A 53,543-nucleotide genomic window follows, 5' to 3' on the forward strand; every position below is an offset into this window, starting at 1 on the left:
GAGGAGTCCTTCCCCGTACGGCGCCGCGCCCAGCCTCCCGTGCCGGTGTTCACCGCGCCGTCCCGCCCGCCGCTGGGCGACCGGCCGACCGCCGAGAGCCTGGACCCCGACTCGCTGCTGCGCGGCAGGAGGAACGCTCCCGCCAAGGGCTGGCGCCGCCTGGTCTACAAGGCGTCGGCGGGCTGGATCAAGCCGGGCGAGCCTGCCGACGTGCGCCGCCGCAGGGCCCTGGTGGCCAGGGCGCGCACGCCTGTCTCGACCGGGCACCACCGCGTCGCCGTCCTCAGTCTGAAGGGCGGCGTCGGCAAGACCACCACCACGGTCGGGCTGGGCGCCACGCTGGCGCAGGTCCGCGGCGACCGGGTGATCGCGGTCGACGCCAACCCCGACCGCGGGACGCTGTCGGACAAGCTGGAGCTGGAGACCTCGGCGACCGTGCGCGACCTGCTCAACGAGCGCGCCCAGGTCAAGCGGTACGTGGACATCAGGGCCTTCACCTCGCAGGCCACCTCGCGGCTCGAGGTGCTCGCCTCCGACCGCGACCCCTCGGTGTCGGAGGCGTTCAGCGCCGCCGACTACCAGCAGGTCGCCCAGGTGCTGGAGAACTTCTACTCCATCTGCATCACCGACTGCGGCACCGGCCTGCTGCACTCGGCCATGTCGGGCGTGCTCGGTCTGGCCGACCAGATCGTGCTGGTCAGCTCGCCTTCGGTGGACGGCGCGCGGGCGGCCTCGGCGACGCTCGACTGGCTGGAGGCGCACCACTACGGCGACCTGGTCAGGGACGCGACGGTGGTGCTGTGCAGCGTACGGCCGAGGTCGAAGTCGGCTGTGGACATCGCCAAGCTGGAGGCGCACTTCGCGGCGCGCTGCCGTACGGTGATCCGCGTGCCGTACGACCCGCATCTGGAGGAGGGCGCGGAGATCGACCTCGACCGGCTGCAGGAGCCGACGAGGGACGCCTACCTCCAGCTCGCCGCGGCCGTCGGAGACGGCCTGGCGGGAGCGTGAGCGGAGGGTAAGGGATTCGAACCCTTGAGGCCATCGCTGACCTGGCCGCTTTCAAGGCGGCTGCACTCGTCCACTATGCGAACCCTCCAGTGCGCACACCACCTTAGCGGCTAACGCTCGTCGCGGCAGGGGTGTACCTTCGGGAGAAGGCTCCTACGCGGGAGGCAACCCCGTTGGCAGAACTGAATGTCGAGGTGGAACGCTCCCCGGGGGCTGCGGTGGTACGGCTGGAGGGCGACCTCGACAAGCTCACCGCATCGGTCCTTGACGAGCGCCTCTCGCACCTGCTCGCAGAGGGCGTCCACACGTTCGTGGTGGACGCCTCAGGGCTGGAGTTCTGCGATTCCAGCGGGCTGTGGGTGCTGATCGAGCACCTGCGCCACGTGCGGGAGCGCGGCGGCAGCCTGCGCCTCACGGGGGTGCACGGCGTGCTGCGGCGGGTGCTCGACATCACGGGGCTCAACTCCGCCTTCCCCTGAGCGTTCCCGCCCGTCCCGAGGAGACATCGACATGCATCGTGAGTCCAGGCTGCTGCGGAGCCTGCTCGGCACCCATTCCGAGGCGATGTGGCTGGGCCTGGGCGGCGGCATCGGTTTCATGTGCTTCGTCTTCCGGTACAGCGGGCAGCCCCCGATGCTGACGATCGTCGCGCAGGCGCACCCAGAGCCCATGATCGGCAAGGCGCTCGCCCGCACGGGCGTGCCGCACGAGGTGAGGCGGACCGGCTCGCCGAAGGTGGCCGAGCGGAACCTGAGGGCGGCGCTGGACGCCGGCCACGGGGTGATCTGCCGCATCAGGCGCCCAGGCCAGGACTTCCCCGACCCCTGCGACGTGGCGGTGCTCGGGATCGACGGCGACGTGGTCAGGCTGCTCGACGGCGAGATGCCGCTGACGGCCTTCATGACCGAGTGGTCGGCCGTCAGGAAGGAGAAGCACCAGCTCACGGAGATCACCGGGCCGCCCACGGCCGAGCCCGACGTCAGAGCGGCTATCAAGGAGACGGGCGACAGGCTGAAGGGCCCGGTCCTCGGCAACAGGTTCGACGTGAACTTCGGACTGTCGGGGATGCGGCGGCTGGCCGAGCACCTGGCCGACCCCGAGGTGCTCGAGAGCTCACGGCAGCGCGTCCACGACTGCCTGGAGGTGGAGCACACCGCGCCGGGCGCCACCAGGCCGCTGTACGCCGACTTCCTCGACGAGGCGGGGAACCACCCCGCCGCGCCCCTCTACCGGACCGCGGGCGAACTCTGGTCGCAGGTGGCCCGCGACCCCTCCCCTGAGCTGGTACGGCGGGCGGCGCAGGTCGAGGAGGAGGCCGCCGAGCTACTCGTAGGGTTCTGAGGGCGCCTCCACCGGCTCCACGTCGGAGGCGGCGAGCTCGGCGTAGATGACGCCGGTGGCGTTCTCGTCGATCTCGGTCGGCACCCACGTCCCCGTGACCTGGACCCAGGTGTCCGGCTTGGGCGGCGGCACGTCACGCACGATCACCTTCAGCGCGTAGGCGTCGGCGGCGCAGCAGGCCAGCTGCATCCTCGTGACGTACCACTGGCCCTTCTTCCTGGCGGGCGTGACGAACCCGGTCAGCTTGACCCGTTTGTCCTTGAGGGTCTGGTTGGAGTCGCTGAAGACCCTGCCGATGAACTCGCTCATCGGCATCTCGGCGGGGCGGTCGCCCTCCAGCGGCGCGTAGGCGTCGAGCACCTGGGGCGCGGGCGGCGGCGGGGCGTCCGACCTGGCCGCGGCGAAGGAGCCGAGCGCGGGCGGCGCGACCAGGAAGACGGCGAACACCGGCAGGCACAGCAGCCATGCCACCTTGGGCCCGTGATGGTGGTGTTCGCCAGAGGCGGCCCTGCGGATCAGGCCCAGCACCCCGATCGCGAAGATCACCACGCCTGCCGCGATGAGGAAGGGCCTGAAGCCCGGCTTGACGTAGTTGACGTACGTCGTGGAGAACGCCGAGATCCGCAGCAGCGCGCCGCCGAGCAGCATCAGGACCAGGTTCTGCGACATCCGGCTCACAACAGGATCCATCCGACGAGGACGCTGGCGGCGATCGCGAGCGCCAGCGTGACCGGCACGAACCTGACCGCGAACGCCTTGCCGAACGTGCCGGCCTGCAGCGCGATCAGTTTGAGGTCGACCATCGGCCCGACCACCATGAAAGCCAGCTTGGCGGTGGGCGAGAAGGCCGACAGCGAGGCGGCGACGAACGCGTCGGCCTCCGAGCAGATCGACAGCAGCACCGCGAGCCCCGCCAGCACCAGCACCGACAGCCACGGCACGTCGGCCAGCGCGGTCAGCCACTCGCGCGGCACGGCGACGTTCAGCGTGGCCGCGGCCAGTCCGCCGACGATGAGGAACCCGCCCGCGTGCAGGAGGTCGTGGCGCATCGCCTCCAGGAACGAGCCGTGGTGGTGGCTCCTGTTGCGCAGCCACTCGGTCTTGCCGAACCGCAGCCACAGCCACCCCACGCACACCGCGGCCAGCAGCGACGCGGCGAAACGGGCCAGCACCATCAGCGGCTGGCCGGGGAAGGCGACGGCGGTGGCGACCAGCACCACCGGGTTGATCGCGGGCGAGGACAGCAGGAACGCCAGCGCGGCGGCGGGCGTGACACCCCTCTTGATCAGCCCGGACGCCACGGGCACCGAGGCGCACTCGCATCCGGGCAGCACCGCCCCCGCCAGGCCCGCCACCGGCACCGCGATCGCGGGCCGCCGGGGAAGCGCCCTTGTCCAGAAGCCCTCGGGCACGAAGGCGGCGATCGCCGCCGACAGCGCCACCCCGAACACCAGGAACGGCAGCGCCTGCACGCAGATCGCCACGAAGATCGTGGCCCAGGTCTGCAGCGCGGGATCGGTCAGGTGGGGAGCGAGCAGGAACCTGCCCGCGAGCAGGGCGGCGATGACACCGAGGAAGAGCCACGGCACCTGCCTGCCGGAGCGCGGCCTGCCCCATTCGTCGGGCGGGATCTCAAGCGTCCTGGGGACGGACATGGACACATGCTCTCAGCTCAGAGCACGTCCAGAACCCATCTCGGCCCCGTCACCCGGGCGCCGAGCTCGGTGACCCGCCTCCTCAGCTCCTTGTCCGCCGTGACGACGAGCACGCGCTGCCAGGGTTTGGCCTGCCGTACGACCTCGACGATCGCGTCGTCGCCGCTGCCGTCGGCCTCGACGATCGTGATGCCGTCGACGGGCGGCACGCCGCGAGCCGCGCCCTCCACGACCGCGACCCCGTCGGGGAACCACTGGGCGAGCACAGGGTGCGGCAGTTTCGCGCCCGACGCCGCGGCCAGCAGCCTGGCCGCCGCCCCCTTGCGGTCCTTCCACCATCCGTGCTCGGCCCGCGCGCCCACGATGTTGGCGATGTCGAGGACCACCATCTCCGGCCGCAGGAGAGTCTGGATCTCCGGCCACGACTCGGCGAACCCGGGGTGCAGCTTCTTGCCGGCGATCTCGGGGACGGTGAGCCAGCGCAGCTGCCTGCTCTCCGCGTTCCCCGGTACGGCCGGCAGCAGCGTCGCGGCCTCGACGATCACCGTGTCGAACGTCCAGCCACCGTGGTCGTCACGGTAGACGCCGCGCACGGGCAGCCCCTCCCCCGACAGCGCCGCCTCCTCCTTCGCCTCGCGCAGGGCGGCGTGGATCGGGCTCTCGTGACTGTCGCGCGCGCCACCCGGCAGGCCCCAGGTGCCGCCGTGATGGCTCCACAGGGACCGCTCCTGCATGAGCACGCGCGCCACGCCCAGGTCGTCCCAGTGGACGGCGAGCAGGCCCGCCGCGCCGTACAGACCCCAGTGCCTGTGTCCCCCCGCGCACTGCACCCACCCGTCGCCGTCCTTGACCGCCACCCGTGCCTCCGTTCGCAGGCCTCCAGTCTTACCGGCTCTCTGATGATCAGGCATACTGGCCCGCACCCTGGCACCGGTTGAAGGAAGGTCATGACCCCGAGCGCGCCGACCGTGCCTTTACGCCGGCTGCGGCCGGTGCGGCCTCATGCGACGGCGGCCGTCGTCCTCATCGGCGTGACCACGGTCGCGGGGGCGGTGGCGTCCTTCGCCGAGGACGCGCACCGGCCCGAGGCCCTGTTGTGGCTCTCCGTGGTCCACGGCGTGGCCGGGATCGGCTTCCTGACCTGGCTGTTCCGCGCTCGCGCCAACGCCTACGCCATCTCCCCGGGGGTCCTGCACACCTACGCCGCCGTGTTCATGGTGGCCGGATGGATCCTGCCCGTCGTCAACCTGTTCGTGCCCAAGGGGATCATCGACGACATCTGGGCCACCTCCCAGCCCGGGGGGCTGCCGCGCGGGAGCGACCTGCTCAGGGTCCGCCGCTCGGGCCTGATCTGGGCGTGGTGGCTGACCTTGCTGGTCGCGGGCGGCCTGGGCCTGTCCGGACTGTACGCCGACCTCGGCGACCGGAGAACGGCCTTCCTGGTGGCGGCCCTCGCCCTGTGGGTGGCGTCGGGTGTCCTGGCCGTCATCGTCGTCCTGAAGATCACGAAAACGCAGGAGAGCGCCAGGGCGAGCGGGGCGCCCCGGCCGTGGCAGCACCTCGGCCAGGTCGCCCTCGGCGTCGGCGACCTGGACGAGGCCGTCGCGTTCTACGTCGGCACGCTGGGCTTCGACCTGCTGGAGGACGTCGCCGAGGGCGAGGAGCGGCGGGTGACCGTACGCCCGCCGGGCACCAGGGAGACCGCCATCCTGTTGCTCTGCGGCGAGGCTCCCAGCGGGAACATGCTCCTGCGCACCGACGACCTCGCGCGCTACCGCGACAGGCTGGCGGCGGCGGGCGTGACGTTCGACGGGACCGTCTTCCGTGATCCCTTCGGCAACCGCTGGGACCTTCGCCAGGGAGCATGACGCCGTACGCGCGACCGAGCCCGTCAGGGCTGGAGGGGGACGCGGGTCGCACGGCCGGGCCCGTTCAGGACGGAAGGGCGTCGCGCGTCGCACGGCCGGCTCGTCAGGGCTGAAGGGCGTCGCGCGTCGCACGGCCGGCTCGTCAGGACTCAAGGGGGTCGCGTCGCGCGGCGTGACGAGCCCTGGCGACCCCCGCGAGCCGTACGGACACGGCTAGACGTCGGTGACCTCGCCCAGCACGTCAGGCTTGTTGGTGATGATGCCGTCCACCCCGTAGGTGATCATCCGGCGCATGGCGTCGGGGTCGTCCACGGTCCAGGTGAAGACCTCCATGCCCTCGCCGTGGACCCGCCGGACGTAGCCGGCGGTGAGGCCGCCGTAGGGCGGGTTGATCTGGTCGGCGAACGTCGCCAGCTCGGCCAGCCGCCCCGTCCGCGGGGTGCCGAGCAGGCCCACCTGGACCTGCGGCATCACGCGGTGGAACGTCCGCATCGAACCCCAGTCGAACGACTGCACGACCAGCCGGCCCGACCACGACCCGTTACGGCGCAGCTCGTCGGCGACGCGCGACTCGATGCCCGGGTAGAGGTGCGGCGCCTTGACCTCCAGCAGCAGGCCGAGGCCGCTCCCGTTCATCTCGCGCAGCGCCTGTCCCAGCGTCGGCACCCGTTCACCGCTGAACCTGCCGGCGAACCACGACCCTGCGTCCAGCCTGCGGATCTCCGCGAGCGTGAAGTCACCGACCCGCCAGGGCGCGCGGCCGGGGAAGACCCTTTCGACGTCGGTCGTGCGGGCGAGAGTGGTGTCGTGCATCAGGACCAGCTCGTGGTCGCTCGTCTCCTGGACGTCGAGCTCGAACATGTCGGCGCCCTGGTCGTCGGCCAGCTCGAAGGCCGCGATGGTGTTCTCGGGGGCGTGGGCGGAGGCGCCGCGGTGGGCGACGACGGCCACCGTCGAGGCGGAGGCGGCGTCGGCGGTTGGGGCGGGGGCGGTGAGGGTGGAGAGGACGGTCGCGATGATGAGGCCGAGTCGTCGAAACATGGGTCTCCTCGGGGCCGGGGAGGGGGCCTATGGTCCGAACTTGACTGGCGTTCATGACGTGACGTTGATGGCAGGGTAACTCGGCGATGGCAGCCGGATGAGCAAGCGACACGGCCTTACCCGCGCCCGATATCGCCATGAGACGATCTCGCCCGTGCCCCTGCCGCCCTCCCTGGATACGCGCCGCCGCCTCGCCGTCACGTCGATGCTGCTCTGGGCCCTCACGGGCTGCGTGAACATCGACGACCACGGCATGTACGGCGGCGGGCAGCTGTGCCTCGACCGCGCGAAGCGGGAGAACGCCCTCTACCTCGAGTCGATCGGAACCGCCCTTTCCCCGTCCCAGTACTCGGACGTCACCGAGTGGAACGGATGCGATTCGGCGAACAACGGCGCCGAGGTACACGTCGCGGCGCGCGTCGGCCTGGAGGCGAAGACCGTCCGCGCCGCCTTCGAAAAGGCCGGTTGGTCGGACAGCCTCGCGGCCGAAGCCGGAAAGCGCTGCGCTCCGCATTGCGAGGAGCTCCACCTCGCCAGGAAGATGGGTGAGCGCATCATCGGCGTCGCCATCGAGACGGACGGAACCGTGGTGTGGGTCACCGCCAGGGATGCGGACTTCTGCTGGGACGACGACGGATACCGGTGCCCTTCTTGATCGATGCACGGCGTCCTGATGGGCTCCTCTTCACCTTCAACGGTGACTGAATCGACTCTCATGGGTAACGAATCCAAACAAGCCCTTTCAAGATCGCATTAGTCCTACTATGTTCCGTTTGATCGCGATTACGGGGGATGTCCACCTCTACTGGTGATACAGGAGTTTCGCATGCGCAAACGCGCGTATCGGAGCACGCTGGCCGCCGCCACCGCGGTCTCGGCCATGGCCTTCCCCCTCGTCCTGGCCGCCCCGGCCAGCGCGGACCCCGACCCCACGGCGTTCAGGAACAGCATCACCGCGCCCCTGGTGAAGCGGCACCTGGAGAAACTGCAGGAGATCGCCAACGCCAACGGAGGCACCCGCGCCTCGGGCACCCCGGGCTTCGACAAGTCGGTGGACTACGTCGCCGGCAAGCTTCGCACGGCCGGTTATCAGGTCACGCTCCAGGAGTTCGAGTTCCCGTTCTTCCGCGAGCTGGAGAAGCCGGCCCTGGCCAGGACCGCCCCCACTCCCAAGACCTACGTGCCCGCGACGGACTTCGCGACCATGACGTACTCCGGCTCGGGCGACGTCACCGGCACCGTACAGGCTGTGGACCTGGTCCTCCCCCCGACTCCCGCGCCGAGCTCCACCTCCGGGTGCGAGGCGAGCGACTTCGCCGGATTCACCGCGGGCAACATCGCCCTTCTCCAGCGCGGCACCTGCACCTTCCAGGTCAAGGCGGAGAACGCGCAGGCGGCGGGCGCGAGCGCGGTGATCATCTTCAACGAGGGGCAGCCCGGCCGCGACGGGCTGCTGACCGGTACCGCCGGCGCGCCCTTCACCATCCCTGTCGTGGGAACGACCTTCGCCGCGGGCAATGAGCTCGCGGCCGCTGGGACCGCCGTCCGGGTCACGACCAGGACCGAGAGCGACCTGCACCGCAAGACCCGCAACATCATCGCCGACCACCGCTCCGGTGACCCCAACAAGGTCGTCGCCCTCGGCGCGCATCTCGACAGCGTGGTCGCCGGCCCCGGCATCAACGACAACGGCTCCGGCAGCGCGGCGATCCTGGAGACGGCGCTGAGGCTGGCCGCCCTGCCCACCAAGAACAAGCTCCGCTTCCACTTCTGGGGCGCCGAGGAACTCGGCCTTCTCGGTTCCAAGCACTACGTGGCCGGCCTCTCCGCCGAGGAGAGGGCCAAGATCAAGCTGTACCTCAACTTCGACATGATCGCCTCGCCGAACTACACCTTCGGCGTCTACGACGGCGACGACTCCGACGGTGTCGGCGCCCCCGCAGGCCCGGCCGGTTCCGACAAGATCGAGAAGCTCTTCGAGAAGTACTACACGACGGTCGGCAAGCCGTTCACCGGTACCGACTTCACCGGCCGCTCCGACTACGGCCCCTTCATCGAGGTCGGCATCCCGGCCGGCGGCCTGTTCACCGGCGCCGAGGGCATCAAGACCGAGGCCGAGGCCGCGAAGTTCGGCGGCCAGGCGGGAGTGGCCTACGACCAGTGCTACCACCAGGAGTGCGACACCATCACCAACATCAACGACGAGGCTCTGGCGGTCAACTCCGGCGCCATCGCCACCGCGGCGGTCGTCTACGCCTACAGCAAGGAGTTGCCCGGAGGCGGCACCCCCGGCTCCACCGCTCCCGGCACCGGCGGCGGCGGTGACGACCACGATCACGACCACGTGGTGAGCGAGTAACACTCCCTCCCAGCGGATACGGCCCGGCGCCCGCGAACCACAGGCGGTGGTGACCGTTCCCGATGACGGCGAGGCCCGTGCGGAACACCGATCGACCACGATCACGCTCCGCGCGGGCTCAGCTGTCGACGGCGCCGAAGGGGCGGCCCGCGTGACAGAACGCGCGGCGTCGTCCGGGGGACGCCAGCCGGATGCAAGATCTCTCCAAGTCGCGACGCCTACTGTCCCCGCCATGCGAAAGACACATGTCATCGGCGGAGTCCTGGCCTTGGTGATCGGCGCGGGCGTCCCCGCCCCCGCGCACGCGGACACCGCCTCCCGCATCCATTGGGGCCCTGTCAGGTCGTCGGCGGGACACGCAGGCCACGCCGAGGCCGATGTCTGGATCACCGACTTCGGCGCCGAGACGTTCGCCGTGTACGGCAGGCTTCATGACCGCGACACACATCGTGGCCACTGCGCCTATGCCCGTGCCCGCTTCCACTACGTGGGCGGCGGCACCGGATGGAGCCGGCCCCGCTCGACCTGCTCGGCCAAGAGCTCCTTCCGGCTCACCTCGGACGGGCAGATCAACCGGGTGGACGTCAAGGTCTGCCTCTACGACACCCGCCTACGCAAGGCGTTCACGTGCCACGTCGACGCCATCAAGCCCGAAATCATCGCCAACTGGCCCCAGTGACGTGACCGGGCCCTGCGGAGGCCCGGCCCGCGAGCGCAGCGGTCCACGCCGCCCGCCCAGAGGGCACGCGCGTTCCGAGAACGGCCGGCCGACGACGATGCGGTCATCGGCCGGTGATCTCCAGCGAAATCGGCTACCCGTTTGGAGTGGCGGCGGCGCGGTCAACGAGGTTGAAGACCGTGTGCGGCTCGCATCCGCCGAACAGCAACGAGATCATGATCGCGGCCATCGCCTCGAGGTGGTGGGCGTGCCGGAGATCGCCGACCCGCAGCGGTTCGCAACCGATATCAGCGATCAGTCGGCGTGTGGTGTCCAACGCGGCGGGATCGTCACCGCAGTAGGGCACGACAAGGCGGCGGCCGTCGAACACCGGCGATTCCATCTGCCAGACCCTCGCGTGGCAGAGGTTGAACGCCTTGACGACATGCCCGCCGGTCGCCTGCTCGATCTCCTGGGCCATCGACCTGCCGGGTGTGGTGACCAAGGTGAAATGCTCGACCTCGACTGGATTGTTGCAGTCGACGATCACCTTGCCGCGCACTGCGTCGCCGATCTGGGCCAGCGTGGACGTCATCCCTTGGTACAGCACCGCGATCAGGGCGACCTCCGCGAACTCCGCCACTTCCTCGAAGCCGCCGGTGTGGGCGCCCCACTTGTCGGCCAGGGCTCGTGCCTTGCCCGCCGTGCGGCCGGTGATCATCAACTCGTGACCCGCGGCGGCCCACCGTGTGCCGAGCGCGTCAGCCATCGCCCCGGCACCGAAGATTCCGATTCTCATGGGCCAGAAGGCTAGGAAGGCGCAGGGAACCGTCTGGTGCCCCACGCGGTCAGGCGCCGTCGTCGCCGGCCAGGTCCTCGGCGTGCTCCTCGGCCCACCGTGCCAGCACTGTCACCGGCCCGAGCAGGCTGTGGCCGAGTTCGGTCAACCGGTACTCCACACCCGTGGGCGCGGTGGCCAGCTTCCGTCGCTTGACGAGGTTGTTGCGCTCCAGCTTGCGCAGCGTCTGCGTGAGCATCTTGTTGCTGATCCCGCCGATCTGGTCGCGCAGGTCGCTGTAGCGCTGTGGGCCGCGGCCCAGCCCGAACACCACGACCACCGACCAGGTGTCGGCGATCAGTTCCAGCGTGCTGCGGGCGGGACAGTCGGCGAGGAACACGTCGTAGTCACTCATGCATACCGACCGGCATGCCCGGTGAAGTGCTCGTGCTGTCTTGTCTCACAGGGTGAGTCCACCACACGGCACCCCGCCCTCGATCGAACGGGCCATGTCTCCCGCTGTCCACAGAACCGACGGCCTGCGGCCCAGGACCGGCCCAAGGGGTGGTCGAATGAGCGTTCACGCAGGTCTCAGCCGCCGCCCTTGCTGAAGTGCTGGTAGTCCTTAGTGCCGGACCAGTAGCCGCCCCATTCCCAGCCCACGGAGGCGAACGCGCGCACCACCCGATCGCCGGGGTTGATCACGCCGCGCCCCTTCATGGGCCGCTCGGTGTACTTGCGGGCGTTCTTGTGAGCGGTCGAGCCCGAGGCGGTGACGTAGGGGTTCTGGAGGGGGTTCAGGTCGACGGCCTCGCCGTAGGCGTGGTTGGACCAGTTGCTCGAGCCCGTGGCGGGGCGGCAGTTGAACGCCGAGGTGTTGTTCGCGTCGATCGAGTCGTAGTCGCTGCCCTTGAAGACGTCGATCCGTTCCATGCGCTGGATCGGGTACCGCATGCCGTACAGCTTCTTGAAGACGGTGACGATGTCGTCGGTGACGGTGTCGCGGACCACGAGTTCGCCGGTGTGGGCTCGGTCGTCGAAGCCCCAGAAGGTCATGGTGACCAGCCGCAGGTCCGTGTAGTGGACGGGGCAGCCGGGCTTCCACGAGGAGCGGAGCTGGTCGCGGTCCAGCTTGCTGACCTTGGCGTGGAAGGCGGGCGGTCCCGTGGGTGACGGCGACGGGGTGGGTGCGGCCGAGGGGGCCGTCGAAGGGGCCGTCGAGGGGTCGGAGACGGGCGCCCGGCCGGGTGTGCCGGCCGCCGTCGCGACGGGAGCGGGGTTACCGGCGCATGCGGTGACCAGCAACGATACGGCTACGAGGACGCGTTTCACCTTTTCCAAGGTAGCGCGCTCTACGGCACGACCAGAACGGTGCGCCGGGCGTGGCGGACGAGACCTCGGGACACGGAGGTGTGCCAGGGTGAGCGGGAGCGGCCGACGACGATGGCGTCGGCCATGTGGGTGGCGGCGAGCGACTCCAGCTCCCTGGCGGCGTCGCCGCGCACGCTCACGAACCGCCATGGCACGCCGTGGTGGCGCATCTCCTCGCGCAGGTCGTCGATGAGGTCCTCGGCGGGGTCGGGGATGATCGGCGACCCGGCGAAGAACCACAGTGTGGCGCTGTTGAGGCACTCGACGAAGGCGACCAGCAGGCCGGCCCTGTCGCGTCTGGCGAGCCCGGCGGCGTACGCCAGGGCGTTGCGGCTCGGGTCGGTGCCGTCGTAGCCGACGACCAGCAGGCCCGCGCCGTCCTTGCCTATCTCGAACCGGCCCTCGGGGAGCCGGTTCGACAACGGTTCCACGGCACGCTCTTAGTGGGTGGTGTCCACGGCGTGCCGCCCGCGGCGGGCCAGCTCGCGCAGCGCGTCGGCCGCGTAGGCGACCAGGGCGACGAAGGCGCCTCCGGCCAGCAGCCCGCCGACCCACACGTCGTTGACGGTGGCGTCGGTCCATTCGTCGCCCCGCGGCTGGTAGCCGACCGCGAAGGGGGCGGCGACCAGCCAGAGGCCGCCGATGAACAGCAGTGCGAGGGCGGAAACGCCAAGGGTGGATCTCATCGCCGGTGTCCGTTCGTGGTGGTGAGGTCTTCGCGCAACGCCTCGACCAGCGGGGCGAGCATGGTGGCCAGTTCGGCCGACGAGGTGCCCGCGGGCGCGGGCTGGGCGATCGGCTCAGGTTCGGGAGCGCGCTGCCGTACGGTCACCAGACCGCGGGCGACGAGGTCCTCGTGGATGGCGGCGGCGAACGCCGCCACGCCCACGAGGCCGATCACGGCGACGCCGAGCCCGGTGAAGAACTCCGTGCCTGTGGCGTCGATCCAGTCGTCGGCCTCGGGTTGGGTGCCGAGGGCGAAGGGCGCGATCATCAGCCACAGCCCGGCGAGCAACGCCAGGGCCGCCGCGACGGCGCCCACGAACCTGCGAATCATGGTGCGACTCCTTCGGTGACTCTGTTGACGTGCGGCGTGGCCTGGGCCAGCAGCGCGCGGGAGGTGGGGCGGAGCACGTCGTTGGCGACGGCGCGGGCCCTTTCGCGTTCGGGCAGGTCGTCGGGCGGCGCCATCCTGGCGACCGCGGCGACCAGGGCGGAGGTCGTTCCGTTGGCGTGCTCGACGCGCTGGGCGATGAGTTCGAGCAGCAGGCCGGCGAGGACCAGGTCGTCCTTGCTGGGCGGCGCGGGCGGGGCCTCGGCGGGGCCGTTCCCTCGGAGCGGCAGTTCCTTCAGGAACAGCACCGCGAAGAAGCCCAGGACCGCGATGGGCACGCCGACCATGAAGACCGTCTCCAGGCCTCTGGTGAAGGCTTCGAGCACGATGCCCTTGACGGGTTCCGGCAGCTGCTGGATGGCGGCGGGGCTGCCGAGGGTGAGCGAGCCGCCGGTCGGCCTGACGTGGGCGGCCCGCATGAGTTCGGCCATCTCGTCCTTGAGCCTGTTGGACAGGATCGCGCCGAACGCGGCGACGCCCACCGCGCCGCCCAGCGAGCGGAAGAACGCCACGCCCGAGGTGGTGGCGGCCATGTCGCGCGGCTCGGAGCCGTTCTGCGCGGCGAGGATGAGCATCTGCATCGACAGGCCGAGCCCGATGCCGAGCACGGCCACGTCCACGCCGATCAGCCACTGCTCCGAGTCGACGTGCAGCCGCGAGAGCATGAACAGGCCGACCGCGACCAGCAACAGGCCGATGACGGGGAAGATCTTCCACCTGCCGGTGTTCGTGACGATCTTGCCGGAGATCACGCCGGACAGGAACAGCGCGAACACCATCGGCAGCGTCATCAGGCCGGAGGCCGTCGGGCTCATGCCCTTGACGATCTGCAGGTACTGCGGCAGGTAGATCATCGCGCCGAACATCGCCATGCCGACGAAGAGCGAGGCGGTGCTGGTCAGCACGAACGTCCTGTTGCGGAACAGCCTGGGCGGCAGGATCGGGTTGCGCGCGCCCCGCTCGGCGAAGACCGACAGCAGCAGCATGACCACCGCGACGGCGCCGAGGAAGTAGGTCCAGAAGGAGTTCCACTCGAACTCGTGGCCGCCGAGCGTCAGCATGAGCATCAGCGCGCTCGCGCTGGCGGTGATCGTTGTGGCACCCCAGATGTCGATCGAGGTGTTCCGCTTGACCTTGGGCAGCCGGAGCACCTTCTGGATCACCGCGAACGCGACGATCGCGAACGGGATGCAGACGTAGAAGCACCAGCGCCAGCCCAGCCAGTCGGCGTCCACGATGAACCCGCCGAGCAGCGGGCCCGCGACCGTGGAGATGCCGAAGACCGCGCCCATGTAGCCGGAGTAGCGCCCTCTCTCGCGCGGGGGCACGATGTCGCCGAGGATCACCTGGGACAGCGCGGACAGTCCGCCGACGCCCAGTCCCTGTACGGCTCGGGCCGCGATGAGCTGGCCCATGTCCTGTGAGAGCCCCGCGGCCAGCGAGGCGGCGACGAAGAGGCCGAGGGAGATCTGGAAGAGCAGCTTCCTGCCGTAGACGTCGGACAGCTTGCCCCACAGCGGCGTCGACACGGTCATCGTGAGCATCGTGGCCGAGGCGACCCAGGAGTACTGCTCCTGTCCGCCCAGCTCTCCCACGATCGTCGGCAGCGCCGTACCCACCACGGAGGTCGAGATCATCGAGGTGAGCATCGCCAGCATCAGCCCCGACATGATCTCGAGGATCTCTCTGTGGGAGTACTGCCTGCTTTGTGCCATGAATCGGAGTATACGTTTGTTTACTAGCCGCTCGGCAAGTGGGGTTAGGCTTCAGCCATGGAAGTGCGGCTGCGAGATCGCGAGGCGACCAGGGAACGCCTGCTCACGGCGGCCCGCGCGCTGTTCGCCGAGCACGGCTACGAGCAGGTCACCGTACGCATGATCGCCGCGGCGGCCGACGCGAACATCGCGCTGGTCGGGCGGTACTTCGGCTCGAAGGCCGGACTGTTCGGCGAGGTGCTGGCGGGCGAGCGGTCGGTCGCGCGGGTCCTGGACGGTGATGTGGCCGGACTTCCCCGGCGCCTGGCCGAGTACGCGGGCGAGCGCATGCACGCCGACCCTGAGAGCCCGATCCTCCGCGCGCTGGAGCGCTCCGCGGGCGATCCGGAGGTGCAGGCGCTCATGACCGAGCGGCTCAGGACCGCGGTCGTGCAGCCGCTGGCCGCCAGGCTGGGCGGCGACGACGCACTGGCGCGCGCCCGCATGGCGACGGCCGTCTTCCTGGGGATCGGGTCGCTACGGCGGCTGCTCGGGCCGTCCGACCCCTCGTCGGACGACGTCGACCGCCTGACCGCGGTGTTCGAGGCCTGCCTGCGGTGAGACTCAACGGGCCAGGTCGCCGAGCCTGGCCAGGGCCAGCGCCCACGGGAAGGCCGCCGCGTGGTCGCCGTCCGCGTCGGCGGGAGGCGGCTCGAACTCGCCGGGCCCCAGCAGCACGGCGACCCCTTCGGCCCGCAGGCTCGCCACGTTCCTGACGAACGGCGCCCGCGAGGCCAGCGCGCTGTTGACGAACGGCAGCACGACGACCGGGATCCCGAGCCCGGGGGCCTCGGCGAGGACGCCGAGGGCGTAGGTGTCCGTGACCCCCATGGCGAACTTGTTGAGCGTGTCGAACGTCGCGGGCGCGACCACGATCGCGTCCGCCCTCGGCGGTTTCGGCTCGTCGGGCCTGCGGTACCTGCTGCGTACCGGACGGCCGGTCTGCTCCTCCAGCGCGGCGACGTCGACGAAGCCGAGCGCGGAAGGGGTGGCGACGACCTGGACGATCCACCCCTCGTCCTGCGCCATGGTGACCAGCCGTCCGACCTCGCCCGCCGGGACGGCCGCGCACACGATCACGTACAGGACCTTGCTCATCCGGCTCTCCCGCCCAGGTCGACGTCGTGCGACCAGAAGGCTAGCCTGCCGTCCCCGCCACTCGATTCAGCCCTCCCCGATGAAGCGCTCGCCCGCCGCCTCGATGCGCTCGATCTCCATCCTGAAGAAGCGGGCGAGCTCGGCGCAGGCCGCGGGATCGACCGGGCCTCCCTCGCGTTTGGGCAGGTCGGGATACGGGCTGCCGATGACGAAGATGTTCTCGTCGTTGTAGTTGTTGGCCGGTTCGGTGTAGTTGAACGATCCCGCGATGACCGTGGCCTCGTCGATGACCATGAGCTTGTGGTGGAGCTTGCCGAACGCGGGGCTGCGCTTCGGGAAGTAGAGCTCGATGTGCGCGCGGTCCAGGTCGTGGGTGGCCGCCCAGGTCTGCGCACCCTGCCCGGGGTCCATGGCGCCGGTGACGGTCTTCCTGGCCGACGCCAGGGCGATCATGGCGTCGTCGATGCCGGAGGAGCCGGAGAAGGTGAAGATGGCGAAGTCGACGCGGTTGACGGCCTTGAGCATCTGCTTCATGATCTCCAGCTCGGGCGCGTGGTCGGGGGCGAACAGCACCTTCACCGGGATCCCGTTGAGGTTGTAGGCGGCGGGAACCTTGCCGTGGGCGCCGCGGCCGAACTGGCCCGCCCGCATCTGGTTGAACTCGGTCGTGTACGTCAGGCAGATCCGCGCGTCATGGAAGATCACGACGTGGTTGAGGTTGCGGTGGCAGTCGGTGTGGGTGAAGTTCGCCGACCCCGACAGGATCGCCGACGTGGGCAGGGCCCGCTCGCGGAAGTCGCGGATGATGAACTTCTGGTGGAAGATCGCGGGGTTGTAGTCGGCCTTCACGTCGACGTTGCAGCGCAGCAGCGCGGCCAGGATCCTCCTGTTCGGCTCCAGGCTGCGGCTGCCGGTCTCCTCGCCCCACTGGACACGCCGGCGGGCGGCGAGCTCGTCCTCCCCCGCCCTCGGCGTGATCTTCGGCAGCTTTCCGGTGACCAGGTAGTCCTGCTCCAGCACCATGCGGACGTTCACGCCGCGGAAGCGGGCGTTGAGTACGGCCTGCGCGATGGGCTCGGAGTCGAGCTCCTGCACGGCGATGTCCAGGAATCGCTGGGCGCCGTCGATGAAATCGATGATCACTTGCTCGAGGTTGTCGGCCGCGCCCAGCTCGGCCGGCCCGACGAAGGCCTCGATCTTGCCGTCGGCGAACATCGTCATACGGTAAGCGTTCCACTACACGAGGTGTCAGACAAGCATCCGAGATCCGCGCCTGCGCGGCGCCGTACGGTCACCGGCTCCCCGTGAACCTACGGCGAAGCAGGCGTTCCAGGCTGTCGACCGCCTCGTCGGTGTCGGTGCCTGCGCGGCGGGAGATGGCGACGTCGACCATCGGCACCGGCGGCAGCCCCTGCTGCTCGGACGGCCTGACGGCGCCGGGCGGGACGTTGTCCACCAGGAGCGCCCCGACGCCGATCCCGGCCGAGACCGCCGCCTGGACGGCGTGCACGCTGGTGCTCTGGAAGGCGACCCGCCACCGCCGCCCGTGACGGCCCAGCGCGTCGAGCACCGGCTGCCGCCACTGGCAGGGCTGCGAGAACAGCACCAGAGGCAGCGGGTCGTCGTCAGCGGCCCGCTGATCGACACCAGGACCAAGGTCGAGCTGCGGCACCGCACCCTGCGCAACCCGGGACTGCTGGCCGCCGCCGGCGTACGGGTGGCGATCACCACCGACCACTCCGTCGTCCCGATCCACTTCCTCGTCCACCAGGCGACGTTCGCTGTCAAAGAGGGGCTCGACCGCGACACCGCGCTCCGCGCCATCGCCACCACCCCGGCCACGATCATGGGCCTGGACGACAGGGTGGGCGCGTTGCGGCCAGGCCTGGACGGTGACGTGGTGCTGTGGTCGGGCGACCCGCTCGACGTGATGAGCCGCGCGCTGCGGGTGCTGATCAGCGGGCGCGAGGTCTACCGCTACGACCCGGATACGGCGAGCGGGACCAGGACCGCCTGAGCCCTCCGTCAGAGCAGACCGGCGTCGCGCACCTTCATCGCGACATGGACCCGGTTGTCCGTGCCCAGCTTGGCGAAGATCCTGGTGACGTTCGCCTTCACGGTCGCGACGCTCAGGTGGAGACGTTCCGCGATCTCCGCGTTCGAGCTGCCCCTGGCCACCTCGATCGCGACCTCTCGCTCCCGTTCGGTGAGCCTGGCCAGTTCCCGCTGCGCATCTGGCCGTTGCGGCTCGCGCCCGCCGGTGGCCGCGGCGATCACCTGCCGGGCGACGCTCGGCGACAGCACCGGCTCCCCTCGCGCCACCGCCCGGACCGCCTCGATCATCCTCGGCGGCGGCGTGTCCTTCAGCAGGAAGCCGTCCGCGCCCAGCTCGAGCGCCCGCAACACCATGTCGTCGGCGTCGAAGGTGGTGAGGACAAGAATCCTGGGCGGGTCGGGCCAGGCCAGCAGCAGCTCGGTGGTGGTCAGCCCGTCCTGCTCCGGCATCCGGATGTCCATCAGCACGATGTCCGGCCTGAGGTCGCGGATCACGCGCATGGCCCGCCGGCCGTCCTGCGCCTCGCCGACGATCTCCAGGTCGGGCTCGCCGCCGAGGATGAGGCGCAGCCCGGTGCGCACCATCGCGTCGTCGTCCACGATCACCAGTCGGGTCACGGTGCGGGAGCCTCCCATGGCAGGCGGGCGTCGAGAACGAAGCGTCCGTCCTGGATCGTGTGGCTGAGGGTGCCGCCGGCCATCCGGGTCCGTTCGGCCAGGCCGACCAGGCCCATCCTCCCACCGGGCCCCGCGGCCGACCCGGAGGGTGCCGGGTTGCTCACCCTGATGCGCAGGCCCTCACCTGGTCGCCCGCCGAGCTCGGCCGTCACCCTGCTGCCCGGCGCGTGCTTGCGCGCGTTGGTCAGCGCCTCCTGCACGATCCGGTACGCGTGCCGGCCTGTCTGCGTCGGCAGCAGTTCCCTGCCGTCGATGGTGTCGTCCACGTCCACCTTCTGACCCGCGGCGCGCACCTCGTCGAACAGGGCCGCCACGTCGGACAGGCTCGGCTGCGGCGCCTCCAGCGCGCCGTCGCGCCGGAGCGAGCCGAGCACGGTGCGCAGCTCGTTGAGCGACTCGTGCGCGCTCTCCTGGATCGCCAGCGCGATCTCGCGGGTCTCCTCGGCGGTGAGGTCCTTCCGGTACGCCAGGCCGCCGGCGAGCATCGACAGCAGGGAGATCCGGTGAGCCAGGACGTCGTGCATCTCCAGGGCGATCTTGGCCCGTTCCGCCAGCTTGGCCTGCTCGATCCGTTGCAGGTGCTCGCGCTCCGCGGCCAGTGCCGCCTCCCGCTCCGAGGCTGCCAGGTCACGGCGCTCGCGCAGGTACAGGCCGAAGACCGTCAGCCCGCCGAGGACGATGCTTTCCGTCACCGCGGAGACGATGGTCGCCTGGGTGATGCCGTCCCAGCTGCCGCTGACCGCGGGCCCCAGCAGCGACACGAGCGCGACAGGGACGATCCGGCGCCACCGGCGATGCGTGCACAGGGACACGTAGGCGACCATGGCGGGGCCGGTCGCCGTCGTGGAGAAGACGGTCAGCAGGGCGGTCGCCAGCGCGACCGGCCACGGCCGGCTGCTCCGCCACCGCATCAGCGCCAGCCCTGTCACGCCGAGCGCCACGTCGGCCAGCGCCCACCCGAGCCGGTCCGGATCCCGTAGGACGATCACGACCAGGATGGCGCCGAAGAACAGCATCGGCAGCACGGCGCACAGCGCGACGCCCCACTGGTTCAGGTTCCCCATACGGCCTCGCACAGCCCACAGCCTATGGACGACCGGGCCGAGGTCTTAGCGACCTGGGTCTCCATCCCGATGGCCGCAGGTCCACCACAGGGGCGCCGGCTCTGACCCTGGGTCCGATGACCGGTGGCCTCCGCTCCGGTGAACTGGACCAATGATCGAGTTCAGTCATGTCAGCAAGGTCTACAAGGGTGTGAAGGCACTCGACGAGGTGTCCTTCACCGTCGGGCCTGGCAGCATCACCGGTTTCCTCGGCCCCAACGGCGCGGGCAAGTCGACGGCCATGCGCGTCCTGGTCGGGCTCTGCCGCGCCACCTCGGGCTCGGCGACCGTGCTCGGCCGGCCGTACGCCGAACTGGACCGGCCTGGCTTCCAGGTCGGCACGCTGCTCGACGCGGCCGCGCAGCACCCGGGCCGCACCGGGCGGGAGATCCTGACCCTGGGCGCGATGACGCTCGGCCTGCCGAGGTCGCGGGTCGACGAAGTGCTCGACCTGGTCGGGCTGAGCGGCAAGGAGAGCAGGCGGACCGTCGGCGGCTACTCGCTCGGCATGCGGCAGCGTCTCGGCATCGGACACGCCCTCCTCGGCCGGCCCGCGGTGCTCGTCCTGGACGAACCCGCCAACGGGCTCGATCCCCAGGGCGTCCAGTGGATGCGCGGGCTCCTGCGCGGGCTGTCCGACGCGGGCTGCTCGGTACTGCTCAGCTCGCACCTGCTGCACGAGGTGGAGCGGGTCGCCGACCGGATCGTGATGATCGGCCGCGGCCGCGTCCTCGCCCAGGGCACCGTCGAGGAGCTCAGCAGGGGCCGCGGCCTCGAGCGGACCTTCCTCGACCTGACCGCCCACGCCGACCGGAGCGCGGCATGACGCGGCTGCTGGCGGTCGAGACCCGCAAGCTCTTCGACACGCGCAGCGGCAAGATCATGACGGCGATCCTGATCGCGCTGACCGTCGCGGCCATCACCGCGCGCGGCGTCGTCTCAGGTCCGCGGCTGCACACGCTGGTCGGCACCGCCGGCGTCGGATTCGGGACGCTGCTGCCCGTCCTCGGCATCCTCTCGGTGACCGGCGAATGGAGCCACCGGACCGCCCTGACCACGTTCGCGCTGGAACCGCGGCGATCGCGGGTGCTGGTGGCCAAGTGCCTGCCGCCGCTGGTCGCGGCGGTGGCCGCCGCACTGTTCGCGATGCTGGTCGCGGTGCCCGTGACGGCGGTCGTGGCCGCCGTTCAGGACGTCCCCGCCACCTGGGAGGTCGCGCCGCTCGCCCTGCTGGGCTGGACGGCGACGAACGTCCTCGTGGTCGGGATGGGGCTCGCCCTGGGCATGCTGCTCCTGAACGCGCCGGCCGCGATCGTGATCTGCCTGTCGGCCCCGTTCCTGGGAAGCGTCGTGGGAGGGCTCGGCCCCACCGGCGCCTTCGTGGCCGGATGGCTCGACCTGGGTCACGCCACCGCACCGCTGACGGCCGGTGACGTGAACGGCGGCGACGCCGCGCGGCTGGCCGTGTCGGCGCTCCTGTGGATCGTCGCCCCGATGACGGCCGGTGTGGTGCGCGTGATCCGCAAGGATGTGACGTGACCGCATGGCACCGGCGCCTCGGCCAGGTCAGCGGCGGCGGCCCGAGGCGCAGGTGACGCAGGCCGTGGCGGCGGGGAGGATCATCAGGCGCTCGACGGCGATGCGCCGTCCGCATGTCGCGCAGGTCCCGTAGGTGCCGTCGCGGAGCCTCTCGAAGGCGAGTTCCAGGTCGGCGAGGTGTGTCACGGCCTGGTCGAGCAGGGCCTGGACGTGGGCCCGCTCGAAGGCGGTGGACGTTCCCTCAGGGTCGTGCTCGTCGTCCGAGCCCGTCAGCGCCGACGATTCGACGATCTCGGCCCGGTCGCGGCCCAGCATGGCGATGCGGGCCGCGGTCTGCCGAAAGTCGGCGTCGAGCAGTTCTCGGATGGTCGCCTGCTCCGAAGGGGAAAGCGCGGCGTCCCGATGGCGTTCGGTCATCATGGCTCCCTCATCTTCCCCACCAGGCTATTCGCAGCTCCTTCACCAGGTCCCGGGAGATGCGATGACATCACGGCCGGCCCATCGGCTCCGGAGTCCTGCATTCATACGCACTCCGCAGAAATGCGAGAGAAATTCGCCTATGGCACCGCGTTCAGGAGAATCGATCGCTTGACAATCACGTTCCCGCCGGAAATGGTGAAATCGAGCATCCACGGACGACTCTGGGGGTAGCGCATTGAACGAGCAATGGGCGATCACCGACAGCCTCCGCGCCATAGACCAGAGAATCGCGAGGGAACAGAAAGGGGTTTTCTCCGAGGCCCTCATCCTGTTCGACCACGTGCTGGTGCACCGCACCCAGCCGTACAGCGGCTACGACGGCTACGAGGTGGCGGGCAAGAACCTGCACTACGCGCTCACCGACTCGAAGCCCGGCGTCCGTCACCCTCGCAGGCCCTACTACGTCTCCGACAAGGAGGCCAACGTCTCGCTGGCCGACTCCGAGGTGGTCAGCCTGGAACAGGCCTGGCGCTGGCTGAACGGCTGGAAGCGGGACCGGGCCCTGATGAGGGAACAGATCGTCCAGCAGCATCAGGCCTGGCGGAACAGCCGGGAGAGCGGAGCGTCGGACCTGCGGGCCCGCGAGTACGAGCGGCTGCGCTCCGGGCTGGATCCGCTGCCCCCGCAGATCTGGAGCCCGGCCCACGAGCGCGCATGGCAGGCCGACACCGACCGCTGGGAGGTGGCGGCGTACCAGGCGCTCCAGGCATGGGACAGCCATCCCTATTCGGTGACCGTCATTCTGGTCGGCAATATCGGCCCCTGCGACGGATGCAAGGCCCGGTTAAAGGTTTTCCTTTACGAACTCAGCGGGGAATTGTTCCCCAAGGCATTCGTCATGACGAAGGCCGTCTACACGGGCGACCGGTGCAAACGCGGAGCGCGCGGCACCACCGACCGTCTGGACACGGAATACGGATATCCGGACCACGCGGAACAGCAGGAATTTCGGTTGGACGGCCAAACCTTCTGGCACCCGTGGGTCCGCGTGGTGACCCCGTGGCCGGTGCAGCAGTAAGGCAGCTTCCCCCCAGACGATCTCCGCCGGCGGCCCGTTTACCGGGCTCGTTCAGGCGGCGGCCTCCTTCCACGCGGTCTGGAGGTGGGTCCGCCGGTCGTGCTGGTGGCGTTGCGCCCAGCGCACGGCGAAGGGTGCCGCCAGGCCGGTCAGGGCGAACAGTGCTCCCACGACGTACCAGCCAGGACGGCCCCAGGTGATGCACAGCGCGATGAGCAGGCCCGGCCCGAAAGCCTCGGCCAGCCCGGCGCCCAAGCCGAACACGCCCAGGTACTGGCCGGTGGCGTGCTCCGGAGCGAGGGCGAAGGACACCTCGAAGCCCCCGGCGGAGTGCCACAGCTCACCGACCGCATGAACCACCACGGCGGTCATGAGCAGCGTCGCCGCGGCCCACGTCGGCATCCCCGCGGACAGCGATATCAGCGAGCAGGCGATGAGGAAGGCCACGCCCGCTCGTCGGTAGGCGATGCCACCGGCCGCGGGGGAATCGACGGAGCGGCTGGCCCGTACCTGGAACACGATGACGATGACGGTGTTGACGAGCATGGTGCCCGAGACGAGCCAGTGCGGGGCGGTGGTGGCCACGACCAGCCAGAGCGGGATGGCCACCGTGAGCACCTTGAACTGGATGGCCATGATGCCGTCGAGGGCGGTGAGCAGAAGGTAGGGCCGGTCCCGTAGGGCGAGCCGGCGAGGGCCGTGGGCGACGGGCGCCGGCGGCGTCGACGGCAGGAGGACGAGGATCGCCGCCGACGCCGCGAAGGCGATCGCGTTGCCGATGACGAGGAGCTGGTAGGCGGTGAGGGTGCCGACCTGGACGGCCCAGCCCGCCAGCAACGCGCCGAGGGAGATGCCCACGTTGGTCATGGCGCGGAGGTAGGCACGGAACTCCTGCGGCCTGTCCCCTCCGTAGTGCCTGATGAGCGGACTGCGCGCGGCGAGTCCTGCCGCCTTCGCCCCGGTCGCCACGCACACCGCGACGACGAACGGCCAGAAGCTGTCCGCCAGCACGAAGCCGGCCGTCGCCAGCGCCTGGACGAGCAGGGTGGTCGCGTAGATGCCGCGTGCTCCGCGCCTGTCCGCGAGATGGCCGACGGCGATGCCCATGACCAGCGAGACGAACCCGGCGATGGCGAGTCCGAGCCCTACCTGGTGCGCGGGAAGGTGGACGGCCTGGGTGAAGTACAGCACCCCGGCGGTCAGGTAGAGGCCGCTGCCGACGGTGTAGACGAAGTTCGAGGCGGCGATGACGCGCTGCGGTCCGGCAGCAGGCATCAGGTGGGGCATGAGATGGCTCCGCGTCCTGGGCAGGCGGTACGTGCCGGACCAGCTTGTTGCAAATTAATCGCAATAGCAAGTCTCTTGCGACTAATCGGCCCCTTCGCCCCGGTGGCGCCCGACTAGACCTCCCTCGCGAGCAACTCCTTGAGCGCGTCGTCGATGAACTTCGTGTCCACCGGGTTGAGTCCCCCTCCGGCGAAGTGCCCCCACGAGCCGGGAATGATCCGCAGCTCCGCGTGGGGCATGTGGGTGACCTCCCACTCGTTGTCCTCAGGCGGGAAGTAGAGATCCTGCTGTCCCGGCATCACGATCGCCGGCGCGCGGATCGCGGCGAGTGCCTCCTCGACGCCGGCGAATCCCGGTGTCTTGCCGATGTCGGCGTTCTGCCAGGTCCACAGCATGGTGAGGAGGTTGTTCGCGTCGCGCCTGATGAACAGCCCCTCCCAGAAGCCGACGAGGAAGTCCTCCAGGGAGCCGTAGCGGAGCGGCTCGCGCTCGTAGAGCTTCTCCCGGTAGAACTGCTGGCAGAAGCCCCAGCCGGCGTAGACACGGGCCATCGCCCGCAGTCCCGTCCCCGGCTGCTCGCGGTACCAGCCGTTGTTCCACCCCGCGTCGGCGGTGAGCGCGGCCTTGACGCCCTCGAGGAAGACGATGTTGTGAACGCTGGTCTTCGCCGAGCCGCAGAAGGGGAGTATCCGCCGGACCATCTCGGGGTGGCTGAGCGCCCACTGGTAGGTCTGTCCGGCCCCCATCGACCAGCCTGTGACGAGTTCCAGCCGCTCGATGCCGAACCGCTCGGTGATGAGACGGTGCTGCGCCCGGACGTTGTCGTACATCGTCACGTTCGGGAACCGTGGCCCGTCGTGCGGCGGCGGGGTGTTGCTCGGCGACGACGACAGGCCGTTGCCGAACATGTTGGGGATGACGATGAAGTATCTCGACGGATCGAGCGCCATGCCCTCGCCGATGAGCCATTCGTTGTCATGGTGCTGGCCCGAGTACCACGTCGGATAGACGATCGCGTTGCTCTTGTCAGCGTTGAGCTCGCCGTACGTCTTGTAAGCCAGCTTGGCGTCGCGCAGCGTGGCGCCGCTTTGCAGCTGGATGTCGCCCTGTTCGAAGAGGTCGTAGTCCATCGAGGTCTCCTTGCCGATCGCCGATCCCGGCACCCCGCTCCTCCGGCCGCAGTTTCACAGTAATCCGACGTCAGAGCGTCAAGGAGAGCAGGGTGACGATGACCGTGGCCGGCGCGTCGCCCCCGCGTCGTGGATCGCAGGCGCCTCACGGTGCGCGTCCACTCTCACGTGATCCGCGCGAGGTCACGTGCTCTTGAGGAAGGCGCGCACCTCGTCGCTCTCGGGGACGCCGAGCTCCTCGTAGAGCCGCAGGGCCAGGCGTCCGTGCTCGCGCGCCCGGTCGTCCTGTCCGAGGCGCAGGTGGGCCCTGGCCAGGCCGTCGTGCGCGCGGGCCTGCTCGGGCCTGTTGCGGGCCGTACCGGCGAGGGAGAGCGCCGTGGCGTGCTCGTCGATCGCCCGCGCCGAGTCGCCCAGCGACAGGGCCGCCTCGCCCAGCCCGTTGAAGGCCGAGGCTTCGTCGCTGCTGTTGCCCATGGCCCGATACAGCTCCCCCGCCGCGCGATGGCGGGTCATCGCCTCCTCGGCCTTGCCCTGGTGCAGGAGGGCCGAGCCGAGGTGGTTGAGCACGCGGGCCTCGCCCAGCGGGTTGCCTTCCTTCCGGTGCAGGGCCAGCGCCAGGTCGAGATGGCGCCGTGCCTCGTCGTGGCGGCCCAGCTGGTCGAGGATCATGCCGAGGTCGGCGAGGACGAACCCCTCCGTCGACCAGTCGCCGGCGATCCTGGTGAGGTCGAGCGCCTGCTTGAGGTACCGCTCGGCCTTCTCGCTCTCGCGGCGGCGCCAGGCCACGTTGCCGAGCGCGTTGAGCGCGAGCACCCTCTCATCCGTCTCCTCGCAGACCGTGAGGGCCTGGTGGGCGAAGGTCTCGGACTGCTCGTAGTCGCCGCGACGCCAGTAGGTCCAGGCGAGGTCGGCGAGCGCGCGGCCCTCCGGCATGGCGCGCTCCTTGAGCGCGCGGCTTCTCTGCAACGCGGTGGTGTGCAGGGTCACGGCGTCATCGTGGTGGGCCTGACGGTCGAGATAGGGGCGCAGCGCGACGGCGAGGTGGCTGATGCACACGTTGGGCCCGTGGACCACGGTCGAGATGATGTTGGAGCGCTCGGCGTCGAGCCAGCCGATGGCCTCCGCCGTACCGCTGATGGGTTCCACGGGCGTGATCGGGGCCGGCATGTGCGGCCGGTCAGGGACGCTGTGGGGGAACAGCTGCTTGACCGCCGAGCGGGACCGGTGCAGGTAGTGCACCAGCAGGCGCATGAGGGCGAGGTCGTCTTCGGCGAGGGAGCGGGCGTGTTCGCGCAGCAGGTCGTGGAGGGTGTAGCGGCCGGGCTCGCGCTGCAGGAGCATGTGCGCGTCCAGGAGGCTCTCCAGCAGGTCCTCGGCCTCGAACACGGAGACGTCGGCGAGGGCCGCCGCGGCGTGCGGCTCGATGTCCCGGCCGGGGGCCAGCCCGAGCAGCCGGAACATCCGCTGCTCCGCCGTACCGAGCTGCTCGTAGGAGACCGTGAACGCCGCCGCGACGCTCCGCTCGGACGTCGCGAGCTCGGCGAGCCGCCGACGCTCGTCGTGCAGGCGCCCGGCCAGGTAGGACACCGTCCACCGGGGCCGGTGCTGCAGCCGCGCCGCGGAGATCCGGATGGCGAGCGGGAGGTACCCGCACAGCTCCAGCACCTCGCGTACGGCCTCCGGCTCGTCGGCGGCCCGCTCGCCCACGATGCTCCCGAACAGCGCTGCGGCGTCATCGGACGGCAGCACCTCCACAGACAGCGCGTGGGCACCGTCCAGGCCGATCAGCCGCCGCCTGCTGGTGATCAGCAAGAGGCTGTCGGAGACACCGGGGAGCAGTCGACGCACGTGCTCGCCGTCGGCCGCGTTGTCGAGGACGGCGATGATGCGGCGCTGCGCCAGCTCGGCACGCCACAGTGCGCTCCGCTCGGACTCTGTCGTCGGGATGTCGGTCAGGCCGAGCTGCCGCAGCAGGACCTCGAGCGCTGCGGCCGCCGGGAGCGGATCCTGACCCCCGGTGTGCGCCCGCAGATCGATGAAGAGCTGGCCGTCCGGGAAGCGGTCGGCCAGGCGGTGGGCGGCGTGGACGGCGAGCGTGGTCTTGCCGATGCCGGCCATGCCGTCGATCGTCACGATCGTGTTCCGGTGCTCCGCGACCAGCCGCTCCAGTTCGGTGGTACGGCCGGCGAAGTCGGGAATGTCGTAGGGCAGGAAGTTCGACCGGACCTTGTCCTTGGTCTTGAGCGTGGGAGCGTCGGCGAGGACCGCCCGCTCCAGCTCGACGAAGGCGTGGCCGGGATCGAGGCCCTGCTCCTCGGCGAGAGCCGTACGGTAGGACCGGGCCGCGGCGAGGGCGTCGGCCTGCCGCCCTGAGCGGTGCAGGGCCAGGACCAGCTGGCCCACGAGCCGTTCCCGCAGCGGCCGGGCCGCCACGTGGCCGGCCAGCTCGTCGAGCACCTGGCTGTGGTGGCCCGCCTCGAGTTCGGCCTCCATGAGGCGCTCGACCGCGGTCAGCCGCCGGTCGTCCAGCAGCGCACGGGCGCCCTGCGCATAGCCTGCGTGCACGTCGGCCAGGGCGTCGCCGTTCCACAGCCCCAGCGCGTCCCGGAACCGGCCCGCCGTGACCTGTTCGGCGAAGTCCTGGACGTCAAGCTGGCCGGGCTCGGGGAGCGCGACGTAGCCGCCCGGCCGCGTTTCGAGAATGTGGTCGGCGCCGACGCCGCGGAGCGTCCTGCGCAGGGCGGTGATCGCGGCGTGGATCTGCGACCGGGCGGTGTCGGGCTGGTCGTATCCCCACATGGCGTCGATCAGCTTCTCCATGCTGATCACCCGACCGGCGTTGAGCAGCAGGTAGGCGAGCACCGCGCGATGACGCGGGGCGATGCCTGGCACCACGTCGCCGTCGGCGATCACCTGCACAGGACCCAGGATCGTGAAGCGCGTCCCCACCTGTCGCCTTCCCATCGTCGACGCATCGCGGATCTATCAACCAGGGCATCCATCCTCGTCCTTGTCAGCAAGAAGCGCGTCCGAGGAGCGAGAACGATGCAAGCACGGATGAAGAACCCCGCCACCATCATCCCGGCCGCCATGCAGCCTATCCAGGGCCTCATCCAGGCCGTCCAGTCGCAGGGCGTTCCCGAGGAGCTCCTGGACCTGGTGCACCTGCGGGTCAGCCAGATCAACGGCTGCAGCTTCTGCGTGGACAGCGGCCTGAAGAAGCTCAGGAAGCTGGGCGAGAGCGACGAGCGGATCGGCCTGGTGTCCGCCTGGCGCGAGGCGCCGTACTACACCGACGCGGAGCGCGCCGCCCTGGAACTGGCCGAGGCCGCCACCCGGCTGGCCGACCGTGCCGACGCGGTGCCCGACGAGGTCTGGGACGCGGCCGCCGACCACTTTGACGAGCAGCAGCTCGCCTCGATCCTCCTGATGATCGCTACGACCAACCTGTTCAACCGCCTCAACGCCCCCATCCGGCAGATCGCCGGCACCTGGTGAAGGAGTCCCCCATGTCTGTCGTTCGATCCCACACCTACTCGGTCGATCCCGCTGACCTCGAGGAGTTCCTGGCCCGCCGGGCCTCGCTGATCGGCACCGTCCGCGATACGCATCCGGGGCTGACGATGACCCTGCTGGTCAAGCTGGACGACGGCACGTACAGCGACACCTGGCACTGGGAGAGCGGTGCGCAGATGGGCGCCGCGCTCGCCGCCATCCCCACCTTCGCGGAGGCCCCGCCGACCATGGCGCTCACCAAGGACGCGACGGCGCAGAACGGTCAGGTCGTCGACGAACGCTGACTCCCCGGGCCGGCACGTACTGCTCGACCGCCTTCGAGCAGTACGTGGATGCCGCGGTCATCGGCCAGGATGGTCAGCCGTGTCCATGGAACTCGCCGGTGCTGTCCGCTCGGGCCGGGAGGAGCAGGGCGGTGATGACCACCACCACCGACAGCACCGCGCCGATGATGAAGGCCAGCTGCATGCCGCCCAGGTTGGCGAGCGCCTCCGTGGCCCCCTCGGATCTCAGGGCATCGGCTCGCGCGCTCATCACGGTGATCACGAGCGCGGTGCCGATCGCCGCGGCGACCTGCTGCAGCGTGCTCAGGATCGAGCTGCCATGGGAGTAGAGCGGGGGCGGAACCGCTCCGAGCCCGAGGGTGAACACCGGGGTGAAGGTCGCGGCAAGACTCACCATCAGCAGCGCGTGCAGACCGAGGAGCTGCCAGAACGGCATGGTCATCGTGACCTGGGTGAAGCCGGCGAGCGCGAGCATGATGCCGATGGCGCCGGGGATGACCAGAACCCGGCCGCCGAACCGGTCGAACAGGCGGCCGACGGTCGGGCCGAGCAGCCCCATCGCGAGGCCACCAGGCATCACGAGGAGTCCGGTCTGCAAGGGGCTGAGCGCGCGGACGTTCTGCAGGTACAGCGGCAGCAGGATCATCGAGCCGAGCATCGCCATGAAGGACACCGACATCATGATCAGCGCGACCGTGTAGGTGCGGTGACGCAGGGTACGCAGGTCCATCAGCGGCACGCCGCGCTTCTGCAACCGCAGCTGGCGGATGACGAAGACGGCGATGGTGACCAGGCCGGCCGCCACGAACCCGGCGGCCACGCGGACGTCACCGCCCTCGAACCGGCTGAGCCCGTAGACCAGGCCGCCGAAGCCGGCGGCTGCGGTCACCACGCTCAACCAGTCGATGGTGCTGAACCGGGGCTCTCCGACGTTCTTGAGCTGCTTCAGACCGCGCCATGTGATCAGGCCGGCGATGGGGAGGACCACGGCGAACAGCAGGCGCCAGGACCCGAGCTGGAGGATCAGCCCCGAGACCGTCGGGCCCATCGCGGGCGCGACCGAGATGGCCAGGGTGACGTTGCCCATCACCTTGCCCCGGTCCGACTCGGGCACCACCTGCATCAGCGTGGTCATCAGCAGCGGCATCATCACGGCCGTCCCTGACGCCTGGATGATGCGAGCGCCCAGCAGCACCTCGAACGACGGCGCGGCACCGGCCAACGCCGTGCCGATCAGGAACAAGCCCATCGCGGTGGTGTAGGCGCGGCGGGTGGACACCCGCTGCAGGAACCATCCGGTGATCGGGATGACAGCGGCCATGGTCAGCATGAAGGCGGTCGAGAGCCACTGCGCGGTCTGCTCGGTGATCTGCAGCGCCCCCATGAGGCTCGGGATCGCGTTGATCATGATCGTCTCGTTGAGGATGACCACGAACGTGGCGAGCACCAGCAGCCGGATCACGGCCGGGGTGCGACCCGAAACGGCGGTCGCGTTTTTGGCGGGTGAGTCGAGCTGTGGGGTGGACACGGCACCTCAATCGGGGTCGTCGGACATGACAGGTCATGGCTGGCGTCTCAAGTCTGACCGGCACCACCGACAAAACTCATCGCCCGGGCACCACCCTGCGGCAAGTGGAGCGAAATGTCACCCGGTTTTCACCGGCGGCGGACGACGATCTCCAGCTCGCGAAAGCGCCGACGTCGCGCCCGACCTGGGCGAACACCCCGTGCCCCGAGGGCTGGGCCACCACGGCGGCGAGCACCACGAACCGGGAAGGGCCGACGACACCCTGACCTCGCCGAGCCACGCTACAACAAGGCCGTCCCGAAGAATCCGCTGCCGCACGCCCGCCTTGCTTCGGCAGGCGCGCCCTTTCACGTCGTCGCGGCCCGCCTCGGCTGATCGCTTCCCCTCGGCTGGGAACCGACATCCACCTGGCCCTGTCGTCGACGTCGCGGCTGATCGTCCATGCGATCCAGCTCGGCGCGGAGAAGCGGTACGACCCTGAGACCCACCCCCGTGACAAGCGCCACGCGCCCATGTGGCTGACCGCCCTGGCCGCGATCCTCGTGCTCGGCCCTCTGGAGTACGGCACGCTGGACCTGATCGCGACGTGACGGGAGACACCCTGTCAACAGGATCCGGAGATTGTCTCCCTGACAGCGGGGCTTCGAGAGCACCGAATATCGGCACCACCTCCGGCCCCGGTGACACGAACGCGGTCTGCGCGGACGGACCGGGGCTCTACAGCAGTGTCCCCGCCTACGCGGGCTGGATCCGGCTAGCGCCTGCCGTACAGGGCCATTCTGCTGATCATCGCGTCGGCGGCGAGGTGGTAGCAGGTCGTCAGGCAGCCCAGCACCTCCGTGGGCGTGGCGAAGGTGGCGGCGAGCGTCTTGTCGGTGATCCTCCGCACGCCCGGGACCAGCGCGCCCAGTTCGGCCGCGGGCGTGCTCGGCATGTCGATCTCGAGCTCCAGCACCTCGGGCAGCTCCAGCGGCGCCAGCTCACCGGCCCCGCGCACCGCCTCCGCCGCCGCCTCCCTGATCAGCCTCCTGGCCTCGGCCGGCGAGAGGCTGTCCGCGGCGGTGTGCCCATGCGCGACCTTGACGGCGACCGTCCGCACGCCGGGGAAGACCTTCTCCGCGACGCCGCAGATGACGTCGTCACCGGTGAGCAACCCCACAGGGACGCCGACCGCGGCCGCCTGCAGTGCGTTGACCTCCGCCTCCGACACCGGTACGCCGTTGAGCCGCACCCCGAGGAAGTGCGAGGAGAAGGTGTGGGCCAGCACGCCCGGCGAGCCGGCCGCGGCGTGGTAACCGAGGAACATGGCCACGTCGTGCTCGGCCGAGACGCCCTCGGCCATGCAGTCCAGCTTGGGCGAGCCGAAGATCAGCCTGGCCCGCGGGTCGAGTTCCTCGTGCAGCAGGTTGTCCATGGTGCCGTGGCTGTCGTTGACCAGGACACTGTCGGCCCCGGCCGCGAACGCGCCGTCGATGGCGGCGTTGGCCTCGGCGGTCATCAGCCGCTGCGATCGCGGATAGCCGTGGCCGCCGCGGACGACCTGGTCCATGGTGGCGATGCCCGCCACGCCCTCCATGTCGATGGAGATGTAAACCTTTGCCATCGTCACAGGCTTTCACTCGGGTGTACGGCGGGCTTTGTCGCCAGGGCCGAAGCTTCGCCCCGGTCTTGGGCGTCCCGTACAGCGGCGGGAATCACGAAAGCGGCGCCGACGGCGAGCAGGCCGAGCGCCGCGGACAGCAGGTAGGTGTCGACGAAGCCGCGCTCGGTGGGCACTCCACCCACCGCGCCGGCCGCCAGCACCATGGCGCCGAGCTGTGCCCCGAACGTGCCGCCGACGCTCTTGGCGACGAAGACCACGCCGCTGACCCCGGCCGCGCGGTCGGCGGGCACGTCGGTGGCGACGACGTTGAGCCCGGCGGTCAGGCCGATGGAGCCGCCCAGCCCCATGACGGTCACCCCGGCCACGATCTGCCACGGGGAGGAGTGCCACAGGGCGAGCATGGCGGTGCCGGCGCAGACGAGCACGCTGCCGAGCACCAGCACGGTACGCCGCCCGAGCAGCCTGGTCATCGGCCCGACCAGCGGCGCGACCACGGTGCCCGCAACGCCCATCGGGAACATGTAGATCCCGATCCACAGGGTGTCGGCGCCCAGGCCGTACCCGGTCTCGACGGGCATGGCCAGCATCATCGGCAGGGCGACCACGAGCCCGAAGGAGGCGAAGCCGAACAGGACCCCCATCGCCGTCACCCCTGCCGGGGTGCGCCCGGCCAGCAGCCGCAGGTCCACCAGCGGGTCGGGGATGCGCAGCTCGATGACGGCCCACAGGCCCAGCGTCAGTACGGCGGCCGCGAACAGGGCGAGGGTGGTGAGAGCCGTCCAGCCCCAGCTGGAGGCGGCGGTCAGGCCCAGCATGAGCAGGGCGAGCCCGCCGCCCAGCAGCAGCCCGCCCGCCCAGTCGACGCGCCCCGCGGCCGCGCGGGGCGTGGCCGGCACGGCGTACCAGGCCCAGAGCCCGGCCACCGCCGCACCGGCCACGGCCAGCAGGAACAGCCAGCGGTAGCCGAGCGCCGCGCTGATCGGCCCGGCCAGGATGAGGCCGAGCGCGCTGGCCAGAGCGGCGACGCCGATGACCAGGCCGTTGCCTGTGGCGGCCCGTTCGGGTTCGAGGGTGTCGCGGAACAACCCCACGGTCAGGGGCAGCATGCCCAGCCAGACGCCCTCCACCGCCATGCCCACGATCAGCACGGTGACGTTGGGCGCCAGGGCGGCGAGGAGGACTCCGGCGGTGCTGATCGCCATGAGCGCGAGCAGCAACCGCCGCTTGTCGTACATGTCAGCCAGGCGGCCGACGATCGGGGTACTGATCGCCGAACTGATCAGCGAGCCGGTGAAGATCCAGGCGAGCGCGCCCGGCGAGGCCGCCAGGTCCCGCTGGATGAGCGGGAGCGCCGGCGAGAGCGTCATCTCCATCGACTGGAGGACGCCGATGAACAACACCGGCGCGCCGATGATGCCGAATCCGGATCTGGACATGGTTGTGCCTTTCGGGGTGGGGTGACGTGTGGCCGCGCGGTCCCCCCGAACCCTCGGCCGTGATCTAGGCCGGGCCGAGCACCCTCGGCGTGATCAGAGCCTGGGCGGTCTCGACGAAGAACTCCTCGCCGGCGTCGTGGGCGCCGAGCACGACGCCCTGGCCGAGCCCGGACAGCAGGGCCTTCAGCGCGCGGGCCAGGCGGAGCGCCTGATCGTCCGTGACGGTGGCCCCGCCGTGCTCGCGACCCGAGAACAGCGCGGCGAGCTCGACCTCGGTCGACCTGATCGAGGCCTTGAGCTTGCCGAGCAGCTCCGGATCGTTGAGCACGAGGTCGAGGACGCGCGTCTCGAACAGAAGCTTCCCTGCGGCCTGCGGGTCGGCCGACATGCGCAGGAACCGGCGGGCGACCTCCGCCACGACCTCCTCCAAGCGCACGCCGAACTCGGCGGCCTCCGCCGAGCGCAGGTTCAGCGGCCCGGTGTAGTCGTCGACCACGGCGACCATCAGGTCGTTCTTGCCGCCGAACAGCGAGTAGATCGCGCCGGTGGTCAGGCCGGCCAGCTCGGCGATGTCCTCCAGCTTCGCCTTGGAGCCGTCCCGGCCGACGATCTCGCGCGCCGCCTCGATCAGCGCGCGCTTGTTGGCCGCCTTGCTTTCCGCTCTGGTCAGCCGCATGACATCTCCTGCATGCCGTAAAGATAATCTGATTTACTAGAATAATCCAGATTACCAGGAGGCCAGAAGATGGACGTCGCCCACCACATGAGCCGCGTGCCCGACTACACCGCCTTCCCCACCGTCGACCAGATGCACGCCGAGCTCGACGACCTCGCCGCCGCCCACCCCGAGCTGGTACGGCTGCGCCGCATCGGCACCTCGCGCCTGGGCGAGCCGCTGCGCGTGGCGACCATCGGCTCCGGCCCCCACGACGCCGTGATCATCGGAGGCCCCCACCCCAACGAGCCCATCGGCGCGCTCACCGTCAGCACGCTGCTGCGCCGGCTCGTCGAAGACACCGCGCTGCGCGAGGACTTCGGCTACCGCTGGCACCTCATCCCCTGCGTCGACCCCGACGGCGCCCGCCTCAACGAGGGCTGGTACACCCGGCCGAGCGACCGCCGCGCCTACGCCGAGCACTTCTACCGCCCCGCCGAGGCCGACCAGGTCGAATGGACCTTCCCGCTGACCGGCGAGGACTACTTCTTCGACCGCACCCTGCCCGAGACCGAGGCGCTGATGCGGCTGATGGACGAGGTCGAACCCGCCTTCGTCTACTCCCTGCACAACGGCGAGCTCCAGGGCGCGTTCTACTACCTCAGCAAGGACGACCCCGCGCTCGCCGCCCGCCTGGTCGACGTCGCGACCGCCGAGGGCCTGCCCCTGCACATGGGCCCGCCCGAGGTGCCGAGCGCCGTCCCGATCGGCCCCGCCGCCTACATGACCCCCAGGGGTGCCAAGCTCGCCGCCACCTACGGCATCGGCGGCGGCAGCGTCGACTACGCCGACCGCTTCAACGCCCTGCACCTGGTCACCGAACTGCCCTACTGGGCCGACCCCCGCGTCGCCGACCAGACCCCCACCGACCAGCCGTACGGCGACGCGATCCAGGCCAACCTCGCCGCGCAACGCGCCCTGATCGCCGAACTGGCGCGATCCCTCGCCTCCGTCAGAGCCGATCTGACCGTCCACTCCCCCTTCCGCCGCGCTCTGGAGGACTTCGTCGACTCCCACGACGAGTTCATCGGCGAGTGGGACGACTTCCCCGGCACCGACCGGCCGGCCACCGTGGCCGAGGTGGTCGGCAACCGGCAGCTCGTGCACAGCATCCGGCTGAGGTACTGCGGCACCTACCTGCGCATGCTGGACGCCGAGCTCGGCGCGGGCAACCAGACGCCCGCCATCCGGGCCGAACGGGCCCGGCTCGGGGCACGCTTCGACGAGTGGTTCGCCGAGGCCGAAGCCGAGGCGGAGGGCACGCCGATCCCGCTCCGCTCCCTGGTCGCCGTGCAGCTGGGCGCGGCCCTGCTCGCGGCGGAGTCCGCCAAGCGGGCAGCTCTCTCCTGACCCCTGACGTCCGACACCGGGGTCCGTTCGCTGCGGTTGCGCCGGGCGTCCCGCCATGGACCATGGGTGAGGCGTCTCCCTGGCCTGCGAGAGCCACGGTTTTCGCAGGTCAGGGTGTACCCGCGGACGGCAGGGCGGTGGTGCCTGCCGGTAGCGCCTGGAGTCGCGCGGCCGATGCGCGCCGGACGTGATCCGCCTGGGGCCGGCCACTCCGCGATAGATCCCGTCGTGTCTGGGTAGCGGGACGACTGTCGCAGCAGCAGACGGGAGTCGCACATGAGCACCATGGTGGGCAACTGGAAAATGGCGATCACCGACGGGTGTATGCCCGGCGACCAGCTCAGCCTGTTCAACATCAGCTCCGCCACCGCCCACGTCGAGCTGACGTTCTGCGCCGAGGGCGGGCAGCCGCTGGGGCCGTTCCGCCTGATCGTTCCCGCGCAACGCACACAGTCTCCGACCCTGGAGGACCTGGTCGATTCCGACTCTCCGCCTCCGAGCCTGCCGTACTCCGTCGTGGTGGTGTCGGACACCCCCGTGCTCGTGCAGGCCCACCCTGCGGCCCAGGACGCGCCGAAGTGGCGGCGACCGGCGGCCTGAGTCGCCCGCGTCATCGACTCCAATCGATGCGCCTCGAAGGCAGCTCGTCAGGTAGCTCGTCAGGCGGTCGTCGCCAGCGTGGCGACGCCCGGCCCGTCAAGCTCGTCCAGCGCCGCCCGTCGCCCGGAGACGGCCAGGAGCAGGGAAAGCGCGGTTCCGCTCACGTCCGGACCGTCTCCGATCGACAGGTCGGCGTCCGCCGCCGACAGCCGGATACGGGCCATCAGCTCCTTGGCTCCGCCGAAGGCGGCTGGGGTACGAGCCTGCAGGTGGAGTGATCGGACGACGGCCTCCTGCACGTAGGCGTGAGTGAGACCCAAAGGCCGACGGATGTCCTCACCGTGGAGGACCTCCTCGACGAGCCGGCTGTCGAGGGGCGCCGGAGGGGTCGACCTCCGCGGCGCCACCCGACGAAGCCGCTCCAACGTCTCCTGCGGTGAGGCACCGCGCTCCCGCTCCACACCGCGTGCGTTCTGCCGGTCGAAGTCGAACCCCGCCCGGACGAGGCCGACCACGAAACCGAGGCGCGTCGTCCGAGCCGTGTCGACCAGATGGGCGACCACGTCGTGCACGGTCCACCCTTCACAAAGCGACGGCTTCCCCCACTGCTCGTCATCGAGGTGCGTGAGGTCGTCGATCAGCGCCGCTCGCTCCGCGTGCACCATCGACCAGACGTCATCCTTCACGGCTTCTCCTTCGCTCGCCCACGGTGTCTGCCAGGTGAGACTCGCGGCAGGACGGGAACTCATCGCTCCGTGAGCGGAATCATCGATACGAGCCGGTCGCCTGAATGACGGCTCAATCGAACATGCCGAAATTGGATCTCCCGACGGAGCCGTTTCATCCCCTAGGGTCATGCCGCTCAGCACGATCAACCGCCAGGAGCCGATAACGATGTCCTATCCGCCGCCGCGATACTTGAAGGATCACGGGATCGTCAGCGCAACCTACCGGTCGGCCGACGCACCACCGGACCTCACGATCGGAGTCAAATCCCAGGTCGGCTATCTGGCGACCGGGGCGAGCACCGACGGTCAATTCGGTCTCTACCGCTGGGACATGGCCGCGATTCCGAACGGCCCCGGCGCCCACTTTCACAAGACCATTTCCGAGTCGTTCTTCGTCCTGGAGGGCACCGTCTCTCTGTATAACGGCGAGCGATGGCTGGACGCGACACCGGGCGATTTCCTGTACGTGCCGCCGGGCGGGATCCACGCCTTCAGCAACAATTCCGATGCGCCTGCTTCCATGCTGGTGCTGTTCACGCCGGGGGCGCCCAGGGAGGCGTACTTCCAGGAACTCGCGGAAATCGTCGCTTCCGGCCGCCGGCTCACCGACGAGGAGTGGACCGAGCTGTACGCCGAGCACGACCAGTACGCCGCACCGTGAACCAGGCGTGGCAGCCGCGTCTCAAGGCCTGGACGGCCCCGGCGACATCGGCGCGACCGCCCACGTTGCCTGCGTCACCGGCTTCTCATCGCGATCAGCAGGGAGCGGCTTTGGTGAGGACGTGCCGTCCCACTCCACGGCCGTCCGGGCCACGGCGTCGTAGAAGGTCTCGGTGCAGTTGCTGAAGCCGGAGACCAAGCACAGGCCGTCGTAGAGCTTCGAGACGGGCACCCACCCCTCGTCGATCCAGAACCCCGGCCAGGCCAGGACGAGGTCAGGGGGAACCACGGCACGCAGGCACGGAAAGCGCGGAAACCAGAAGGCACCGTCGATCATGCACCCTCTGACTCGACCGGTAACGTGCCGACGAACCCGCCCATAGGGGGTGTTTTTCAACATAAGTACTATCCGTGACATGAGGTCAGGAAACGGCACGGCCGCGTGAGAACAGCCAAGGCGGTCGTCGCCCTGACCGTGCTGGCGTTCTCCGTCAGCTACCTGCTCCCGGCGCTGACAGCATGGCCGCGAGGCCTGCTCGCGGCCATGGCCATGACGCTGATGCTGGTCGTGCGGCGCTGGACGATCCTCGGGGAGGCCGGGCTCGCCCTCCTTCTGGTGTTCGGGTTCGGTGCCGCTCCCGGGCTGCTGGGGCTGGTCGCCGGGTCGCTGCTGCTGCGGGCGCGAGCCTGGGTGGCCGTGCCGGGGGCGCTCGCGGTGGTGGCGGGAGCGAGCCTGGCGACACCGGGTGCAGGCGCCTCGTCCACGCTGGGCACGGCGATCAGCACGGCGCTCACCTCGCTGGTCGTCTACGGCCTGACGCGCATGGCCGACCAGGTGGGGCGCGTCAGCTCGGCGCGCACCGCGCTGGCCGTCGCGGCCGTCTCCAGGGAGCGGCTGCGCATCGCCGACGACCTGGAGTCCTCCGTCGGCCGGGGCCTGGAGGCGATCGCCACCGGCGTCCGGCAGCGGGCTGAGCCGGCGCTGCTGCTGGAACGTGCGCGAGAGGTGCTCACGGAGACCCGGTCGGTATCGGTGGACTACCGCTCGCTGTCGCTGGACGCCGAACTGACCGCCGCGCGCGCCGTACTGGAGGCGGCCGGGGTGAAGGTGCGGGTGACGGCGGGGCACGCCGAGCCGCTCGGGCCGCCCGGCGCTCTGCTCGCCTTGGTGCTCAGGGAGGCGGTCACGAACCTTCTCCAGTACGGCAGAGCCAAGCAGTGCACGATCGAGACGGGACAGGTCTGGGTCAGGGTCACCCACGACGGCCTCCGCACTCCGGAGACCGCGCTCTCCCTGGCCGAGCGGGTGCGCACGGCAGGCGGCCGGTTCGCGGCGGACCTCACCCCCGAGGGCCTGCTGCGGGTGGAGGCGGAGCTGCCCGCCGGCATCCCGCGCGATCCAGGGCACGGCCCTGCCCACCTGTTGGCGGTGTCGGTGCTGGTCGCCGTCCTGGCCGGGCTGTGCGCGCGCCCCCTGCTGTACTTCGGCGGTGATGTGGCGGTGGCTGCGCTGCTCGGAGTGAGCGCGCTGCTGCAGGTGCACCACTCCCGCCTGGTGCGCCCGCCCGCCTGGGGCCTGACGCTGGCATTACAGGCCGTCGTCACGTACGCGCCGTTCCTCTGGTACGGCAGAGCCTGGCTGGCGCTGCCCGGCCTGCTGGGCGCCTCGGCGCTGTTGCTCCTGCCCGCCCCGCTGTCCTGGGCGGCGCTGGCGCTGGTCACCGGATCGGTGACGGTCATCGGCTCCCTGGCCGGCCTCGCGCATGGCGAGCTGGTCAACTGGACGCTCACCACGCCGATCACCGCCCTGGTCGTCTACGGCCTGGGCCGGTTGGCGCAGCTCGTGGCGGAGCTGGAGCGGGCCCGTGAGGAGCTGGCACGGGACGCGGTGCTCAGGGAACGGCTGCGGGCCTCGCGCGACCTGCACGACCTGCTGGGCCACAACCTGGCGGGCATCCTGCTCAAGCTGGAGCTTGCCGGACGACTGCCCGAGCAGGCCGGCGCCCACCTGACAGACGTCGAGGTCATGCTCGAACGCGCCAGGGCCGACCTGCTGGCCGCCTCGGGCCACCGGCACGAGCTGTCGCTCGAGCAGGAGGCGGCGAACGCCCGCGAGCTGTTGCGGGCGGCGGGCATCGAGGTGGAGCTCACCTTCGAAGAGGTGCCAGGACCGGCGCAGTCGCTGGTCGCCGTGGTCCTGCGCGAGGCGGTCACGAACATCCTGCGCCACAGCCGAGCACGCCACGCCACGATCGTGATCACCGCGGAGCCGAGCCTGAGCGTGGTCAACGACGGCGTGCCGCATGCCGTACCGGGAAGGGTGGGAGCGGGGCTGGGGAACCTGCGGACCCGGGTGGAGGAGGCCGGCGGAACCTTCAGCGCCGGCAGCGAGGACGGCCGGTTCCGCTTGACCGCCGCGCTAGATCCAGCCCGACTCCTGGGCGATGCGCACGGCGTCGACCCGGTTGCGGGCGTCGAGCTTGGTGGCGATGGCGCTCAGGTAGTTGCGGACCGTCCGCGCCGATAGGTGGAGGTGGGCGCCGATCTCGTCGGCCCCCGCACCCTCGGCCGCCATGCGCAGCACCTCCGCCTCCCGAGGGGTGAGCGGGTTGCCCGGCAGTTCCCACGCGGCCACGGCCAGCTTGGGATCCAGCACGCGCTCGCCCGCGTGCACGGCCCGGATGGCTGCCGCCAGTTCGGCGGGCGTGGCCGTCTTCAGCAGGTAGCCGGACACCTGGGCCTCCAGCGCCCTGCGGAGCCCGCCCGGCTTGCCGTACCCCGTGAGCATGAGGACCGCGCAGTCCGGCACCCGCTCTTTCAACACGGCCGCGGCGGTGAGCCCGTCGATGCCGGGCAGCTCCACGTCGAGGACGGCCACGTCGGGGCGGTGCTCCACGGCCGCGGGCACGATGGTGTCGCCGGAGCCCACCTGGGCCACGACGGTCATGTCCGGCTCCAGCCCCAGGAGGGTCGCCAGGGCGCCTCTGACGACGTCCATGTCCTCGGCGAGCAGGATGCGAATCATGGCGAAATGTCTACCTTGTGATGAAGTCACGGTCCAATCGGTGACGACGGCTCTGGGAGGGCGGCCCAGGCCTCGGCAGGCTTACCCACGTGACGGACGTGATGCGGCTGACAGCCGTGAGCAAGGTGTACGGCAGCGGCGAGCGCGGGGTGGCGGCGCTGCGCGAGGTGAGCGCCCAGATCCCTCAGGGGACCTTCACCGCGGTGATGGGGCCCTCGGGCTCCGGCAAGAGCACTCTTCTGCACTGCGCGGCGGGACTCGACCGGCCGACCTCCGGCTCCGTCCTGATGGGCGGGACGGAGCTGACCTCGTTGAGCGAGACACGGCTGACCCTGCTGCGGCGGCAGCGGATCGGATTCGTCTTCCAGTCCTTCAACCTGGTGCCGTCGCTGACCGTGGCGGAGAACGTGACGCTGCCACTGAAGTACGCGGGCGTGCGGGTGGATCAGGGCTGGCTCGAACACGTCCTGCACCGGGTGGGATTGAGCGAGCGGGCCGGGCACCGGCCTGGTGAGCTGTCCGGCGGGCAGCAGCAGCGGGCGGCGATCGCGCGGGCCCTGGTGGCACGCCCCGAGCTGGTCTTCGGCGACGAGCCGACCGGGGCGCTCGACACCGTGTCCGCGCGGGAGGTGCTGCGGCTGCTGCGCGAGAGCGTGGACCAGATGGGCAGGACGGTCGTCATGATCACCCATGACCCGGTGGCGGCGGCCCACGCCGACGCCGTGCTGTTCCTGGCCGACGGCCGGATCGTGGACCTCGACCACAGCCCCACCGCCGACGGCGTCGCCCGGCGCATGGCACACCTGGGAGCCTGGGCATGAAAATCGGAACCTTCGTCGCTCTTGCTCTCGGCACCCTGCTCTTCGCCACCACGGGGCTCGTCCTCGCCGCGGCGATCACCGGAGGGTCAGGAACACCGGGACGCTACGCCCACGCGCCCGCCGTCGTCGTGACGGCCGGAGACCTGGCCGAACCTGGCCACGTGAACTTCCCAGGCGGCGTGCCGGACCGCACCTTCTACGCCCAGCTCAAGGGCGGTCCCACCGAGCAGATCGGCCGTCCGTGGAGCGCGGCGGCGTTCTCGGGACACCGCCTGACCGCCGGGCGCGCGCCCGCGAACGACAACGAGATCGTCGTGCCCGGCGGCTCGGCCGGCCGGCGCGTGACGGTGCTGACGGCGGCCGGCTCCCGCCCGTACACCGTGTCCGGCGTGACCGTGCCGGTCGGCTTCGAGTCAGCGGTGTTCTTCTCCGACGCCGAAGCCGCCCGGCTGTCGCCGCGTGTCGATGCTGTGATCCTCACCGAGCCACCGCACTCGGTCCCTGCCGGGCTCAAAGTACTGACCGGTGACGACCGCGCGCTCGCCGACCCGCACGCCCGGCGCGACGCCGCGGCCCTGGTGGGACTGACCACGATCATGGGGATGGCCACGGCGGTGGCCGCGTTCGTGTCGGTGTTCGTCGTGGCCTCCACGTTCGCCTTCTCGGTCACGCAGCGCCGTAGGGAGCTCGCGCTGCTGCGCTTGGCCGGCGCCACTCCTTCACAGGTCACCAGCACGGTCCTACGCGAGGCCGCGAGGATGGGGGTCGTCGCCTCCGCCGCCGGTTGCGCACTGGCACTGCTCGCGGCCCCCGCGCTGGCGCGGCTGCTGGCCGCCGCGGGCGCGGCGCCCACGTGGTTCACCGTGTCGCCCTCGCTCGCCTCCCTTCTGGTCCTGCTCGTCGCGTTCGGCGCGGGCGTCGCGCTGGCGGCCGTGGGCTCCGGCGCCGCCGCCGTACGCGCCGGGCGCGTCCGCCCGACCGAGGCGCTGCGCGACGCCGAGGTGGACCAGCGGGCGATGACGCCGTTCCGCTGGCTGGGCGGCATGGCAGCGCTGGCCGCCGCAGCCGGTGCGCTGGTCCTGACATTCGCGCTGCCCGGCCCCTACGGTGCCGAGCTGGCCAGGTACACCGGCCCCGCCCTCATCGTGGCGCTCGCGCTGCTGTCCCCGCTCACCATCCGCCCTCTCACACGCGTCCTTGTCCCCGGGGGCCTGCTCGTCCGCGCCAACACCCTCGCCTCCGTACGGCGGGCCGCAGCCGTCACCGCCCCGGTCCTGCTGACCGTGGGCCTGATGAGCTCCCTCTGGGGCACCGCCGAGGCCGCCAACGCCGCCGGTTCCAGAGCCGCCCGCCACGAATACGGCTCCGCCACCTCCGTGGTGCTCCCAGCCGGGACCCCAGGCCTCAACCGCGAGGTCACCGACAAGCTCGCCGGCCTCGACGCGCTCACCGTCGCCTCCACCACCATCTACGCGGTGCCCGAGGCAGGCATCCTCTACGGCCCGTCACCCGAACCGATCCCCTTCGACGCCCGCGCCGTCAACCGCGCCGACCTGCTCGACCTGCCCGTGCTCTCCGGCCGGCCCGCAGACCTGGACGACTCTTCCATCGTCGTGGACGAGACCCTGGGCCGCGACGTCGGCGACAAGGTGCGCGTGCTGCTGGCCGACGGCCGTCCCGTGACACTGCGCGTTGTGGCCGTCACCGAGCTCGGCGTCGCCGGCGGCGGCGCCCTCGTCACCACCAGGCACGCGGGATCCTCCCTCCCCACCGCCGCGTACGTACGCGGCAATCTGCCCGCCGACCTGCTCCACGACCTTCCCGTGACCGTCCTGCCCCTCTCGCAGTGGTCCGCGGCGAGCGACGCCTACCGTGCCGGGCAGGTACGGCTGGCGCTGCTCGTCGTCGGCGGCGTCGCCGTGCTCTACACCGGAGTGGCCGTCGCCAACATGCTGGTCATGTCCACCCGGCGACGCTCCAGGGAACTGGCGCTCCTCCGCGCCGCCGGCGCCACCCCCGGCCAGGTCCTGCGGATGGTCGCCGCCGAGGCGGCCCTCGTGGTGACCGTCGGCGCGCTGCTGGCCGGCATCGTCACCCTCGTGACGTCGGGAGGGCTGTGGATGGCACTGAACCGGGTCGCGGAAGGCACCCCCTGGTCGTTCCCGGTAGCTCCCTTCCTGGCCGCAACCGCCGCCTGCCTGCTGGTCGCCCTTCTCTCCGCAGTGCTCCCGGCCGCCGCGGGGGCCCGATCGCTGCCAAGGCCGGGCGAGTGAGCGACAGCCAGTCGTACCGGGCGCAAGCCGAAGGGCAGCGCGGCCCGCTGTCAGCCGCCGGACCATTGCGGCAGTGACCGCCCTGGAACACGCTCGTATGCGGCCGGGTGAGGTGGCTGCGGCGTTACCTGCCCGGACGCAGGTGGTCAACCCCGGCACTCTCGACCGGATCGCGCCGACCTGCATGGGCCCTGAGTGGTGTGGAGACAAGCCCTCGGCGACTGGCCCCACGGCGCATGCCCGGATCGCGCCGCTGGACCCTGTCGGCGCGCTCCAGCGTCAGCTCGTCGAGAACCGAGGGGTGAAGATGTCGAACGTTCACACCACAACCCTTGATCTGCCTGAATGCCTCGGTCAGCCCTGGCACCCCGCTTGATCATTTCGCGTATATAGTTCGCGCCGGTCGAGTCGTCGCGTCGTTTTCGAGGGCGGATGGGACGGGTGTCACCCGTTCCATGCCTGGCACGTGTTGTGCGCACGATGGCAGAGGACGGGGAGTCTGCTCATTTCGTCCAGCACCACGCGATCGCCCAGCGGCTTGTTGAGCCTGATGACGTCCTGGCCGGACTTGCCGACGCCTGCGCAGGGGCCGTAGCCCCGATAGGGGATCTCGAGTCCCAGGACCACCACATCTGACTTCTCGCTGGCTCGTATGGTGACGTCGAACGGTTCTTCACCGACGCAAAAGCCGTAGCCGTAGTCCACCTGTAACGTGCGTTCGTCGAGCACTTCGAAATCTGTGATCCCGTCGCCTGAAAGAGGTTGGCCCACAGCGCCTTCGATGGTGCCGATCGCCTTCTGATCGACCGCGACGTGGTCGATCGGGCCAGGGAGGTTCGAGAAGTGCAGCCGCCAGGCGGGTACTGTCGCCATGCCGCGTGAGGTCTTCAGCCGCATGGTCGTGAAGGTGGCGCCGGTCAGCTTGTATTCCTTGTCGTCAGGAAAGGTGTTCTCCTCAGGCCAGGGTGACAGAGCCAGCAGCGCGTTTCGCGGCCCGATCAGGGGGACCCGCGTCGTGGACCCGTTGTCCCAGCGGATCTCCGCCCCGGCCGGCGGCGCGGGCAGCGGTCCGGCCACAACCCAGCCGTGCTCTTCATAATCGATCTGCTCGCTCACCTCCCGGGACATCCTGCTCAGGTCCTCGAGCGGGACGAAACCCTCACGCCAGATCTTCGCAGCACCGCTTGTCCGCCAGGTCGAGACGGCTTGTGCGACGTTTCCTTCAAACGTCGGCCCCAACAGAGCTGAGCTGTCACCGAGGAGCAGCACCACCGCCAGAAGCGTCGCACCTAATCGCACCATGTGTCGATCTTGACATAATGCCGGTTCCGACACCGACTTCAGACGCCTGACCTACCAGCCTGGCAGGCCGCTGGTGCTGGAGCTGGCTCCTCTGCACGGTGATCAGCCACGACTCTCGGTGGGCCAGGGGTGAGGAACAAAGCCCTGGCCCACCGATCGCCCCCACCACGTACGGCGGCCAGCCAGGCAGTGGCGATCGTGAGAGCGGCATCTGTGCGGCGCGCACGATAACTCCGCTAGGACGTTGGTCTGTATCGCGGCTGACTCTAACGCCTCGAGACCTTGCGGCGTTTCAATTGTCCAGCGTTGATTCACGGCCTGTGGGCGGATCCCCGCCACGGGCACGACGCTCCGTTGGGGCACCCAACTCGACATCCGCCCGATCACCATGACCGGCGACCTCTCCGAACAAGCCGTCGCCGCCTACATCGCCAAGTACGCCACCAAGGCCGCCGAATGCGTCGGCACCCTCGATCGCCACATCAACCCGCTCGACGACCTGGCCGCCCTGCCCATCCGGGACCACGCCCGCCGCCTGATCGCCGAGTGCCTCGCCTTGGGCGGCCGCGACGACCTGGCAGGGCGTGTCGTGGACCTGGGCGGCGGTTCCACCGACGTCCACAGGTATCAGAAAGCCCTGCTCAAAGCCATCACGTACTTGATCGTCTTCTGTGGATGTCCACTCGCGTCCAGGGACGGTGTTAGCACTTCCGTTAGCAAGGTCACCCGCAGTGCAAAGGCTCTGTCGGACCCGATCGCTACTCTCCCGCACATGGCAGTTCCCGAGATCATTCCCATCAGCTACGAACCCGACTACCGCACCGACACCATCGGCCATTGGGAGGGCGGGCAGTTCCTCGGCTCCGTCGTCGCCGCCTTCCCAGAGGGCTACACGCACGCCGACGACTGGCAGGCGCACAAACGCTGGCACGCCGTCCTGCACACCTTCGACGCCGCTGGCCACCACCTCGACTCCCGCATCGAGCGCACCGGGACCGATGACAACTACCGGGCCGCCGTCGACGCAGCGCAGCAGCGGCTGAAGCAGTGGCTCAATGCCCTCCCCGGCCTCCGCTTCGGCGACATCGCCATCCGGCCCTTCCGCCACGAAGTCGACGACGTGCTCTTCGGTCTCGTCATCGAGACCTTCGAAGGCACCGAGCACGCCGAGCTCTACCCGGACGACCTCGGCTTCTACGAACCCTGGGACGGCTCGTACGACACGTAGGGAAGGGCAGATACCTCGTCAGTGGCATCTCGCCCTGCTCAGGTGGTGGTTGCGGGTCGGTGGCGTGTGATCGCGTAAGGCGGGGTTGCTGTATGGGGCTCCGCTCGGCGTGCTCCGGTGCTGCTGCCACCAGATTCACCGCTTGGGTGGAAGGATCGGCAGCGGTCTTCTGGCCTCTCAATCGGCGGCAGACGGATACCGGGATGCCGCAAGGTCTTCGGCAAGATCCTTCAAGGTGAGGTCGGCGTTCAGCGCGGTGACCACCGTCTGCGTCAGCGGACGCAGGGCATGGACGTGCCGCACCGCGTCGAGGTCTACGGGCACTTCGTAGTAGTCCTCGGCGAACCACCGGAACGCCTCCGCGGACGGATCGACGAGCAGCCCGAACAGGTGCGCCGCTCCGTCGGGATCGCTCTCACCGTCCGGATACTCGATCTCACCCGCCCGCCAGCGGTCGTCGCCGGCCTCGCGCCACAGGCAGGCGGTCACGATCGGCATGCCGTCCTCGTCGCAGAACGCGGGCTCTTCGACGCAGTGGCGGAAGATGTCGGGGACCGAGTCGAGCACCCCCGGCCACGGTCCGTCGTTGTTGTACGGACTCATCACCGCCTCGTGATCGAAGCCGCGGATGTACGCACCCGCCGCTGAGAAGACGATGGAGTACTCATCTCCAGAGCCGTTGCGCATGGAGGCCATCTCCTCCCTCGGGCTCCAACCCGCGTCGAAGGAGTGGTAGCGGCTCGCCCACTCCGGGCTCAGGATGGCCTCCAGCACCGCCATGGACCGGCACAGGTCGCGGAGCATCGGGACACCGGGCAGCAGACGGGCCACATCATGAGCAGTCATACGCCCATCCAATCGAACGCCAGTGACTGAATCGTCCCGGGTTTCGAGGACCTTGCTGTGTCCTGAGTGTGCCCTGCCCTCGTAGATCTGGGTGATCTCCGGCTCGCGATGCGATCACCTGCGAAGACAGCTCGACCATGCGGCTGAGCAGCGGCTACGTATGTGGACGTCTCACACCACTTCTCGCTGGTCCCGGTGCTCCTACGGAACGGCGACGGAACAAGGGCAGAGCACGGGGGCGGTCTGCGCCGCATCTTGGTGAGCGCCTGCTTGCAAACGGGAGCCAGGCACGACGTAGAGGGCTTCTCGCCCTGGCCAGATGGCAGCTGCGCTCTGGTGGCGTGTGATCGTGTAAGGCAGGGTTGCTGTATCCGCCTGCTGTACACAGCACCCGGCTCCGGTGGCGACACCGCCTCGGCGGCCTGCGACGCCGTTACCGATGCGGACGGGGGGAACCGCTGTAGCCCTCGCGGACCCGTACCAGAGTGGAACTCTGGCGACCACGTAGGAGAGCGTGTCCGAGGGGCGTGTTGAACCGTTCACCTATCTCGCTGACCAGGAGAAACGCTGGCTTGAGCTCGATGAGTAACGTTGCGGCGGCTCCCGCCAGGCGCGCTTCTGCGGACACGGCGTGATCGGGAATGCCGTAGCGTCGAGCCCTGCCGTAAGGCGATCTTGATAGCAGTTCCTCAAGGAGAGGATGGCATGACGGCGTTCGATCAGGCCGAGCGTCGGTCCTGGGCGGGACAGGCTACTGCCTACGCGAGCAGTTTTGCCAAGCTCTGCGCGTATCCGGTGCCTTGGGTGCTCGATGCCGCTGAAGTCTGTGCGGGAACTCGGGTGCTCGATGTGGGGACCGGCACCGGAACCGCTGCTCTGGCTGCCTGTGAGCGAGGAGCGAGAGTGACTGCCGTGGATGCTGAGGCAGGCATGGTTGCCCTCGCCGCACGGGCTGCATCCGCAATCGACGTGCGGCTCGCCGCCCTGCCCCACTTGCCCTTCGGGGATCACGAGTTTGATGCCGTGATCGGCAATTTTGTACTCAACCATGTCGGGCGTCCACGAGATGCCGTAGCGGAGTTGCGGCGAGTGACGCGCCCAGGCGGACGCATCGCTGTGACCATCTGGGCGGTCCCTGGCGCTCCCGGACAAGCACTGCTTGGTCAAGCTGTTCAGGCAGCAGGGGTTGCTCGTCCTGCTCACCTGCCCGCTCTTGCTCCTGAGGATGACTTCCCTCGCACGGAACATGGCTTCGCCGCACTGTTGAGTGAGATGGGCCTGGCGGACGTCTCCTGCGACACTCTTACTTGGAATCACCGGACGACCCCAGATGAGTGGTGGAGCGGTCCGGCCGCTGGCGTGGCGACGATTGGGCAGATCGTGAGGAGTCAGCCCAATACGATCATCATGGAAATCAAGGGCCACTACGACGCGTTGAGCGCGCAGTTCGCTGACCCGGATGGTGTATTGATGCTCCCCCACGCGGCACTGATGGCGCATGGTCGGGTGTGAAGGACGAACGACCTTGGCCCCGTGGCCCTGGTCTGCTCGGCTCGTCCCGGGTCGATGGCGGGCGGGATGGTCAGGTCTCCACCTCAGCCACCTGCGCCCCCAGGCACCCGACGCAGCGATCATCCCGGAGCCGGAGCGCCCCGCCAGAGGCATCGAAACCTCAACTTGAGGCACTAGCGCGACTTGGGACAAGTGAAGCTAGATCAACTGGCGGTGCGATCGTAGAGTACTTCCTTGTCCTATCGATCACTGGAGTGAAGCGCGAGGATCATTTGGTCAAGGGCGTGATGTTCGATTTCTCCGGGACGCTCCTGAGGATCGAGCCCATAGAGCAATGGCTGCGGGGTGCTCTGGATGACAGCGGCCGGCTTGTCCGCGACGACGCCGAGGTCACGGCGTGCGCTGACCGTCTGCGGCTCATGGGTGCCCAGCCCGGCGGTCCTGTGCCCCACGTGGTGCCCCAGCACCTGGCCGATCTCTGGCGTGATCGCGACCTAACCGGTGTGCATCATCGGGCCTGCTACACCGCGCTGGCACGAGAAGCCCAGCTTCCTGACCCTGCCCTGGCCGAAGCTCTCTACGAGCGAACTTTTCATCCGATGGCTTGGCAGCCCTACCCGGACACTGTGCACGTCCTCAGAGAACTGCGCCAGCGCGGAGTGCCTACGGCGGTTGTCAGCAACATCGGATGGGACCTGCGCCCTGTATTCAAGTTTCACGGCTTAGCCCAGTACATCGACTTCTTCGTGCTCTCCTACGAGATCGGTGTGATGAAGCCTGATCCCCGGATCTTCCACGTCGCTTGCGATGAGCTTGGACTTGCGCCCGACAGTGTTCTGATGGTCGGTGACGACCGTGATGCTGATACTGGTGCCGCCACACTTGGCTGCCCTGTGCATCTTGTCGAGCCGCTACCTGTCAGCGCTCGCCCGGACTCCCTTACGCGTGTTCTCGATCTGCTCGGGGATGGCTACCGCTAATCCTTCGGCTACATGGAGCGCCGAGACGTTCGGTCGGTGTTGCCGACGTCGTGGCGGTGCGCCGCCGAGGTCGGTTGGTTTGCTGGGCGGGGCGGGCGCGCGCGCCGTGGGCAGGGTAGGCGCGAACCGCCGCCGCCCGGGACCGGCCCCCAGGTCAGAGGGTGGTGGGATGGTGGCCGAGGTGAGCCCGCGTGTGGGGACGTTGCTGTCAGCACTGCTGTCACCGCCCCGCCGGAGCCTGCCGAGGACGTTCCAGTCTGTAGGACCATGTCCCCATGTCAGTGACCGAGTTCGCCGGCGTGGCCGAGGACCAAGATCGTGGCGTCACCCCCAGGGCAGGGCTGTACGAGTTCTGGACCGCAGAAGACGCCCACATCTACCTCCACGACACCGACTTCAGACGCCTGACCTATCAGCCCGGCCAGCCGCCGGTGCTGGAGCTGGAGTTCGTCTACGACCCGCAGTGGACTCCACCCGAGCTGTCGGGGACGCCCGCCGTGGTCTTCCGGTTCGAGGATGTACGCCTCGTCGAGTGGTGTGAGGACCAGGAGGGGCATGACTGCGTGGCCACCCACCCAGATGCTCCTCACGGTCAGGTCAGCTGCTTCGACTGGGACGGCAGCGACCTGTTCGTATTGGACACCTTCACGTTGCGTCTGGCCTTCCGTGCGCCGCGAGTAGTGGTGACGGTGCACGCGAAGTAGAACGGGGAGCCCAACACACCTTCCCGCTTGAATCTCAGACCACTTCATTACGAGTGAGAACGAGATCGTCCACAGGTGTCCACGAACCTCCGCCAGCCCAGCTTGCGCACCACTATGAGGGCCTAGTCATCCACAGCCATCCACAAGCGTCCGCTGCCGTTGTTAGCATCCGCGTTAGCAAGATCACAGGACATGGAATCACGGGCCTGCCCCGAGGCTGGACCAACGTGAACTGCCAGATCTCCGATACAGCGCGAGATGCCAACCAGAATTGTCGGCCCTGTAGGCAATGATCGGTAACGCATGTGTCCCCATGTTGTTCAAGGAGTGCCATGACTGCTTCCGATGACGACGGATGGTGGATCGTCGGCTATGGGGGAGTCGGATGGGCAGACCTTGACCTGATCCGCGACCGGCTCGCCGCGGGCGCTGATCCCAACTCCGGCGTGAATGTCTTCGACAAACCGCTGCACGTAGCAGCTGATCGGGGATCGCCGGAAGTGGTCGCCGAGCTGGCCGCGCGCGTTGACGATGTCGATGCCGAACATCGGGGCCGTACCGCTCTCTGGATGGCTGTCTTCGAAGGACGCGACGACAACGCTCGAGCCCTCGTCGCCGCTGGAGCGGACCCGTGGCGCCTCATGATGGACGGCTGGTCCCCCGGCCGCCTCAGCCTGGCCGGACCCACACCCGACCTCTTCCCCATCCCCTCACCGGAGATCGGCCTCTCCGAGACCGAGGCCGCCGCCGCCGCAGAAGCCAAACGTCTGATCCCCGCATTGGGAGACTTCTATTACGACGGCCTGAGCCTGGCCTGCGTGGCCGGTATCAGCACAGCCGAGGCGACAGCCCGCCTGGAAGCCACACCTGCCGACGACGTGAACATCGACGCCCTGTACGAGGCCTGGTACAACGTCCCGGACGCCGACCGGATCATCGGCATCACCGACGTGCCCGGCGGCTGCGTCATCACCCAGCCCTGGGGATACACCGCCGATACTCCCGGCCTGGTCAAGCGCGTTTCGTCGGGCACGGTCTGCTACAGCCTGTACTCCAACCCCAAGGGTGGCATCAGCGGATACATCGTCCGAGACAGCACGGTCGTAACTTGGGAGGCGCACACCGCCTACATGACTCCCCCTGACGCCCCTGCTGAGGAGATCCTCGCCGCCTACCTCTACCGCAACCACCCGCCAGCGTTTTGCTGCGCTGGTGCGGACCTGCGCCTGGCCGACGCCCGGCCGATCACTGGCCCACCCGGCGCCTGGTTACGACTGCCCGAGCGGGACTGGTCGAACTGATCAAGCGGCATAGGAGTGCCCGGCTCCATGATCCGGAACCGGGCCATTATCTCGGTTGCGCAATGAGGAGATTTCGAACCTCTGACCCCTTCGATGCGAAGCTGCTTGATCGCGCCGCTCATCAGCGTCATTGACCAACTTGACCTGTGAAAACAGTCCAGCGAGATCCATGACGTCCGCGCTTGTACGCCTCGATCGTCACTCAGCTGGTCACCTACACCTACCGGTCGGCTGACACCGGCTCTTCACGCATGCCCTTGTTACTCGCCCTCGTCGGCGACCCGCGCAACAACTTCGATGACCTTCCAGAGGGCACTGTCCGATCGGCGGTAGTAGACACGGCCATCCCCATCAAGCCTCTCCTCGACCAGCATCCCAAGGTCTACAAGACGCGTGAGTTCTTGCCGTACAGCCGTGGGAGCACCACATGTACGAGGAGGCTCCGACTGATAGAAGCGCGCCTGGTCGAGCTGAAGCACCCACAGCGCCAGACGCAGGCGGGTCTCGCGGCCGAAGAGCAGGCGCCCTACTTGCCCGATGCGGAGGCATCATTTGCTCCCACCCTTGTCAGACCGCCCTTCCCAGTACCGTGCGATCCGCGGAAACCGATGCCGCATGTCGTCCCAGCTATCGATAGTCCACTGTTCGCCACGAAGTTCCGACGAATTCGTGGCGACACCTCGCGCGCCCACCTGGCTAAAGAGGTGCTCTATCTCTAAACCGGTCATGGCTTTGTATGGGTCCCAAGCCACGTAGGAGAGCTGTTCAAATTCAGGCCATTCTTCATTTGTCCACCTGCAGCCTTTGCGAGCTAGAAGGCGCAGCAGCTCTGGAACTTCGATCAGACTGTCAGGATCGGCCACAACGCGTTCAAAGGTTTCGCGTCCCAGTCCCTGGAGCCACCGCCGGAAGTACTCAAAACCATCATCGGATCCCATGCCGAAGACAGCGAAATACGCCCCCCAAAGCTCCCAGGTCGCGGCTTGTGTCTGTACCACATCAAGCCACATCTGGAAGTCGACGATCTCCTCAGCCGTACGCTCTCGCAAGTGGGCGTCCAACCAGGCTAAGCGCTTCTTCTTTGTCTTGGCGGCGCGGCCGGACTCCTCGATCAGAACCCAAAAGCCGTCTATGTCCATAAAGAAGGATCTTGACATAAAGGCTGATACTTCACCAGGCCAGGGAGTGCTCGGGTCGTTTCTATAGCTCCAGTACCGCCTGAGCAGGATGCAACCAACTGAGGTTTTCTCAATGAAGACTTGCGCCAGTACTTACATCAGCAGGCCCTATGGAGCCCTATAGACAGCCTCGCGTTGGCCTTATGGCATCGGTGAGGCACGGTCTGGACCTGCTCCGGCAGGAGTTCCCCGCGTGGGCCATCTTCCTGAGCGACGGGGGCGCGCTGTACGCAACCCGACGCGGTGTCTCCCTGACCGGCGCTCAGATCTACAAGGGCATCCACCAGACTGTCGCCGCCGACGACACCGAGACCCTTGCCCGACTCCTGCGCAAGCAAGAAGGCATGACCGATGGGTGACTACGTCGGCTACCACGGCATCCACGTCGCGCTCGGATATCCACAGTGCGCCTCCATTGAGTGGAATCCGGTGACCCCTAGAGCTGACCGCGTACGAGTGCAGGCAAGCACCTGCGGTTGCTCGCAGATCATGTACGAGTACTGCACGGCGGGCGGGCTGTTCTTCGTCCGCCGCCACGACCGGACGGGCGACCGTACGGCGGTCATGGAAAGCGACTGGCTGAATCGGCGCCTTACAGAGTCCCTGTGGCTGCGC

57 protein-coding genes, 1 tRNA gene and 1 pseudogene (2 of these 59 only partly in view) are annotated in these 53,543 nt (G+C 69.4%); 28 read left to right on the forward strand and 31 right to left on the reverse strand.

Annotated features, from left to right (window positions below; translation table 11 throughout):
- Window positions 1-1,011, forward strand: partial view of a MinD/ParA family ATP-binding protein gene (locus tag ACFSKW_RS25440; protein ID WP_379574914.1) — the 3' portion only. Its footprint begins 933 nt before the window's first position; 1,011 of the gene's 1,944 nt are visible here — the last part of the coding sequence; the start codon falls outside the window, past its left edge; the stop codon is at window positions 1,009-1,011.
- A 1-nt stretch (window position 1,012) separates the two neighbouring features.
- Here ACFSKW_RS25440 and ACFSKW_RS25445 read toward each other — a convergent pair.
- A tRNA-Ser gene (locus tag ACFSKW_RS25445) sits at window positions 1,013-1,099 on the reverse strand.
- A gap of 85 nt (window positions 1,100-1,184) precedes the next feature.
- Between ACFSKW_RS25445 and ACFSKW_RS25450 the strand changes: the two genes are divergently transcribed.
- Together ACFSKW_RS25450 and ACFSKW_RS25455 are read left to right on the forward strand one after the other, a co-directional pair.
- Entirely contained in the window at window positions 1,185-1,490 is a 306-nt protein-coding gene (locus ACFSKW_RS25450; protein WP_379574915.1) for an STAS domain-containing protein, read from the forward strand.
- A gap of 31 nt (window positions 1,491-1,521) precedes the next feature.
- Entirely contained in the window at window positions 1,522-2,352 is an 831-nt protein-coding gene (locus ACFSKW_RS25455; protein WP_379574916.1) for a BtrH N-terminal domain-containing protein, read from the forward strand.
- On the opposite strand, the gene ACFSKW_RS25460 is transcribed toward ACFSKW_RS25455, so the two are convergent.
- From ACFSKW_RS25460 to ACFSKW_RS25470, 3 genes are read right to left on the reverse strand one after another with little or no spacing between them, the layout of a single operon-like run.
- The gene (locus tag ACFSKW_RS25460) at window positions 2,335-3,021 is read right to left on the reverse strand and encodes a TIGR03943 family putative permease subunit (RefSeq protein ID WP_379575005.1); all 687 of its coding nucleotides are present in this window, start codon (window positions 3,019-3,021) and stop codon (window positions 2,335-2,337) included. The genes ACFSKW_RS25455 and ACFSKW_RS25460 overlap by 18 nt on opposite strands.
- 5 nt (window positions 3,022-3,026) lie before the next feature.
- Window positions 3,027-4,007, reverse strand: coding sequence for a permease (locus tag ACFSKW_RS25465; protein WP_379574917.1), 981 nt, complete (start codon window positions 4,005-4,007; stop codon window positions 3,027-3,029).
- Window positions 4,008-4,024: 17 nt separating this feature from the next.
- Window positions 4,025-4,864 (reverse strand): NUDIX hydrolase, encoded by an 840-nt coding sequence (locus tag ACFSKW_RS25470; RefSeq protein ID WP_379574919.1) that lies wholly within the window; start codon window positions 4,862-4,864, stop codon window positions 4,025-4,027.
- 90 nt (window positions 4,865-4,954) lie between these two features.
- Between ACFSKW_RS25470 and ACFSKW_RS25475 the strand changes: the two genes are divergently transcribed.
- Complete coding sequence (locus ACFSKW_RS25475; RefSeq protein ID WP_379574921.1) at window positions 4,955-5,875, forward strand: DUF4328 domain-containing protein; 921 nt, start codon at window positions 4,955-4,957, stop codon at window positions 5,873-5,875.
- Between the two features lie 213 nt (window positions 5,876-6,088).
- Here ACFSKW_RS25475 and ACFSKW_RS25480 read toward each other — a convergent pair whose 3' ends face one another.
- Entirely contained in the window at window positions 6,089-6,916 is an 828-nt protein-coding gene (locus tag ACFSKW_RS25480; protein ID WP_379574923.1) for a glycerophosphodiester phosphodiesterase, read from the reverse strand.
- A 97-nt stretch (window positions 6,917-7,013) separates the two neighbouring features.
- On the opposite strand from ACFSKW_RS25480, the gene ACFSKW_RS25485 reads away from it, so the two are divergent.
- From ACFSKW_RS25485 to ACFSKW_RS25495, 3 genes are all read left to right on the forward strand, one after another.
- Window positions 7,014-7,571 (forward strand): hypothetical protein, encoded by a 558-nt coding sequence (locus tag ACFSKW_RS25485; RefSeq protein ID WP_379574925.1) that lies wholly within the window; start codon window positions 7,014-7,016, stop codon window positions 7,569-7,571.
- Window positions 7,572-7,742: 171 nt separating this feature from the next.
- Window positions 7,743-9,275: a M28 family metallopeptidase gene (locus tag ACFSKW_RS25490; protein WP_379574927.1), complete on the forward strand. Its 1,533-nt coding sequence runs from the start codon at window positions 7,743-7,745 to the stop codon at window positions 9,273-9,275.
- A 232-nt stretch (window positions 9,276-9,507) separates the two neighbouring features.
- Entirely contained in the window at window positions 9,508-9,954 is a 447-nt protein-coding gene (locus ACFSKW_RS25495; RefSeq protein ID WP_379574929.1) for a hypothetical protein, read from the forward strand.
- A 133-nt stretch (window positions 9,955-10,087) separates the two neighbouring features.
- Here the strand turns inward: ACFSKW_RS25495 and ACFSKW_RS25500 are convergent, their stop codons facing one another.
- The 7 genes from ACFSKW_RS25500 to ACFSKW_RS25530 all read right to left on the reverse strand — a co-directional run bounded on the left by ACFSKW_RS25500 (window position 10,088) and on the right by ACFSKW_RS25530 (window position 14,911).
- A complete protein-coding gene (locus tag ACFSKW_RS25500) occupies window positions 10,088-10,732 on the reverse strand; it encodes an NADPH-dependent F420 reductase (protein ID WP_379574930.1) in 645 nt (214 codons plus the stop codon).
- 49 nt (window positions 10,733-10,781) lie between these two features.
- Entirely contained in the window at window positions 10,782-11,126 is a 345-nt protein-coding gene (locus ACFSKW_RS25505) for a winged helix-turn-helix transcriptional regulator (protein ID WP_379574932.1), read from the reverse strand.
- A gap of 176 nt (window positions 11,127-11,302) precedes the next feature.
- Window positions 11,303-12,043, reverse strand: a complete 741-nt coding sequence (locus ACFSKW_RS25510; protein ID WP_379574934.1) for a M15 family metallopeptidase — start codon at window positions 12,041-12,043, stop codon at window positions 11,303-11,305.
- Between the two features lie 20 nt (window positions 12,044-12,063).
- Window positions 12,064-12,513, reverse strand: coding sequence for a universal stress protein (locus ACFSKW_RS25515; protein ID WP_379574935.1), 450 nt, complete (start codon window positions 12,511-12,513; stop codon window positions 12,064-12,066).
- A gap of 9 nt (window positions 12,514-12,522) precedes the next feature.
- Entirely contained in the window at window positions 12,523-12,768 is a 246-nt protein-coding gene (locus ACFSKW_RS25520; RefSeq protein WP_379574937.1) for a hypothetical protein, read from the reverse strand.
- On the reverse strand, window positions 12,765-13,139 hold the full coding sequence (locus ACFSKW_RS25525) for a hypothetical protein (RefSeq protein ID WP_379574939.1): 375 nt from the start codon (window positions 13,137-13,139) through the stop codon (window positions 12,765-12,767). The genes ACFSKW_RS25520 and ACFSKW_RS25525 overlap by 4 nt, the downstream gene beginning before the upstream one ends.
- Window positions 13,136-14,911: an MDR family MFS transporter gene (locus tag ACFSKW_RS25530; RefSeq protein ID WP_379574940.1), complete on the reverse strand. Its 1,776-nt coding sequence runs from the start codon at window positions 14,909-14,911 to the stop codon at window positions 13,136-13,138. Before ACFSKW_RS25530 ends, ACFSKW_RS25525 begins: the two co-directional genes overlap by 4 nt.
- Before the next feature lie 57 nt (window positions 14,912-14,968).
- On the opposite strand from ACFSKW_RS25530, the gene ACFSKW_RS25535 reads away from it, so the two are divergent.
- Window positions 14,969-15,511 carry a TetR/AcrR family transcriptional regulator gene (locus ACFSKW_RS25535; protein ID WP_379574941.1) on the forward strand — a complete coding sequence of 181 codons (543 nt, stop codon included), beginning with the start codon at window positions 14,969-14,971 and terminating at the stop codon, window positions 15,509-15,511.
- 3 nt (window positions 15,512-15,514) lie between these two features.
- On the opposite strand, the gene ACFSKW_RS25540 is transcribed toward ACFSKW_RS25535, so the two are convergent.
- The 3 genes from ACFSKW_RS25540 to ACFSKW_RS25550 form a co-directional block, all read right to left on the reverse strand.
- Complete coding sequence (locus ACFSKW_RS25540; protein ID WP_379574943.1) at window positions 15,515-16,048, reverse strand: flavoprotein; 534 nt, start codon at window positions 16,046-16,048, stop codon at window positions 15,515-15,517.
- A gap of 66 nt (window positions 16,049-16,114) precedes the next feature.
- Complete coding sequence (locus ACFSKW_RS25545) at window positions 16,115-17,269, reverse strand: phospholipase D-like domain-containing protein (RefSeq protein ID WP_379574944.1); 1,155 nt, start codon at window positions 17,267-17,269, stop codon at window positions 16,115-16,117.
- 70 nt (window positions 17,270-17,339) lie between these two features.
- A complete protein-coding gene (locus ACFSKW_RS25550; protein ID WP_379574945.1) occupies window positions 17,340-17,786 on the reverse strand; it encodes a LysR substrate-binding domain-containing protein in 447 nt (148 codons plus the stop codon).
- Between ACFSKW_RS25550 and ACFSKW_RS25555 the strand changes: the two are divergent.
- Window positions 17,670-18,065 (forward strand): annotated as a pseudogene (locus ACFSKW_RS25555) (amidohydrolase family protein); the annotation flags it as partial. The gene ACFSKW_RS25550 and the pseudogene ACFSKW_RS25555 overlap by 117 nt on opposite strands.
- 8 nt (window positions 18,066-18,073) lie before the next feature.
- On the opposite strand, the gene ACFSKW_RS25560 reads toward ACFSKW_RS25555, so the two are convergent.
- Window positions 18,074-18,721, reverse strand: a complete 648-nt coding sequence (locus ACFSKW_RS25560; RefSeq protein ID WP_379574947.1) for a response regulator — start codon at window positions 18,719-18,721, stop codon at window positions 18,074-18,076.
- A complete protein-coding gene (locus ACFSKW_RS25565; protein ID WP_379574949.1) occupies window positions 18,718-19,845 on the reverse strand; it encodes a sensor histidine kinase in 1,128 nt (375 codons plus the stop codon). Before ACFSKW_RS25565 ends, ACFSKW_RS25560 begins: the two co-directional genes overlap by 4 nt.
- Before the next feature lie 151 nt (window positions 19,846-19,996).
- Here ACFSKW_RS25565 and ACFSKW_RS25570 point away from each other — a divergent pair, with 151 nt between their 5' ends.
- The gene (locus ACFSKW_RS25570; RefSeq protein ID WP_379574950.1) at window positions 19,997-20,710 is read left to right on the forward strand and encodes an ABC transporter ATP-binding protein; all 714 of its coding nucleotides are present in this window, start codon (window positions 19,997-19,999) and stop codon (window positions 20,708-20,710) included.
- Window positions 20,707-21,423: an ABC transporter permease gene (locus ACFSKW_RS25575; protein WP_379574952.1), complete on the forward strand. Its 717-nt coding sequence runs from the start codon at window positions 20,707-20,709 to the stop codon at window positions 21,421-21,423. Before ACFSKW_RS25570 ends, ACFSKW_RS25575 begins: the two co-directional genes overlap by 4 nt.
- Before the next feature lie 27 nt (window positions 21,424-21,450).
- Here the strand turns inward: ACFSKW_RS25575 and ACFSKW_RS25580 are convergent, their stop codons facing one another.
- Window positions 21,451-21,840 carry a TraR/DksA family transcriptional regulator gene (locus tag ACFSKW_RS25580; RefSeq protein ID WP_379574953.1) on the reverse strand — a complete coding sequence of 130 codons (390 nt, stop codon included), beginning with the start codon at window positions 21,838-21,840 and terminating at the stop codon, window positions 21,451-21,453.
- Between the two features lie 238 nt (window positions 21,841-22,078).
- Between ACFSKW_RS25580 and ACFSKW_RS25585 the strand changes: the two genes are divergently transcribed.
- Window positions 22,079-22,921, forward strand: coding sequence for a hypothetical protein (locus tag ACFSKW_RS25585; RefSeq protein ID WP_379574954.1), 843 nt, complete (start codon window positions 22,079-22,081; stop codon window positions 22,919-22,921).
- 51 nt (window positions 22,922-22,972) lie between these two features.
- Here the strand turns inward: ACFSKW_RS25585 and ACFSKW_RS25590 are convergent, their stop codons facing one another.
- The 3 genes from ACFSKW_RS25590 to ACFSKW_RS25600 all read right to left on the reverse strand — a co-directional run bounded on the left by ACFSKW_RS25590 (window position 22,973) and on the right by ACFSKW_RS25600 (window position 28,287).
- On the reverse strand, window positions 22,973-24,208 hold the full coding sequence (locus ACFSKW_RS25590) for an MFS transporter (RefSeq protein WP_379574956.1): 1,236 nt from the start codon (window positions 24,206-24,208) through the stop codon (window positions 22,973-22,975).
- A 113-nt stretch (window positions 24,209-24,321) separates the two neighbouring features.
- Window positions 24,322-25,338: an alpha/beta fold hydrolase gene (locus tag ACFSKW_RS25595; RefSeq protein WP_379574957.1), complete on the reverse strand. Its 1,017-nt coding sequence runs from the start codon at window positions 25,336-25,338 to the stop codon at window positions 24,322-24,324.
- Between the two features lie 183 nt (window positions 25,339-25,521).
- A complete protein-coding gene (locus ACFSKW_RS25600; RefSeq protein WP_379574958.1) occupies window positions 25,522-28,287 on the reverse strand; it encodes an AfsR/SARP family transcriptional regulator in 2,766 nt (921 codons plus the stop codon).
- 96 nt (window positions 28,288-28,383) lie between these two features.
- Here ACFSKW_RS25600 and ACFSKW_RS25605 point away from each other — a divergent pair, with 96 nt between their 5' ends.
- Window positions 28,384-28,836 carry a carboxymuconolactone decarboxylase family protein gene (locus ACFSKW_RS25605; protein WP_379574960.1) on the forward strand — a complete coding sequence of 151 codons (453 nt, stop codon included), beginning with the start codon at window positions 28,384-28,386 and terminating at the stop codon, window positions 28,834-28,836.
- Between the two features lie 11 nt (window positions 28,837-28,847).
- Window positions 28,848-29,138: a hypothetical protein gene (locus ACFSKW_RS25610; RefSeq protein ID WP_379574962.1), complete on the forward strand. Its 291-nt coding sequence runs from the start codon at window positions 28,848-28,850 to the stop codon at window positions 29,136-29,138.
- A 73-nt stretch (window positions 29,139-29,211) separates the two neighbouring features.
- Here the strand turns inward: ACFSKW_RS25610 and ACFSKW_RS25615 are convergent, their stop codons facing one another.
- The 4 genes from ACFSKW_RS25615 to ACFSKW_RS25630 all read right to left on the reverse strand — a co-directional run bounded on the left by ACFSKW_RS25615 (window position 29,212) and on the right by ACFSKW_RS25630 (window position 34,381).
- Window positions 29,212-30,666: an MDR family MFS transporter gene (locus ACFSKW_RS25615; RefSeq protein WP_379574963.1), complete on the reverse strand. Its 1,455-nt coding sequence runs from the start codon at window positions 30,664-30,666 to the stop codon at window positions 29,212-29,214.
- A gap of 754 nt (window positions 30,667-31,420) precedes the next feature.
- Entirely contained in the window at window positions 31,421-32,269 is an 849-nt protein-coding gene (locus ACFSKW_RS25620) for a M55 family metallopeptidase (protein ID WP_379574964.1), read from the reverse strand.
- A 2-nt stretch (window positions 32,270-32,271) separates the two neighbouring features.
- Window positions 32,272-33,705: an MFS transporter gene (locus ACFSKW_RS25625; protein WP_379574965.1), complete on the reverse strand. Its 1,434-nt coding sequence runs from the start codon at window positions 33,703-33,705 to the stop codon at window positions 32,272-32,274.
- Window positions 33,706-33,769: 64 nt separating this feature from the next.
- Window positions 33,770-34,381 (reverse strand): TetR/AcrR family transcriptional regulator, encoded by a 612-nt coding sequence (locus tag ACFSKW_RS25630; protein ID WP_379574967.1) that lies wholly within the window; start codon window positions 34,379-34,381, stop codon window positions 33,770-33,772.
- Window positions 34,382-34,450: 69 nt separating this feature from the next.
- On the opposite strand from ACFSKW_RS25630, the gene ACFSKW_RS25635 reads away from it, so the two are divergent.
- Window positions 34,451-35,770, forward strand: coding sequence for a M14 family zinc carboxypeptidase (locus ACFSKW_RS25635; protein WP_379574968.1), 1,320 nt, complete (start codon window positions 34,451-34,453; stop codon window positions 35,768-35,770).
- Window positions 35,771-36,046: 276 nt separating this feature from the next.
- Complete coding sequence (locus tag ACFSKW_RS25640) at window positions 36,047-36,370, forward strand: sensory rhodopsin transducer (RefSeq protein WP_379574969.1); 324 nt, start codon at window positions 36,047-36,049, stop codon at window positions 36,368-36,370.
- Between the two features lie 59 nt (window positions 36,371-36,429).
- Here ACFSKW_RS25640 and ACFSKW_RS25645 read toward each other — a convergent pair whose 3' ends face one another.
- Window positions 36,430-37,056 carry a maleylpyruvate isomerase family mycothiol-dependent enzyme gene (locus tag ACFSKW_RS25645; protein WP_379574970.1) on the reverse strand — a complete coding sequence of 209 codons (627 nt, stop codon included), beginning with the start codon at window positions 37,054-37,056 and terminating at the stop codon, window positions 36,430-36,432.
- A 169-nt stretch (window positions 37,057-37,225) separates the two neighbouring features.
- Here ACFSKW_RS25645 and ACFSKW_RS25650 point away from each other — a divergent pair, with 169 nt between their 5' ends.
- Window positions 37,226-37,759: a cupin domain-containing protein gene (locus ACFSKW_RS25650; protein ID WP_379574971.1), complete on the forward strand. Its 534-nt coding sequence runs from the start codon at window positions 37,226-37,228 to the stop codon at window positions 37,757-37,759.
- A 21-nt stretch (window positions 37,760-37,780) separates the two neighbouring features.
- Here the strand turns inward: ACFSKW_RS25650 and ACFSKW_RS25655 are convergent, their stop codons facing one another.
- Window positions 37,781-38,095: a hypothetical protein gene (locus ACFSKW_RS25655; protein WP_379574972.1), complete on the reverse strand. Its 315-nt coding sequence runs from the start codon at window positions 38,093-38,095 to the stop codon at window positions 37,781-37,783.
- Window positions 38,096-38,200: 105 nt separating this feature from the next.
- Here ACFSKW_RS25655 and ACFSKW_RS25660 point away from each other — a divergent pair, with 105 nt between their 5' ends.
- Entirely contained in the window at window positions 38,201-40,285 is a 2,085-nt protein-coding gene (locus ACFSKW_RS25660) for a sensor histidine kinase (RefSeq protein ID WP_379574973.1), read from the forward strand.
- Here ACFSKW_RS25660 and ACFSKW_RS25665 read toward each other — a convergent pair.
- On the reverse strand, window positions 40,178-40,783 hold the full coding sequence (locus tag ACFSKW_RS25665; RefSeq protein ID WP_379574974.1) for a response regulator transcription factor: 606 nt from the start codon (window positions 40,781-40,783) through the stop codon (window positions 40,178-40,180). The genes ACFSKW_RS25660 and ACFSKW_RS25665 overlap by 108 nt on opposite strands.
- A gap of 101 nt (window positions 40,784-40,884) precedes the next feature.
- Here ACFSKW_RS25665 and ACFSKW_RS25670 point away from each other — a divergent pair, with 101 nt between their 5' ends.
- The 3 genes from ACFSKW_RS25670 (at window position 40,885) to ACFSKW_RS25680 (ending at window position 44,253) form a co-directional block, all read left to right on the forward strand.
- Window positions 40,885-41,604, forward strand: coding sequence for an ABC transporter ATP-binding protein (locus ACFSKW_RS25670; RefSeq protein ID WP_379575006.1), 720 nt, complete (start codon window positions 40,885-40,887; stop codon window positions 41,602-41,604).
- Window positions 41,601-43,877, forward strand: a complete 2,277-nt coding sequence (locus ACFSKW_RS25675) for an ABC transporter permease (protein WP_379574975.1) — start codon at window positions 41,601-41,603, stop codon at window positions 43,875-43,877. The genes ACFSKW_RS25670 and ACFSKW_RS25675 overlap by 4 nt, the downstream gene beginning before the upstream one ends.
- A gap of 73 nt (window positions 43,878-43,950) precedes the next feature.
- Complete coding sequence (locus ACFSKW_RS25680; RefSeq protein WP_379574976.1) at window positions 43,951-44,253, forward strand: hypothetical protein; 303 nt, start codon at window positions 43,951-43,953, stop codon at window positions 44,251-44,253.
- Between the two features lie 68 nt (window positions 44,254-44,321).
- Here ACFSKW_RS25680 and ACFSKW_RS25685 read toward each other — a convergent pair whose 3' ends face one another.
- On the reverse strand, window positions 44,322-45,179 hold the full coding sequence (locus tag ACFSKW_RS25685; protein WP_379574977.1) for a hypothetical protein: 858 nt from the start codon (window positions 45,177-45,179) through the stop codon (window positions 44,322-44,324).
- Between the two features lie 328 nt (window positions 45,180-45,507).
- Between ACFSKW_RS25685 and ACFSKW_RS25690 the strand changes: the two genes are divergently transcribed.
- The gene (locus ACFSKW_RS25690; RefSeq protein WP_379575007.1) at window positions 45,508-46,407 is read left to right on the forward strand and encodes a replication initiator; all 900 of its coding nucleotides are present in this window, start codon (window positions 45,508-45,510) and stop codon (window positions 46,405-46,407) included.
- Between the two features lie 177 nt (window positions 46,408-46,584).
- On the opposite strand, the gene ACFSKW_RS25695 is transcribed toward ACFSKW_RS25690, so the two are convergent.
- A complete protein-coding gene (locus ACFSKW_RS25695) occupies window positions 46,585-47,253 on the reverse strand; it encodes a hypothetical protein (protein ID WP_379574978.1) in 669 nt (222 codons plus the stop codon).
- 705 nt (window positions 47,254-47,958) lie between these two features.
- On the opposite strand from ACFSKW_RS25695, the gene ACFSKW_RS25700 reads away from it, so the two are divergent.
- The 4 genes from ACFSKW_RS25700 to ACFSKW_RS25715 all read left to right on the forward strand — a co-directional run bounded on the left by ACFSKW_RS25700 (window position 47,959) and on the right by ACFSKW_RS25715 (window position 51,750).
- Window positions 47,959-48,765 (forward strand): class I SAM-dependent methyltransferase, encoded by an 807-nt coding sequence (locus ACFSKW_RS25700; RefSeq protein ID WP_379574979.1) that lies wholly within the window; start codon window positions 47,959-47,961, stop codon window positions 48,763-48,765.
- 254 nt (window positions 48,766-49,019) lie between these two features.
- Window positions 49,020-49,745 (forward strand): HAD family hydrolase, encoded by a 726-nt coding sequence (locus tag ACFSKW_RS25705; protein ID WP_379574980.1) that lies wholly within the window; start codon window positions 49,020-49,022, stop codon window positions 49,743-49,745.
- Window positions 49,746-50,020: 275 nt separating this feature from the next.
- Window positions 50,021-50,449 carry a hypothetical protein gene (locus ACFSKW_RS25710; RefSeq protein ID WP_379574981.1) on the forward strand — a complete coding sequence of 143 codons (429 nt, stop codon included), beginning with the start codon at window positions 50,021-50,023 and terminating at the stop codon, window positions 50,447-50,449.
- 332 nt (window positions 50,450-50,781) lie between these two features.
- Window positions 50,782-51,750: an ankyrin repeat domain-containing protein gene (locus tag ACFSKW_RS25715; protein WP_379574982.1), complete on the forward strand. Its 969-nt coding sequence runs from the start codon at window positions 50,782-50,784 to the stop codon at window positions 51,748-51,750.
- Window positions 51,751-52,298: 548 nt separating this feature from the next.
- On the opposite strand, the gene ACFSKW_RS25720 is transcribed toward ACFSKW_RS25715, so the two are convergent.
- Window positions 52,299-52,889 carry a DUF4240 domain-containing protein gene (locus ACFSKW_RS25720; protein ID WP_379574983.1) on the reverse strand — a complete coding sequence of 197 codons (591 nt, stop codon included), beginning with the start codon at window positions 52,887-52,889 and terminating at the stop codon, window positions 52,299-52,301.
- Window positions 52,890-53,080: 191 nt separating this feature from the next.
- On the opposite strand from ACFSKW_RS25720, the gene ACFSKW_RS25725 reads away from it, so the two are divergent.
- Both ACFSKW_RS25725 and ACFSKW_RS25730 read left to right on the forward strand, forming a co-directional pair.
- Entirely contained in the window at window positions 53,081-53,287 is a 207-nt protein-coding gene (locus tag ACFSKW_RS25725) for a hypothetical protein (protein ID WP_379574984.1), read from the forward strand.
- A protein-coding gene (locus ACFSKW_RS25730) for a hypothetical protein (protein ID WP_379574985.1) crosses the window boundary here: on the forward strand, window positions 53,280-53,543 show its 5' portion. 24 nt of this gene lie beyond the right edge of the window; only the first 264 of its 288 coding nucleotides appear in the window; it begins with the start codon at window positions 53,280-53,282; the stop codon falls past the right edge of the window. Before ACFSKW_RS25725 ends, ACFSKW_RS25730 begins: the two co-directional genes overlap by 8 nt.

It is taken from the genome of Nonomuraea mangrovi, assembly GCF_042681425.1.
Taxonomy (GTDB): Bacteria; Actinomycetota; Actinomycetes; order Streptosporangiales; family Streptosporangiaceae; genus Nonomuraea; species Nonomuraea mangrovi.

Bases quoted from the DNA above. Each gene is read 5' to 3' on its own strand.
- ACFSKW_RS25455 (WP_379574916.1), top strand. From the start codon at position 1,522: ATGCATCGTGAGTCCAGGCTGCTGCGGAGCCTGCTCGGCACCCATTCC.
- ACFSKW_RS25460 (WP_379575005.1), bottom strand. From the start codon at position 3,021: ATGTCGCAGAACCTGGTCCTGATGCTGCTCGGCGGCGCGCTGCTGCGG.
- ACFSKW_RS25465 (WP_379574917.1), bottom strand. From the start codon at position 4,007: ATGTCCGTCCCCAGGACGCTTGAGATCCCGCCCGACGAATGGGGCAGG.
- ACFSKW_RS25475 (WP_379574921.1), top strand. From the start codon at position 4,955: ATGACCCCGAGCGCGCCGACCGTGCCTTTACGCCGGCTGCGGCCGGTG.
- ACFSKW_RS25480 (WP_379574923.1), bottom strand. From the start codon at position 6,916: ATGTTTCGACGACTCGGCCTCATCATCGCGACCGTCCTCTCCACCCTC.
- ACFSKW_RS25485 (WP_379574925.1), top strand. From the start codon at position 7,014: ATGAGCAAGCGACACGGCCTTACCCGCGCCCGATATCGCCATGAGACG.
- ACFSKW_RS25490 (WP_379574927.1), top strand. From the start codon at position 7,743: ATGCGCAAACGCGCGTATCGGAGCACGCTGGCCGCCGCCACCGCGGTC.
- ACFSKW_RS25495 (WP_379574929.1), top strand. From the start codon at position 9,508: ATGCGAAAGACACATGTCATCGGCGGAGTCCTGGCCTTGGTGATCGGC.
- ACFSKW_RS25500 (WP_379574930.1), bottom strand. From the start codon at position 10,732: ATGAGAATCGGAATCTTCGGTGCCGGGGCGATGGCTGACGCGCTCGGC.
- ACFSKW_RS25505 (WP_379574932.1), bottom strand. From the start codon at position 11,126: ATGAGTGACTACGACGTGTTCCTCGCCGACTGTCCCGCCCGCAGCACG.
- ACFSKW_RS25520 (WP_379574937.1), bottom strand. From the start codon at position 12,768: ATGAGATCCACCCTTGGCGTTTCCGCCCTCGCACTGCTGTTCATCGGC.
- ACFSKW_RS25525 (WP_379574939.1), bottom strand. From the start codon at position 13,139: ATGATTCGCAGGTTCGTGGGCGCCGTCGCGGCGGCCCTGGCGTTGCTC.
- ACFSKW_RS25530 (WP_379574940.1), bottom strand. From the start codon at position 14,911: ATGGCACAAAGCAGGCAGTACTCCCACAGAGAGATCCTCGAGATCATG.
- ACFSKW_RS25535 (WP_379574941.1), top strand. From the start codon at position 14,969: ATGGAAGTGCGGCTGCGAGATCGCGAGGCGACCAGGGAACGCCTGCTC.
- ACFSKW_RS25540 (WP_379574943.1), bottom strand. From the start codon at position 16,048: ATGAGCAAGGTCCTGTACGTGATCGTGTGCGCGGCCGTCCCGGCGGGC.
- ACFSKW_RS25545 (WP_379574944.1), bottom strand. From the start codon at position 17,269: ATGACGATGTTCGCCGACGGCAAGATCGAGGCCTTCGTCGGGCCGGCC.
- ACFSKW_RS25565 (WP_379574949.1), bottom strand. From the start codon at position 19,845: ATGGGGAACCTGAACCAGTGGGGCGTCGCGCTGTGCGCCGTGCTGCCG.
- ACFSKW_RS25570 (WP_379574950.1), top strand. From the start codon at position 19,997: ATGATCGAGTTCAGTCATGTCAGCAAGGTCTACAAGGGTGTGAAGGCA.
- ACFSKW_RS25575 (WP_379574952.1), top strand. From the start codon at position 20,707: ATGACGCGGCTGCTGGCGGTCGAGACCCGCAAGCTCTTCGACACGCGC.
- ACFSKW_RS25580 (WP_379574953.1), bottom strand. From the start codon at position 21,840: ATGACCGAACGCCATCGGGACGCCGCGCTTTCCCCTTCGGAGCAGGCG.
- ACFSKW_RS25590 (WP_379574956.1), bottom strand. From the start codon at position 24,208: ATGCCCCACCTGATGCCTGCTGCCGGACCGCAGCGCGTCATCGCCGCC.
- ACFSKW_RS25595 (WP_379574957.1), bottom strand. From the start codon at position 25,338: ATGGACTACGACCTCTTCGAACAGGGCGACATCCAGCTGCAAAGCGGC.
- ACFSKW_RS25605 (WP_379574960.1), top strand. From the start codon at position 28,384: ATGCAAGCACGGATGAAGAACCCCGCCACCATCATCCCGGCCGCCATG.
- ACFSKW_RS25610 (WP_379574962.1), top strand. From the start codon at position 28,848: ATGTCTGTCGTTCGATCCCACACCTACTCGGTCGATCCCGCTGACCTC.
- ACFSKW_RS25620 (WP_379574964.1), bottom strand. From the start codon at position 32,269: ATGGCAAAGGTTTACATCTCCATCGACATGGAGGGCGTGGCGGGCATC.
- ACFSKW_RS25625 (WP_379574965.1), bottom strand. From the start codon at position 33,705: ATGTCCAGATCCGGATTCGGCATCATCGGCGCGCCGGTGTTGTTCATC.
- ACFSKW_RS25630 (WP_379574967.1), bottom strand. From the start codon at position 34,381: ATGCGGCTGACCAGAGCGGAAAGCAAGGCGGCCAACAAGCGCGCGCTG.
- ACFSKW_RS25635 (WP_379574968.1), top strand. From the start codon at position 34,451: ATGGACGTCGCCCACCACATGAGCCGCGTGCCCGACTACACCGCCTTC.
- ACFSKW_RS25640 (WP_379574969.1), top strand. From the start codon at position 36,047: ATGAGCACCATGGTGGGCAACTGGAAAATGGCGATCACCGACGGGTGT.
- ACFSKW_RS25650 (WP_379574971.1), top strand. From the start codon at position 37,226: ATGCCGCTCAGCACGATCAACCGCCAGGAGCCGATAACGATGTCCTAT.
- ACFSKW_RS25655 (WP_379574972.1), bottom strand. From the start codon at position 38,095: ATGATCGACGGTGCCTTCTGGTTTCCGCGCTTTCCGTGCCTGCGTGCC.
- ACFSKW_RS25665 (WP_379574974.1), bottom strand. From the start codon at position 40,783: ATGATTCGCATCCTGCTCGCCGAGGACATGGACGTCGTCAGAGGCGCC.
- ACFSKW_RS25670 (WP_379575006.1), top strand. From the start codon at position 40,885: ATGCGGCTGACAGCCGTGAGCAAGGTGTACGGCAGCGGCGAGCGCGGG.
- ACFSKW_RS25675 (WP_379574975.1), top strand. From the start codon at position 41,601: ATGAAAATCGGAACCTTCGTCGCTCTTGCTCTCGGCACCCTGCTCTTC.
- ACFSKW_RS25685 (WP_379574977.1), bottom strand. From the start codon at position 45,179: ATGGTGCGATTAGGTGCGACGCTTCTGGCGGTGGTGCTGCTCCTCGGT.
- ACFSKW_RS25695 (WP_379574978.1), bottom strand. From the start codon at position 47,253: ATGACTGCTCATGATGTGGCCCGTCTGCTGCCCGGTGTCCCGATGCTC.
- ACFSKW_RS25700 (WP_379574979.1), top strand. From the start codon at position 47,959: ATGACGGCGTTCGATCAGGCCGAGCGTCGGTCCTGGGCGGGACAGGCT.
- ACFSKW_RS25710 (WP_379574981.1), top strand. From the start codon at position 50,021: ATGTCAGTGACCGAGTTCGCCGGCGTGGCCGAGGACCAAGATCGTGGC.
- ACFSKW_RS25715 (WP_379574982.1), top strand. From the start codon at position 50,782: ATGACTGCTTCCGATGACGACGGATGGTGGATCGTCGGCTATGGGGGA.
- ACFSKW_RS25720 (WP_379574983.1), bottom strand. From the start codon at position 52,889: ATGGACATAGACGGCTTTTGGGTTCTGATCGAGGAGTCCGGCCGCGCC.